This window comes from Gemmatimonadales bacterium (genome assembly GCA_030697825.1).
In the GTDB taxonomy this organism is placed as follows: Bacteria; Gemmatimonadota; Gemmatimonadetes; order Gemmatimonadales; family JACORV01; genus JACORV01.
In genome coordinates this window covers 1-54,869 of sequence record JAUYOW010000102.1, presented here as the reverse complement: position 1 = coordinate 54,869, position 54,869 = coordinate 1, and the positions used below count along the sequence as shown (strand labels likewise).

Below are 54,869 nucleotides of genomic sequence, written 5' to 3'. Positions count from 1 at the left end.
GGGTGTGCGAGCCCCGGCAGGTCTGCACGTTGGCCAGGTAACGCGGGTGGGCGATATCGGTGATGTCGAAGATGCGGATGCCGCGCAGCCGGTCGTGGCTCACCGTGTCGGGGACGCCCTGCGTGCCGCAGTCGGTGCGGCCGTTCATGGCCTCGCCGGACACGAACATCAGCCTGCGATAGACCGAGACGTCACTCTGCGAACCGGGGCAGACGTAGGACGTGCGCAGGGTGGGGTGGCTCGGCTGCGAGATGTCCCAGACCTGATAGCCGCTGAAGTTGCCCTGGATGATGTAATGCCCGACGAACGAGAGGTCCGAGTTGATGAGCCGGAAGTCGCCCGGAGTGCTCCGATTGATGAACGGCGCCGAGGGCGGGGTCCTCGAGACCACGCGCATGTTCCAGGTCACTTCGGCGGCGTCGAACCACCCGGCGCGCAGTCCGACCCGCGGATCGGGGCTGGGCGCCGTCACCGACCAGTCGGGCGCGGGCGACAGGGCGGCGGGGGCCGACGAGGACGACGTTCTGGCGCACGCCGCGGCGGACAGCAGAACGGCCCCGAGGGACAGGGACGCGAGCGGGCGAACGGACGAAGACTTGGATCTCATGGGCTGCGCTCTCCAGTGGGCATCGTCGTGAGCATGGTGTTCATGCGGTCGATCTCGGTGGTCTGGTCGGCGTTCACGTCGGAGGCGAACTTGAAGACGGTGTCGTCCTGGGCGGCGCCCTGCGCGCCGAACAGCCGCTCCACCATCGTGATCGCGCCCCGGTGGTGCTGGATCATGAAGGTCAGGAACAGCCGGTCGAACTCGGGGCCCCTCGCGCGATCCAATTGCGCCAGCTGCTGGGCGGTCAACATCCCGGGCATGAGCATGGGGTGATCCATGCCGGCCATCATGTGGTACGACGCGTCCGCGTCCGGAACCGTTTCATGCCGTTCCCGGAGCCAGCGCTGCATGACCACGATCTCGTCAAGCTGGCCCACGACGATCCGTTCGCACAGGGCGCGCACCGCCTGACTCGCGCCGTGGGTGGGCGCCCAGCCGGCCATCAGCACCGCCTGCGCGTGGTGGCCGATCATGCCGGACATGAAGTGCGCGTCCGCCGCGGTGTAGGGAGGCCGACCGCTGTCGGCCCTCGCCATAGCCGCGGGCGTGAGGATGGCCTGATCCCCGGTGCGGGGCTCTGCGCCGCGGCGCGCCGGCGCCCGGGTCGCGCTGCCGCAGGCCGCGACGGCAACGACGGCGAGCAGAACTGCCGCCAACATTCGCGGATACGATCCGCACCGTCGCCGTCGCCTGACGCTCATCGCACCTCCTCCACGATCCGCAGCAGCTGGTCGCGGGAGATCGGCATCCGGATCGTGCGGACCGCGCCGAGTCCTTGCGCGACCGCGAGCGGGTCCAGGCCTCCCGCGTAGGAGGGCCGCCCCGAGATGGCCACGACGCGGGCATCCGGGAAGGCGCGCCGCAGCCGGCGCGCGATCGGCGAACGCTGGTCCAACAGCCGGCGGCGTTCTCCCTGGCGGCGTTGTCCCGATGGTCGTTCCATGCTCGTCCCCCTTCCGGCTGCGCTGCGTTGTCGGCCCACACGAATGTGGCGCGGCAGCGGGCAGGACGCCAGCCGCAGCGCGTCCGAGAATCAGGACAACCGGCAAGCATGGTGCCATTACAGCTCGAGTCGCCGCCAGGCGAAAGCCGTCTTCCAGGCCGGCTCACCGCGTCGATATGACCGGAACGCCAGCACCACATGCTCCGGCGTGAGGTCCTGGCTGGTGCACTCGAAGTGCCGATCCAGAGATCCATCCTGATACTCCAGCGAAAAGCCTTCTGAAGGGCTTCCTATGGCCTGAATGAAGGTGAGCTCGTCGGCGTCGGTGGCCAGTATGGCGAACGAGTCTCCGCCGGGAGCGAGGCCTTCGATCACGGCACTGATCTGCTCCGGGCTTGGATCGCGGATCACCTGGTCGTCTGCCGTGCTGAGAGTGAACATGTCGCTCTCCTGTCGCCGGCCAACCGCGGAACGGATCAAGTCATAGCATTGCCGACACTTAACAAATACGTCCGAGGGAACGATACTGAAACTGTCGATTTCGCCGCCCCTCGTTCGTCGTGACAATAGAGCCAGGGTTCACACCCGGTCGAGACCGCCCGGAAACCCGGCTCCTAACCAAGCGGAGACACAACCATGCGATTCATGATGCTGCTCAGGGCCGACAAGAACACGGAAGCGGGCATGCTCCCGTCAGCGCAGGACCTCGAGATCATGGGGAAGTACAACGAGGAGCTGGTGAAGGCCGGCGTCCTGCTCGCGGCCGAGGGGCTCCACCCGAGCTCGAAGGGCGCGCGAGGGTTGGACCGCTTTCCCCCGCGGCCCACCGAGTTTATACTGCGGTATGAAAACGGCGATCTCCCTACCCGATAGCCTCTTCCGGTCCGGCGATGCCCTGGCCAAGCGCCTGGGCGTGAGCCGCAGCGAGCTCTTCGCGCGGGCGCTGGCGGAGTACCTGGCCAAGCACAAGGCCGATCAGATCACGAAGCGGCTGAATGCTGTTTACGCCGCCGAGGATAGTCGGCTGGACCCTGCCTTCGCAACCGCCCAAGAACGAGCGCTGGCGCGCGAGAAGTGGTAGAGTGCAGTTGAATCGCGGCGACGTCTGGTGGGCCAACCTGCCGGATGCAGCTGGCTTGGGGCCCGGTTACCGCCGACCCGTGCTCGTGGTTCAAGGGGATGCATTCAATCGCAGTCGGCTGGCCACGGCGATAGTCGTAGTCCTGACATCCAACCTGCATCTCGTTGAAGCGCCCGGCAATGTGTTGCTCCCGGCCCGCGCCGCGAGCCTGCCGCGTGACTCAGTGGCAAACGTCTCGCAAGTCCTCACCATTGACCGCCGGCTGCTGACCGAGCGGGTTGGTCACCTACCCACCAGTCTCCTCCGACAGGTGGACGACGGCCTGCGTACCGTCCTCGAACTGTAGGCGAGGGCAAGCGGGTTAAGGGTCAGGCGGTGCCGGCGCGGACTGCCCGCATAAGTGGATAACGAAGCAAATACCTGCCGCCCCAGGCTACACCGTTGCCGCCGTGCGGTCCTCGACGCCCCTCTCCCTCAGCGCGGCCTGCGCCGCCGCCAGCCGCGCGATGGGCACGCGGAACGGCGAGCACGACACGTAGTCCATCCCCGCATCATGGCAGAACGCGATGCTCGAGGGCTCGCCGCCGTGCTCTCCGCAGATTCCCACCTTCAGGTCCTTGCGCTTGCTCCGGCCCAGCTCGATGCCGATGCGGATCAGCTTCCCCACGCCCCGTTGGTCGAGGACCTGGAACGGGTCGGCGGGGAGGAGGCCGTGCTGAACGTAGTACGGCAGGAACCGGCCCGCGTCGTCACGCGAGAGGCCGAAGGTGGTCTGGGTGAGGTCGTTGGTGCCGAACGAGAAGAACTCGGCGACTTCCGCGATCTCGTCGGCGGTGAGCGCGGCCCGAGGCAGCTCGATCATCGTCCCCAGGAGGTAGGGCACCTCGCGCTTGGCCGTGGCGAAGACCTCGGTCGCCACTCGGCGCACGATGTCCGCCTGATGCTTGAGCTCGGTCACATCCGCGACGAGCGGCACCATGACTTCGGGGACCGCCTTGACGCCGCGCGCCGTGACGTGCACCGCCGCCTCGAAGATCGCCCGCGCCTGCATCTCCGTGATCTCGGGATAGGTCACCCCCAGCCGGCAGCCGCGGTGGCCGAGCATGGGGTTGGCCTCGCGCAACGACTCCACCACGCCGGCGAGCTTCTTCGCGGAGACTCCCATGTCCTTGGCGAGCGCGGCGATCTCGTCGGGATCGTGCGGCAGGAACTCGTGCAGCGGCGGGTCGAGCAGGCGGATCGTGACGGGGAAGCCGTCCATCGCCTCGAAGATCCCCTCGAAGTCGGACCGCTGCATGGGGAGCAGCTTGGCGAGGGCGCGCTTCCGCCCGGCGGCATCGCGGGCGAGGATCATCTTCCGCACCCACTCGATCCGCTCGCCCTCGAAGAACATGTGCTCGGTGCGGCAGAGCCCAATCCCCTCGGCGCCGAGCTCGCGGGCGCGGCGCGCGTCGCCCGGCGTGTCGGCGTTGGCGCGCACCCCGAGGCGCCGATGCTTGTCCGCCCAGCCCATGAACTGCGCGAAGTGGTCCGAAAAGCTCGGCGCGACTAGCGGTACCCGGCCGTCGATGACCCGGCCGGTCGAGCCGTCGAGCGTTATCCACTCGCCGCGAGCGATGCGCCGCCCGTTCACGGCGAACTCCCCGGCTTCGTGGTCCACGTCCAGCGCTGACGCTCCGACCACGCAGCACTTGCCCATCCCGCGCGCGACCACCGCCGCGTGCGACGTCATCCCGCCACGCGCGGTGAGGATGCCTTTGGCCGCGGCCATCCCGCGAATGTCCTCCGGCGACGTCTCCGCCCGCACCAGAATCACGGACTTCCCCTCCGCGGCCCAGGCGAACGCCTCCTCGGCGTCGAAGACCACCTGGCCCGCCGCCGCGCCGGGCGACGCGGGCAGGCCCGTGGTGAGGACGGTACAGGGCGCCGCCGGATCCACCGTCGGGTGCATCAGCTGCTCCACCGCCTCCGGTGAGACGCTCAGCAACGCCTCCTCCTCGCTTACCAGGCCCTCGGCCGTCATGTCTACCGCGATCCGGACCGCCGCCGCGCCGGTGCGCTTGCCGTTCCGCGTCTGGAGCAGGAACAGCTTCCCGCGCTCGACCGTGAACTCGAGGTCCTGCATGTCGCGGTAGTGCTTCTCCAGCCGCCCGACCGTCTCTATCAGCTCTCGGTACGCCTCCGGGAACAGCGATGCCATCCGGTCGATCGGCTCCGGGGTGCGGATGCCCGCCACGACGTCCTCGCCCTGCGCGTTGGCCAGGAACTCGCCGAAGAAGCGCTTCTCCCCCGTAGACGGATCGCGCGTGAACCCGACACCCGAGCCCGAGTCCTCGCCGAGGTTTCCGTAGACCATCGCCACGATGTTGACCGCGGTGCCGAGGTCCTCGGGGATGTGGTGGATCAGCCGGTACGCCGCGGCGCGCTCACCGAGCCACGAGAGCCACACGGCTTCGATGGCGCCCCACAGCTGCGCCATCGGTTCCTCCGGGAACGTCACGCGGGTGCGGTCGTGGATGGCCTCCTTGAACGCGTCCACCAGCGCGCGAAGGTCTGAGGCGGGAAGGTCGATGTCGCGCTTCACGCCACGCGCCTTCTTCTTCTGGTCGATGAGGTGCTCGAACGGGCTCTTGTTGCTCTTCAGGCCGAGTACCACATCCCCGTACATCTGCACGAACCGCCGATACGCGTCGTACGCGAAGACCGGGTTGCCCGTCTGCCGGGCCAGCTCGTCGGCCACCCCGTCGTTCATGCCAAGGTTGAGGATGGTGTCCATCATCCCCGGCATCGAGACCGCGGCGCCCGAGCGAACCGACAGGAGCAGCGGCCGCTCCGCCCCGCCGAACTGCCGGCCCGTCAACTCCTCGACGCGCCTGAGGTTCGCGTCCACCTCGGCGCGGAGGTCGGGAGGGTACTTCCGCGTCTTGATGTACTCGATGCACAGCTCGGTGCTGATCGTGAAGCCGGGCGGCACCGGGACTCCGAGGTTGGTCATCTCGGCCAGTCCGGCGCCCTTGCCGCCCAGGACACCCTTCATCGCCGCCGAGCCGTCGGCCCGTCCGCCCCCGAAGTAATAGACGTAGCGCCTCATGCCGGTATTCCTATGAAGTGCGTACGAGGTCCGCGGCATAGCCCGATGTCGTGGCGTCCGCCGGGATCTCGGTGGGGTACTGGTTGGAGAAACAGGCGTGACAGAAGCGGTCGGCGTCTCCCTCGCTCGCGTGTACCATCCCGTCGAGCGACAAGTACCCGAGTGAGTCCACGGCGAGGTACTTCCGGATCTCCTCGACGGTGTGGTTGGACGCGATCAGCTCCTGGCGGGTGGGCGTGTCGATCCCGTAGTAGCACGGCCCGACGGTGGGCGGCGACGCGACGCGGAAATGCACCGCGCGCGCGCCGGCCTGCCGGATCATCGCCACGAGGCCGCGGCTGGTCGTGCCGCGGACGATGGAGTCGTCCACCACTACGACGCTCTTGCCCGCGATGATCTCGCGCACCGCGTTGTACTTGATCTTCACCTTGGCGTCGCGGCCCGCCTGCACGGGGTGGATGAAGGTCCGGCCTACGTAGTGGTTCCGGATCAGCGCGTGCTCCAGCGGCAGCCCGGCCGCTTCGGCGTAACCCAGCGCGGCGGCGTTGGACGAGTCGGGCACGGAGAAGACGCAGTCGGACCCCGGGGCGGGGTGCTCCCGCGCCAGCGCCCGGCCGAGGTTGCGGCGGAACAGGTTGACGCTCTCGCCGAAGACCATGCTGTCGGGGCGGGAGAAGTACACCAGCTCGAACACGCAGCGCTTGAGCGGCTTGGGCGGCAGCGGCTCCAGGTATTCCACCTGCCCGCCTTCGATGCGGACCACGCTCCCGGGCTCCAGCTCGCAGGTGATGCGCGCGCCCACGATGTCGAGCGCGCAGCTCTCGGAAGCCACCACCGTCGCGTCGCCCACCTTGCCGAGCATCAGCGGCCGGAACCCGCGCGGGTCCACCACGGCGTAGAGGACCCGGCCGACGGTGACGAGCAGCGAGTACGCACCTTCGGCCTTCATCACCGCCTCGCGGATCTGCTCGTCGGGAGTGGGCCTGGCGGAGCGGGCGATCAGATGGATGAGGGCTTCGGTGTCGGCGGTGGACTGGAGCAGGCTGCCGGCCTCGACCAGCTCGCGGCGCAGCTCGCCGGCGTTGGTGAGGTTGCCGTTGTGCGCTATGGAAAGCGTGCCCATGCGGTAGCGCACCAGGAAGGGCTGCGTGTTCACCGCCGCGCTCCCGCCGGCGGTGCTGTAGCGGGTGTGGCCGATCGCGGTAGCTCCCTCAAGGCTCTGGATGATCTCCTCGTTGAATACATCGGAGACGAGCCCGTTGCCCTTGTGGGCGCGTGCCACGCCCGCGTCGTCCACCGAGACGATGCCGGCCGCCTCCTGGCCGCGGTGCTGCAGCGCGTAGAGGCCCAGGTAGGCCAGGTGCGCGGCTTCGGGATGCCCGGAGATGCCGAAGATGCCGCACACTTGGCTACCCTCCTGCCGGGGCGAGGCGACGCGGGATCGCGCCTTCGTAGATCTCGCGCAACCGCTTCACTTGCCGCGAGACCGTCACGCCGTCCACCACGAGGCGCACCGGCCCGCCCGCCGGCCCCACCGTTCCGACGGCCGCCGCGGGGAGGCCGTGCCGCGCTGCCAGCGCCGCCAGCGCCTCCACGTCGCCCGCCGCGACGGTCACGACCGCGCGTCCCTGGTCCTCCCCGAAGAGCGCGGCGTCGGGAGCGACGCCACCCGCCCACCTCGTCATGTCCACCTCCACCCCCAGCGGCGGCTCAGCACCCATCGCACACTCCGCCAGTGCTACGGCCAGGCCGCCCTCCGAGCAGTCGTGCGCCGACCGGAGGAGCCGCCGTTCCGCGGCCGCTACCAGGCAATCTATGAGAGCCCGCTCGGCCGTGAGATCCACCCGCGGCGGTATCCCGAACGTTTCGCCGGTCTCGAGTGAAAGATACTGCGAGCCGCCCAGCTCGCCCCGGCACCGGCCCAGCACCACGACCAGGTCGCCGGTCTCCCGGAACGCCGCCGGCACTCGGGCCGTCACGTCCGTAAGCACGCCCACCATCCCGACCATCGGAGTGGGCAGCACCGCGCCCGTCGGACTCTCATTGTAGAAGGAGACGTTGCCGCCGGTGATGGGCGTATCGAGCGCGCGGCAGGCGTCGGCCATGCCCCGGCACGCCTCGCGGAACTGGAAGAAGACCTCGGGCTTCTCCGGGTTCCCGAAATTGAGGCAGTCCGTTACGCCGAGGGGCCTCGCCCCCGTCACCGCGATGTTGCGCGCTGCCTCGGCGACGGCCGCCTTGCCGCCCTCATACGGGTCGAGCCAGACGTAGCGGCCCGGGCAACCGCTCGTCACCGCGACGCCGAGGCTCGAGCCGCGGACCCTGATCACCGCCGCGTCGCCGCCGGGGCCCATCACCGTGTTGGACTGGACCGACGTGTCATACTGCTCGTACACCCAGCGTTTCGAGGCGATGGCGGGGACGTCGAGGAGCCGTTCGAGCACCAGGTCCAGGTCGGAGGTGCGGGGCGGGGGGAGCGGCCGCGTGCGCCGCGCCTTCGCCTCGTCGCCCTCCACAGCGTCGGGCTCGTGGATGGGCACACCCTCGACCAGCTGCGCACCCGGGATCTCGGCGACCACGTCTTCGCCCCAGCGCACCCGGTAGAGCCCGTCGTCGGTGACGCGCCCGATCACCGCGCTCTCGAGCTCCCACTTGCGCGCGATCGCCCGGACCTGGTCTTCGAGGCCGCGCTTGGCGACCACCAGCATCCGCTCCTGCGACTCCGACAGCAGGACCTCGTACGGCGTCATGCCTTCCTCGCGCACCGGGACCTGCTTGGCGTCGATCTCGACGCCGACACCGCCGCGCGCCGCCATCTCCGCCGAGCTCGAGGTGAGGCCCGCGGCGCCCATGTCCTGGATCGCAACGATGTGGCCCGACGCGATGAGCTCGAGCGAGGCCTCGATCAGCAGCTTCTCCGTGAACGGGTCGCCGACCTGCACCTGCGGCCGCCGGGCCTCGCTCTTCTCGGAGAGTTCCTCGGACGCGAACGATGCTCCGTGGATGCCGTCGCGGCCGGTGCGCGCGCCGACGTAGACGATTGGATTGCCGGGCCCCGCGGCGATGGCGCGGATCAGCTCATCCTCGCGCAACAGTCCCACGCACATCGCGTTGACGAGCGGGTTGCCGTCGTAGGCAGGCTCGAAGGCGACGTCCCCGGCTACCGTCGGGACGCCGACGCAGTTTCCGTAGTCGCTGATGCCGTGCACCACTCCCTTGAAGAGGTAGCGCTGGCGCGGCGAGTCGAGGGAGCCGAAGCGGAGCGAGTCGAGCAGCGCGATCGGTCGCGCGCCCATGGTGAAGATGTCGCGCAGGATGCCGCCCACGCCGGTCGCGGCACCCTGGTAGGGCTCGACCGCGGAGGGGTGGTTGTGCGATTCCATCTTGAAGGCTACCGCCCACCCCTCGCCGATGCGGACCGCCCCGGCGTTCTCACCGGGACCCTGGAGGACCTGGGACCCGGTGGTCGGCAAGGTCCGGAGGACGGGCTTCGAGTGTTTGTAGGAGCAGTGCTCGCTCCACAGGGCGGAGAAGACGCCGAGCTCTACGAAGGTGGGATCCCGCCCCAGGATGGCCCGGATGCGGTCGAACTCTGCTGCGGTGAGCCCGTGCCGGCGGACCAGCTCCGGCGTGATGGCTGGGTCGCCTGGGCGCGGGCGCGCCGTCACGGGCGCTTCTTTCCTCCGCCGAGGCCCGAGACGAGGTCGCCGAAGAAGCTCTGAAGCGCGCCCGGGTCCTTGTCGAGCAGACCCTCCGCCTCGCCGGCGTCGAACCAGATGCCTCGGCAGGCGGTGCACCGGTCCACGTTCACGCCGTGGTAGCGCTCCTCGACCAGATCGTGCCCGCACTTGGGGCAGTGCATGTGATGGAGCTTGCGGCGCTCGTGCTTCTCCTCCTCCGCGCGGCGCGCCGCCCCCTCCTTCTTGAGCTTCTCGAGCTTCTCCCTCTCCAGCTTGAGGAAGTACTCCTCTTCGTTGCCGCTGGGCTTGTCAGCCATCAGAACTCCGGCCGTGGTGGGGTGGTCGGGGTGGTGACGCGGACGCCGGTCACGGTGCCGGCCGCGGTGTCGGGCCGTGGCGTCGCCGGCGGCGTGAAGAAAGGCGCCCGGTCCGGGGGCGAGCTGCTCGGTCCGAGGTACACGTGCTCGGGGGCGCGCACGATCGCATCAACGACCTGGCCGTTCTGGAGGAAGACCGTGTCGTAGTAGCCCCACTGCCGCTCGAAATTGTTCCGGAAGAACAGGTACGTCCAGTCGTTGACGCGGCGCACCGCCACCGGCTCGCCCCAGCGATTGAGGACGTCGGCCTCGGTCATGCCGGGGCGGACCGCGCTGGTCGTGTCCTGCGCGCGGGCTTCGCTCGCGCACATGGCCGCCACGGCGGCGATGAGGAAAAGGGTTCGCTCTTTCATTGTTACCTCCGTCAGACGTGTGCGGGTACCGCGGCCAACGCGAACATGGCCGCCCCGTCGTTGGAGCCCACGAGCGCGTCGGCGGCGCTCTCGGGATGCGGCATCAGGCCGACGACGTTCCGGCCCTCGTTCGTGATCCCCGCGATGTCCCGCATGGCCCCGTTGGGGTTGCCGTTCACGTAGCGGAAGACGACGCGATCCTCGCGCTCCAGCCGGTCGAGCGCAACTTCGTCGGCGACGTAGCGGCCGTCGCCGTGCGCGATCGGGAAGCGCAGCTCCCGGCCGACGGCGTAGCCGGAGGTGAACGGCGTGGCGTCGTTCTCGACGCGCACCGTCACCATCTTCGCCACGAACGCGAGTCGTTCGTTGCGCACCAGCGCGCCGGGGAGGAGGTGCGCCTCGCACAGGATCTGGAAGCCGTTGCAGATGCCCAGCACCGGACGGCCCGCCTTCGCGTGCTCGGCGACCGCCCGCATCACCGGCGAGAACCGCGCGATGGCTCCGGGGCGAAGGTAGTCGCCGTAGGAGAACCCGCCGGGCAGGATCACCACGTCGGCGCCCTCGAGATCGGTCGAGCCGTGCCACACCAGCGTACACTGGTGGCCAGCGGCCAGGGCGGTATGGTGCGCGTCGAGATCGCGGTTGGAGCCGGGGAACCGCACCACGGCGACCTTCACGCCAGCGCCTCAACGGCGTCGATCGTGTAGTCCTCGGTTACTGGGTTGGCGACGAGCCGCTCGCACATCTCGCGCAGGCGCTCGCGCACCTGGTGCTCGGAATCGGCGTCGAGCGCGATCTCGAGCGTCCGGCCCACGCGCACTTGCGACACGGTCGCGAACCCGAGCGCGCCGAGCGCCTGCTCCACGGCGTGCCCCTGGGGATCCAGCAGGCCCGACCTCGGCATGACGCGCACCCGGCCGCGGAACCGCATCAGTGGCCCCCGCCGGGGCGGCGGCGCTTGCCCAGGCGGAAGGGGAGCAGCGACTTGGGCGTTACGTCGTCCTCCACCGGCCGGGCGCCGTTCTCCTCGTCGTCCGCGAGCGGGTCACGCTCCGGCAGCCGGTCGAGGAAGCCGACGCCGGCGGCCCGCACGAGTCCGTAGCCGATGAACGCGATCCCGAACGGGAAGAAGAAGTAGGCCGGGAAGTAAAGGGCCGCGACGATCACCAACAGCACCCACCCGATGCCGAGGAGGCCGCGCCAGGTGCGGAAGTTCATCTTCGGCACGGCCGGGTAGGGTACGTGGCTCATCATCAGCAGCGACACCATGACGACCAGCAGGGCGATGGCGGTGTTCCAGGGCCAGAGCCCGGCCAGGTATTGGTGGAAGAAGTCCGTCCGCGAGAAGGGATAGTACGTGGCGAGCGTCATGCCCGCGGCCGGCGAAGGGAGCCCGAAGAACTGCGACTTGGCGTGGCCCGCCTGCTCGACGTTGAAGCGCGCCAGGCGCAGGACCGCGGCGAGGATGTAGAGGAAGCAGAGCAGCCACGACCAGTCGCCGCCCTTGAAGGTGTGGAAATAGAGGAGCAACGCCGGCGCGACGCCGAAACTGATCGCGTCCACGAGGGAGTCCAGCTCGGCGCCGAAGGCGGTGCCGGTGCGGCTCATCCGCGCGATACGCCCGTCGAGCATGTCCATGCAGCCGGCCACCACGATGAACCAGGCGGCGTGCGTGAAGTTCCCCCGCGACGCCTCGATCACCGACCAGATGCCGAAGAAGAGGTTCCCGGAGGTGAACGCGCCGGGGAGGATGACGATGGCCCGGCGCATCGCCTGGCGGCGCGGCGCCGTCATGCCCCGCGCTCCGCGATGATCGTCCGGCCGGCGTGGACCTTGTCGCCGAGAGACACCTTCACGGACGCCGACGTCTCCAGGAAGACGTCCACCCGCGAGCCGAAGCGGATCATACCCATCCGTTCCCCCTGGACCGCCTGGTCGCCGGGGCCGCCATCGGTGACTATGCGGCGCGCGATGAGTCCCGCGATCTGCCTCACCAGAACCTGACCCTTCGACGAGGCGATGCCGACCGACGCTTGTTCGTTCACCAGCGAGGCCTTGTCGTCGCTCGCCACCAGGAACTCGCCGGGGTTGTAGTGCACGACTTCGATCTCGCCCGACACGGGGTACCGGTTCACGTGGACGTCAAAGACGTTCATGAAGATGGAGACCCGCGTGGCCTTGCGGTGAAGATACATCGGCTCCTCCACCTGGGCGATACCGCGGATGCGGCCGTCGGCGGGGGAGATGACGATGTGGTCGCCGCGCGGCCCGTCCCGGACCGGGTCGCGGAAGAAGATGAACAGCCAGACGGTGAGCAGCAGGCCGATCACCGGAAGAATGACCATCCAGCCGGGCCAGGCGTACCAGATCGCGAGCAGCGCGGCGTCCAGCGCGAAGCCCGTCTTGATGAAGGGCCAGCCTTCCGGCACGATGCGGATCACGACGCCTCCAGTGGCCGGCCCGTGAGGCGGCGGTAGATGTCCCGATAACGGTCGCTGGTGGAGCGCACCACCTCGTCGGGCAGCGCCGGCGGCGGTGCTTCTCCGTTCCAGCTGCCCGCCTTGCGCACGGCGTCCAGATGATCGCGGACCGGCTGCTTGTCGAAGCTCGGTTGCGCTCCGCCCCGGGCGTACCGGTCCGCGGGCCAGAAGCGCGAGGAGTCCGGCGTCAGCACCTCGTCGATCAGCAGCAGCCGTCCGCGGCCGTCGAGCCCGAACTCGAACTTGGTGTCCGCGATGATGATCCCGCGATGGGCGGCGTACGCCTGAGCTTCGAGGTAGAGGGAGAGCGAGCGGTCACGGAGCTGCGTTGCGAGGTCCGCGCCGAGCGCCTCGCTCATGCGCGCGAACGTCACGTTCTCGTCGTGGCCGACGTCGGCCTTGGTGGCCGGCGAGAAGACGGGCGGGTCGAACCGGTCCGATTCCCCGAGCCCCAGGGGCAGGCGCTCGCCCGCGAGCGTCCCCAGCTCGCGGTACTCCTTCCAGGCGGAACCGGAGAGATAGCCGCGCACCACGCACTCGAACGCGGCCGGCTCGGTGCGCGACACCAGCATCGCCCGGCCGGCGATCGCGTCGCGGTGGCCGGCGAGGTCCGGGCAGGCGGCGACGATCTCGTCGACGTCCGCGCTCAGGCAGTGGTGCGGCGTGGCCGCCGCCAGATGGGAGAACCAGAACGCGCTTATCTGGGTGAGAACCGCGCCCTTGTGGGGCACCGCCTCGTTCATCACCACGTCGAAGGCGCTGATCCGGTCGCTGGCGACCAGCAGCAGGCGGTCGTCGTCGATCCGGTAGACTTCACGAACCTTGCCGCGACGGACCAGGGGCAGGGGGAGTTCGCTCCGCATGACGCCGGTCATACCCGCACCTCGGCAGGCGGCGCTCCGGGGAGTCGCGCCAGCAACGGGTCCACGACATCGCGGAGGAACTCGTCCACCTGCTCGGGCGCGCGCCCCACGAAGTGGGTGGGATCGAGATCGCGCGCCACTTCGGCGATCGGCGCGGCGCGGAAGGACGGGTCGGCCGCGAGCCGCGAGAGAAGGTCGTTGGGCGCACCGTCCTCCGCGACCGCGCGCGCGACCTCCATGCTGTGGCGCCGGATCACCTCGTGCAGCGCCTGCCGGTCGCCACCCGCCTTCACGCCGAGCATCAGGCACCGCTCCGTCGCCATGAAGGGCAGCTCCGTCATCACGTGCCGCCGCACGACGGCATCGCGCACTTCCAGCCCCGACGCCACGCTCGCCAGGAGCACGAGGATGGCGTCCGTCGCGAGGAACGCCTCGGGCAGCACCAGCCTCCGGTTGGCGCTGTCGTCGAGCGTCCGCTCGAACCACTGCTGCGCCGCGGTCTCCTCCGCGTTGGCCGGGAGGTGCATCACGAACCGGGCCAGCGACGTGATTCGCTCGGCCTGCATCGGGTTGCGCTTGTACGCCATCGCGGATGAGCCGATCTGCTCGGCGCCGAACGGCTCCAGGATCTCGCCGAGGTGCTGGAGCAGCCTCAGGTCCGCCGCCAGCTTGGCCGCCGACTGCGCCACGCCGGCGAGGGTGGACAGCAGCTGCGCGTCGGTCTTGCGCGGGTAGGTCTGGCCGCTCACCGGCACCACCCGTTCGAAGCCGAGCTTCTCCGCCACCAGCGCGTCGAGCCGGCGGACCTTGGCATGATCGCCGTTCAGGAGGTCGAGGAAGGAGGCCTGCGTCCCCGTGGTGCCCTTGCAGCCGAGGAAGCTCAGGGTGCGCAACCGGTGCGCTACCTCATCGAGGTCCCAGACGAAGGCCTGCATCCAGAGCGCGGCGCGCTTGCCGACGGTGGTGAGCTGGGCGGGCTGGAGGTGCGTGTACGCCAGCGTGGGCATGGCGCGGTAGCGCGCGGCGAAAGCGCGCAGGGCTTCGAGCGCCGCGCCGAGCCTGGCTTCGACGAGTCGGAGCGCTTCGCGCATGATGAGCAGGTCGGCGTTGTCGGTGACGTACGCGGACGTGGCGCCGAGGTGGATGAAGGGCCGCGCGGCGGGCGCGGCGTCACCGAAGGCGTGCACGTGCGCCATGACATCGTGGCGGAACCGCGCCTCGTACTCCTCGGCGCGGGCGAAGTCGATCTCCTCGGCGCGCTGCCGCATCTCCGCGATCGCCGCGTCGGGGATCGCGATGCCGACCTCGCGTTCGGCCTCCGCCAGCGCGATCCACAGCCGCCGCCACAACCCGATCCGGGTGCGCGGACTGAACAGCCGCTGCATCGCCGCCGAGGCATATCGGGTGCCGAGCGGCGAGGAGTAGCGCTCGAAGTCGGTCACCTGCCACCCCAGAAGTCGGCGTAGGCGATCTGGCCCTGCCGCTCGAAGAAGAGCCGGAGCGCGCCGCGGCCCCGGTAGTACGCGATCAGCTGGTTGAACTGCTCCGCCGAGGTGACCGCGACGTTGTTCACTTGCAGGATGACGTCGCCCGGCTGGAGCCCCAGCGTGCGCTGCGATTCGGGGCCCGCGGAGACCACGAGCGCGCCCTGCTGCCGCGTGAGGCGGCGCTCCGCCTGGATGGCGGGCGTGACCGTCACCAGCGAGAGGTCGGAGAAGGTGACACGGGTCGCGCTTTCCGACGGCACCTCGACGGCCGCGATCGAAATGTCCTGCGACTCCTCGCCGCGTCGCAGCGTGACGCGCAGCGTATCGCCGATGCCGAGATCGAGGAGCGCCTTCTCCCAGTTCAGGAAGTTGCGGATGAGCTGGCCGTTGACGCGATCCACGATGTCGCCCGGCTTGAGGCCCGCGCGCTCGCCGGGGCCGCCGGTGGCGACTCGCCGGACGGGAACGCCGGGCTGGCGCCGCCAGCTTCCGGAGCGCTGCGGCGGCTCGGCGATCTCGACGCCGATCCACCCGCGCCGCACGCGCCCCTGCGCGCGAAGGTCGCGCGCCACCCGCATCGCGCGCTCGATGGGGATCGCGAAGCCGAGACCCACATTGCCGCCGGACTGGGTGAGGATGAACGCGTTCACGCCCACGACTTCGCCCGCCGAGTTCACCAGCGGACCGCCCGAGTTGCCGGGGTTGATGGAGGCGTCGGTCTGGATCATATCCACGTAGAGCCCGCTGCGGTCGCCGGAGGGCAGGATGTCGCGGCCGGTGCCGCTCACCACGCCCGCCGTGACCGAGGGCTCGGTATTGCCAAGGAGGTAGCCGTACGGATTGCCGATGGCGACGACCCAGTCACCGGTCTGGAGGGTGGCGGTGCGGCCGATAGGCGCGACCGGCAGGCCCGTGGTGTCGATCTTCACCACCGCGATGTCGGTGCGGGCGTCCTCGCCGAGCAGCCGGGCGGGGAAGTCGCGTCCGTCCCGCAGCGTGACGACGATCTGCTCGGCTCCCGTCACCACGTGCTGGTTGGTGACGATCATCCCGTCGCTCGTCACCAGGAACCCGGTGCCGAGGCCCTCGACCAGCTGCTCGTATCCGCGGGGAAGCGCGAACGCCTCGAACGTCGTGCGGGGCAGGGTGCGCTCGCGGCGCACCACGTTCACGCTGACGACGGCGGGCGCGACCCGCGCGGCCGCCGCGCCGATGACGGAGCGGCGTTCGCCGCCGATGGGGTCGGGGCGCTGCGCGTGGGCGGGCGTGACCGCGGTGAAGGCGGCCAGTGCCGCAACGATGCCGTTCCTCATCACGCGTCCGCGTAAAGGTGAGCGGGGTAGCGCACGCCGACCAGGAAGAGTCCCTGGGGCGGGGCGGGCGGCGATGCCCTACGGTTGTCCGTGCCGTTCAGGAGCTCGCCCAGGTCGGACAGCGGGCGCCGCCCGCGTGCCACGTCCACCATCACACCGACCAGGAACCGGACCATCCGGTGGAGGAAGCGGTCGGCCGTGACCCAGAACTCGTAGCCGTGTGCGTCATCGCGGCGTTGCCACATGGCCTCCATCACCCGGCACTGGTAGTGCGGGCGCTCAGGTCCAACGGTGGAGAGCGCCTGGAAGCCGTGCACCCCGCGGATCTCCGCGGCGGCGCGCGCGAGCAGCTCATCGTCGAGGGGTGCGCCGAGTGCCCATTCGTAGCGCCGCCGGAACGGCGAGCGGGCGCCGGGATCGAGGCCGATGCGATAACAGTAGGTGCGCTCGGCCGCGTCGCGTCTCGGGTTGAAGCCCGCCTTCATGCGGCTGGCCGACGCGACCCACACGTCGGGAGGAAGCAGCGCGTTCAGGGCCCGTACGAGCTCTGCCGGCGTCCATCGCTCGGGGACGGTCGCAGCCGCAGCCTGTCCCACCGCATGCACCCCGGTGTCGGTGCGGCCGGCGCCGATCACCGCGGCTCGACGTCCCACCAAACGCTCCAGGGCAGACTCGAGGTCCGCCTGCACGGTGCGCGCGGCCTTCTGCCTCTGCCACCCTGCGAACGCGCCCCCGTCGTAATGCAGCACGAGTAGCGTCGGGCGAGCCGCCATGGGCGCGAAACCTAGTGGTCGCCGGGGGGGTGGTCAAGCGACGCAAGTGCTTGCGGCATTTGACAAAGCGTGATCGCCGCGACTACTGTTCGCCCGCCCCGTCCTACATCGCCGGATGCCCCTGACCGACCCGGTTTCACGCGCCATCCTGGCGCTCGCCGACCGCCACGACCTCCCGTCCGACCTGGCGGAGGACGCCTTCGCGCAGGTCATGGCCGGCGAGGCCACGCCGGTGCAGACGGCGGCGCTGCTCATGGGGCTGCGAGCGAAGGGCGAAACGGCGGACGAGGTGGTGGGAGCGGCCGTCGCGCTCCGTGCCGAGATGGTGCGCGTCACGCCCGCCTCCCTCGAAGGGCTGATAGACACGTGCGGCACCGGCGGCGGTTGCCTCGGAACGTTCAACATCTCGACCGCCGCTACGCTCGTCGCCGCTGGCGCGGGCGCCAGGGTCGCGAAGCACGGCAACCGCTCATTCACCTCGCGCTCGGGGAGTGCGGACGTACTCGAGGCCCTCGGCGTGCCGATCCCTCAGGACGCGCCTTCGGCGACGTCGATGCTCGAACGGTGCGGCATGACGTTCCTCTTCGCGCCGCTCTTCCACCCCGCCATGCGGCACGTCGGTCCGGTGCGCCGCGAGCTGGGCCTGACTACGATCATGAACCTGCTCGGCCCGCTCGCGAACCCGGCCGGCGTGCGCCGCCAGCTCGTGGGCGTGCCCGAAGTGTCGCGGGCGCCGCTCATGGCTGCCGCGCTAGCGCGCCTTGATTGCGAACGCGCGTTCGTGGTACACGCGCGCGCCGGGATGGACGAGATCTCGCCCGTAGGACCGACCGACGTCTGGGAGGTCGACCGCGGTGGCGTGCGGACGTGGGTCCTGGAGCCCGACGCCTTCGGACTTCCGTCGGGGGATCTCGCCGAGCTGGCAGGCGGCTCCCCCGAGGACAACGCGCGAATCGTGGAGCGGGTCGTGAGCGGGGAGGACGCCGGGAGCGTGCGGTTCGCGGCGGTCGTGATCAACGCGGCCGCAGCGCTGGTGGCGGCGGGTGTGTTGACTCGTTTCGAGGACGGCGTGGCGGCGGCGAGGGAGTCGGTGGCGTCGGGCCGCGCCGCGGGGGTGTTGGAGGAGTTGAAGAAGGAAAGGCGTTAGTACTTCCTCAACACCCCGACCACCACACCCTGAACCACCACATCGTCCTCACGGACGAAGATCGGGTCGAGCGCGGCGTTGGCGGGCTGGAGCCGGATGCGGCCGTCCTTCTCTCGGTAGAACTTCTTCACGGTGGCGTGGGTACCGGAGACCAGGGCGACGACGGTCTCGCCATTGCGGGCGGAGGTACGGTTGTGCACCACGACGTAGTCTCCGTGGCGGATCTGCTCGTCGATCATGGAGTCACCGCGGACCCGTAGCACGAAGCTCTGGCCCGTCGCCGGCAGCATGTCCTCGGGCAGCGTGATCGTCTCGTGTTCCTCGATGGCCTCGATCGGCTCTCCGGCGGCGACGGCGCCGAGCAGGGGCACCTCCGCCACTCCCGGCTGCCGGGCGCGGCTCAGGACCTCGATGGCCCGGCTCTCGTTGAACGAACGCCGGATCACGCCCTTGCGCTCGAGGTTGGAGAGGTGTTCGTGGACCGTGGCGAGGGAGCCGTACTTCATGGCCGCCGCGATCTCCTCGAAGCTGGGGGCGTACCCGTGCTCGTCGATGTATTGCGTGAGGTAGTCGAGGATCTCGCGCTGTCGTCTGGTGAGCGGCACGCTTTGCTCCGTGGTGGTCGGGGCTGGTCTAGCGAAGCCCGAAGATACTCCGAAACAACGGTAGCCGAATGAAAGCCGAACCGCAAGCATCCGGGGTACTCGAGGGCATCCTGGCCGAAACCGCCCGGCTGGTGGCGGCCAGGCGGTCGGAGCAGCCTGGCTGGGAGCGTCGCGCGGCGGGGGCGCGTCCCGCCCCGGACTTCGGAGCGGCGCTTCGCTCGGGAACGGCGGTCACGGTGATCGCGGAGGTGAAGCGGCGTTCTCCTTCCATGGGACCCATCCGTGAGGATGCGGACGCCGCGGCGCTGGCCGCGGCCTATGTGGAAGCGGGCGCCGCCGCCGTTTCGGTGCTGACCGAGCCATCGCACTTCGGTGGCGCTCTGGACGACCTGGCTCGGGTGGCGTCGGCGGTGGCGGTGCCCACGCTTCGGAAGGACTTCATCATCGATCCGCTCCAGATCTACGAGGCGCGAGCGGTCGGCGCGTCCGCGATCCTGTTGATCGTGCGCGTGCTGCCGGCGGAGCGGCTGGCGGAGCTCACCCGGCTGGCCCGGGACATCGGGCTCGCTACGCTGGTGGAGGTCCACGACGCCGGCGAGCTGGCGGCGGCGCTCGCCGTTAGCCCGACGGCGATCGGGGTGAACGCGCGCGACCTCGACACCTTGGCCATGCGGCCGGAGCAGGCGGCGGCGCTCCTTCCCAAGGTGCCCCGCGGCGTGATCGCCGTGGCGGAGAGCGGGCTTTCATCGCGCGGGGACGTGTCGCGCGTCGCCGGCCTCGGCGCAGACGCCGTGCTCGTGGGGACCGCGGTGGCGGGCGCCGCTGACCCGGCGGCGGCGCTGCGCGCGCTGACCGAAGTGCCCCGGGTGGAACGGCGGGGCACGGCGTGACGGGCCGCTTCGGGCCGTACGGCGGCCGCTACGTGCCGGAGACTCTGGTGCCGGCACTCGAGGACCTGGCGCAGGCGTACGACCTGGTGTCCGCGGACCGGGCCTTCTGGGACGAGTACGAGCGGCTGCTGGCCGAGTACGTCGGGAGGCCGACTCCGCTATCCGAGGCGCCGCGCCTCGGCGAGGAGGTGGGCGGCAGGGTCTACCTGAAGCGCGAGGACCTGAATCACACCGGCGCCCACAAGATCAACAACACGATCGGGCAGGTGCTGCTGGCACTGCGACTCGGGAAGCGGCGGATCATCGCGGAAACGGGGGCCGGACAGCACGGGGTGGCCACGGCCACGGTGGGCGCGCGTTTCGGGCTCACCTGCGTCGTGTACATGGGCGAGGAGGACATGGCCCGCCAGGCGCTCAACGTCTTCCGGATGCGGCTCCTGGGCGCCGAAGTGGTGGGGGTGGGGTCAGGGACGCGCACGCTGAAGGACGCGACGAACGAGGCGATGCGGGACTGGGTCACCAACGTCGACTCCACGCACTATATTATCGGCTCGGTGGTAGGGCCCGACCCGTATCCCAGGATGGTACGCGACTTCCAGGCGGTGATAGGCCGGGAGACCCGCGCCCAATGCCTGGCGTCGTGCGGCCGTCTGCCGGACGCCGTGGTAGCTTGCGTCGGGGGCGGGTCGAACGCGATCGGCATCTTCAGCGCCTTCATCGGAGACGCGGCGGTGGAGCTGGTGGGAGTGGAAGCGGCGGGTGAGGGACTCGACGGCGGACGGCACGCCGCCTCGCTGCTGCGCGGCCTCCCGGGCGTACTGCACGGGAGCTACAGCTATCTTCTGCAGGACGCCGACGGCCAGGTAGCGCCGGCGCACTCGATCTCGGCCGGCCTGGACTATCCGGGCGTCGGCCCTGAGCACGCCGCGCTCAAGGACTCGGGACGGGCGCGGTACGTGGCGGTGACCGACGGGCAGGCGCTCGACGCGTTCCACCGCCTGGCACGGCTGGAGGGCGTGATACCGGCGCTCGAGAGCGCGCACGCCGTGGCATGGGTCATTGCCCAGGCGGACGGCTGGGCCCGCGGCAAGCTGGTCGTGATCAATCTGAGCGGCCGGGGCGACAAGGACGTCGCTACTGTGGCGTCGCTCGAGGGGACGGCGGTGTGACGGACGGCGCAAGCATGGACCTGGCGCTTCCACCAGCCCAAGTCGAGGAGCTTCTCCAGGCCCTCGCGAAGGCGCTCCGCGCCCATCAGTTCTACCTGCCTAACAACCCCATCTACCAGCGGGCGACCGAGAACCTGCGCGCGGCCTTCCAGCCGATCTGGGAGGCGACGGACGATCTCGTGTTCGACGTCTCCGAGAGCGACTTCCGCTGGGAGGGGAACGTCGTCTACAGCAACAGCAACCGGAGCGAGAGCATCGCGTGGGTGTTCTTCAAGGACGGGGTGCGCTCGGTCACCCTGCTGGCGGGCGTAGAGCAGAACGAGATCGTGGGCCTCCTCGACGTGGTGCACAAGGCGCGCAACCTCCAGTCCGAGGACAGCGACGACCTGCTGACGCTGCTCTGGGAGAAGGACTTCCAGCGGATACGGTACGTCTTCCAGGACCTCACGTCCGACGTGGGAGGGATGTCGCTGCCGGGGTCGGGCGAGGTGCGGGTGCCCGCGACCATGCCGGGAGGCGTCGCCGGGGCGGTGGCCGACGAGGTGGGCGAGACCGCCAGCCGGGGCGGCGCCGCGACGGAGCAGGAGTCGGCGCCGGCCCGCTCGGGCATCGTCAAGACCGAGGACTTCGACACCACGCTCTATTTCCTGGATGAGAAGGAGATCGGGTACATCCGCGATGCGGTGCAGGGCGAGTACGCGCAGGACCTGCGCCGCAACGTGCTGGCGATGCTCTTCGACGTACTCGAGCTGCAGCCCTATCCGACGGTCCGCGCCGAGCTGATCTCGATCCTGGAGAGCTTCCTGCCGTACCTCCTGGGGGCCGCGGACTTCAGCTCGGTGGCTTACGTGCTTCGCGAGGCAAAGGCGGTCCTGACGCGGGCGCGCGAGGTGCTCCCCGAGCACCGCAAGGCGCTCGAGGACCTGCCGGGCCGGCTCTCGCAGGAGCAGAGCCTGGCGCAGCTCCTCCAATCGCTGGATGAGGCGTCGGTTCACCCGGCGGCGGAGGAGCTGGGAGATCTGTTCAGCGAGCTCCGCGGCGAAGCGCTGCCCACGCTGTTCGCCTGGCTGCCGAAGCTGAGCAACGCGCGGATCCGCGACATCGTCGAGGCGGCGGCGGGCCGGCTCGCCGCGGCGAACCCGCCGGTCGTGGTGGGCGCGATGCAGTCGGCGGACGCTAACGTCGTGGCCGAGGCGGTGAAGCTCTCGGGGAAGCTCAAGCTTCAGCAGGCGGTGGGGGCGCTGGGCCAGGCGCTGGGGCACGTGGAGCCGGCGATCCGCGTCGCTACGGTGCAGGCGCTGTCCGAGATCGCGTCGCCGGCGGCGATCCAGGCCCTCGAGCGCGGGCTCGAGGACACGGACCGCGAGGTCCGGCTGGCGTCGATCCGCATCATCGGCGCCCGCCAGTCACGCTCGGCGCTGCCCCGCATCGCGGAGGTCGTGCAGGGGAAGTCGATGCGCGAGCGGGACCTCACCGAGAAGATGGCCTTTTTCGAGGCCTACGGCTCGCTGGTGGGGGAGTCGGGGGTGGCGTCGCTGAACGGGATCCTGAACAGCGGCGGTTTCCTCAAGCGCAAGGAGGACCCGCAGACGCGGGCCTGCGCGGCGATGGCGTTGGGGAAGATCGGCACCCCGTCCGCGCGCGCCTCGCTAGAGAAGGCGTCGTCCGACAAGGAGGCGCTGGTGCGCAACGCGGTGAACCGCGCCCTGCGTGGTGAGCGCGCCACCCAGAGCCTGTTCGCGCCGCCGGGGGTGTGAGGTGAGCGAACAGGAACGCCGGCCCTCGGTCGTAGATTCCATCCAGACCAGCGACGCGTTCATCAGGGCCGCGGGCCGCGAGTTCCTGGTGATGCTCTACACGGCGATGCGCTCCCTCAAGCTCTACCCGTTCGAGAACATGCAGGTACAGAAGTCGCTAGACGACCTCTCGGCGACGGTGCAGGGCATCCTCGACCTGGAGGAGGAGATCGAGCTGCGGGTCACGGGCGAGTTCATCTTCGTCAACCAGACCCGGCTGCGGCTCGACCTCGACAACTACGCTTCCTTCTCCCACGTGCTGAGCATCCTGCGCAACGTCGGCGTCGGGATGGTGCGCGCCGAGCAGGGCGCCGACCGCCGGGAGTGGACGACCTTCCTCTCGTTGATGCTGAGCACGGCCTCCCGCGAAGCCAGCACCAACAAGTACTTCGAGCTGTCCACCAAAATGCGGGACGGCGGCGTGGCGCACATCGGCGTCGAGCCGCCGATGGAGTCGGACCAGAGCGAGGACGACGAGGAGCGCCAGAATGAGCAGTCGAAGCGCACCTACCAGCGCTCGGTGGCCGTCACCAAGGAAGTCATCAACTCGGTCCGCATGGGCCGCACGGCGAGCGTCAAGAAGGTCAAGCGCGCCGTGCAGGCGATCGTGGACCAGGTGCTCTCCAACGAGAGCTCGCTGATCGGTCTCACGACGCTGCGCGACTACGACGACTACACGTTCACGCACTCCGTGAACGTGTGCATCTTCTCGGTCTCCCTGGGCCGGAAGATCGGCCTCAGCAAGCTCCAGCTCTACGACCTCGGCATGGCCGCGCTCTTCCACGACGTCGGCAAGTCGCGGGTCCCGCTCGAGGTGCTGAACAAGGACGGGAGCCTGACCGAGGAGGAGTGGCGGATCATGCAGGCGCACCCGTGGCTGGGCGTGCTCACCCTGTTCGGGCTGCGCGGCTACGGGGAGATCCCGTACCGGAGCATGATCGGCGCGTACGAGCACCACATGAAGGTGGACCTCACCGGCTACCCGAAGTCCATCCGGAAGCGGGATCTGTCGATCTTCTCGCGCATGATCGCGGTGGCCGACGCTTTCGACGCCGCGACTTCGCGCCGCTCCTACCAGACGACGCCAATCCAGCCCGACGCGGTGCTGAAGGAGATGTGGGAGAACCCCAAGCGCGGCTTCGATCCGGTGCTGGTGAAGGCGTTCATCAACCTCATCGGCATCTATCCGGTGGGGACGATGGTCATCCTCGACACCTACGAGCTGGCCATAGTGGCCGCGGCCAACGACAACCTGGAGATGGTGCACCGCCCGATGGTCCGGATCGTCTCCGACCCGGGGGGGACGATCAGCTTCCCCGGCTACGTCGCGGACCTCGTGGAGCAGGACGCCTCGGGCACGTTCCTCCGCTCCATCATCAAGGTCACCAGCCCCGACAAGTACGGGGTGCGGGTCGCCGACTATTTTGCCTGAAGGTCAACTCGCCGACTGCTGGGCGGGGCTCCGTGCCGCCGGCCGCGCGGCGCTCATCCCCTACATCACCGCGGGCCACCCCGGCTGGGACGCGACGCGCGAGTTCCTGGCCGGTGCGCCCGGCTTCGGCGCCGACATCGTCGAGCTGGGCGTGCCGTGGAGCGACCCGGTCGCGGACGGGCCGGTGATCCAGGCGAGCACCCACGCCGCGCTCGCCGCAGGAGTCACTCTGCGCGGGGTGCTCGACCTGCTGCGTGAGGCACGGCCTTCCGTGCCCGTGGTCCTCTTCACCTATCTGAACCCGGTGCTCGCCATGGGTCCCGTCCGGTTCGCGGCCGCCGCGCGCGAGGCGGGAGCGGCAGGCGTCCTGGTGGTGGACCTGCCGGTCGGAGCGGACCCCGCGACCGAGAACGCGCTCGCCGCCGGCAGCCTGCCGCTGGTCCGCTTGGTGGCGCCGACGACTCCCCCGGCGCGCCTCGCCAGGATCGCGGCGGCGAGCCGGGGATTCGTGTACCTAGTCGCGCGGCTTGGCGTGACCGGGGCGAGCCGGGCGGTCGCATCCGACATCGGCGTGAGGGTGGCCGCGGTGCGCGCGGCGACCGCGCTTCCGGTGGCGGTGGGGTTCGGGATCTCCGCTCCCTCGCAGGCCGCCGAGGTCGCGGCGCTGGCCGATGGTGTCGTGGTGGGGAGTGCCGTCGTGGATCGGATGAGCGCGGGTGGGGTGATGGCGGCCGGCGCATGGCTCCAGGAGCTGCGGCACGCGATGGACGTGGCGCGGCCGGCCCAGGCGGCTCGAGCGTGACCTGGCTGCGTGTCGGCACCATCGTCACCGTCTACCCCGTGGCCCTCGCGGTGGCGGGCGGGCTGGTTCTAGGCGGCGGCCTCGCGATGGATCCGCGCGCGCTGGCTGCCGGGCCCACGGTGCTGTCGCTCGTCGCGGTGGCGACGGTGCTGAGGCGCTATGCCGTACCGCTCTCCAAGTACTCGTACCTTTCCCTTACCGGCTTCGTCGGCCTCACCGGGAGCCTGCTTTTCGGCGCCGTGCCGACGCTCCTCGCGATGGCCGTGGCCTGTCTGGCCGGCGACTGGGGCTGGCTCCGCAAGCCGTGGCGCGCGGCGGCGATCAACGCCGGGCGCGAGGTGCTGACGCTCGCCGCCGCCTTCGGCGTCTACGCCGGAATGCTGAATAGCGGCGGGCTCGAGGGCCACGGCCTCGGGCTCGACCTGGTTCCCGCGCTGCTGTTCTTCGTGATCTCGTACTTCGTCATCGGGCGCGCGCTGTTCTACTTCACGCTGCTGTTGCGCGGCAAGCTTCTGGAGGACGATCAGTCGCTCATCCTGAGGTACGAGGTCATCGCGTACTTCGTCTCCGCGCTGTCGACCGCGACCGCGCTCATCGCGGTGGCGACGCTCGAGCCGCGCAGTTGGCCGTTCATCGGCGCTATGCTGTTGTTCGCGGGGTGGATGGTGAAGCGTCTCCTCGAGGAGTCGATCGGCGCCGAGGAGCGGATCAAGGTGCTCGCGGTGGACATGGCCGTCACCGCGGACCTCTCGCTCGAGGACTCGCTCGACCGCATCGCTCGGTTGGCCAACCGGCTGGTGGACTGGACCGACTTCCGGATCTACCGGGAGGAGCAAGGCCGGACCCGCCGCATCTATCGCAGCGCGCATGGGGCTCCTGGCCGCGGCGAACCGGGCGAAGACCTGGAGGCCATCCGCGCCGGCGTGGTCGCCTCGGGGGAGGTCGCGGTGGTGAGCGACGCCAGGCTGGACCCCCGCATCGCGGAGCAGAGGCCCACGGCGCAGAGCATCCTGCTGATGCCGCTGCGGTTCGGTGACCTCACGGTGGGCACGCTGGAGATCGAGCACACCAAGCGGAACATGTACGGCCCGAAGGCCATCACGTTGGTCGCGACGCTCGCCACCCAGGTTTCCTCCGCCATCCACATCGCCGACCTGCGCGAGCCGCTGGTGCAGACCGTCGAGCGGATCGGCACGGAGGTGAAGGCGGTAGCGGCTGCCGTCGAGAGGCTGCGGCGGGCGTCGGCGCGCAGCCAGGAGCACGCGGCGACGATCAAGCGTGCGGCGGCCCAGCAGGAGCTGGAGGTGCAGGCCAACCTCGGCGCTACCGAGTCGCTGACCACGGCGGCCCGCCGCGTCGCGTCCGACGGGAGGGACGCCGCGGAGCGCAGCGTGGAAGCGAGCAACACGGCGACCGAGAGCCGGGACACGATCGGCGGAGCGGTTCAGCGACTGGTTGACCTCAAGGCGTTCGTGGCTGACTCGTCGCAGAAGGTGCTCTCGCTCCAGAAGGTGACGCGCAGCATCAACGACTTCATCGGCGTGATCCGCGACATCGCCGACCAGACCAACCTGCTCGCGCTCAACGCCGCCATCGAGGCGGCGCGCGCCGGCGCGCACGGGCGGGGGTTCGCCGTGGTGGCGGACGAAGTGCGGCGGCTCGCCGACCAGAGCAGTCGTGCGGCAGGCGAAGTCAGCCAGCTGGTGGCGGCGATCCAGAAGCAGATGACGCGGGTGGTGGACCAGATGCGGCGCGGCGAGCAGGCGGTGGGCGGTGTGGAGGAGGTCTCCAGCAGGTCGCTTGCCGCGCTGGAGGCGATCGTGAGCTCCACGGCGGACGCGACCGGCCACGCCCGCAGCATCGCCGGTACCGCCGCGGAGCAGGACGCGGCGCTGGCGCTGCTGGCCGAGCGCATCCGCTCCTCGGCGGAGATATCGCGAAAGAACCGCCACGAGGCGGAGGACATGGCCTCGCAGGCGGAGGGCCAGGCGCGCGAGTTTGCCGAGCTGGAGCGGAGCACCCGCGAGCTGGAGGCGGTGGCTACGCATCTGGGCGACGTGGCGCGACGGTTCGCCAACGCATGAGCGACGCCGCGCGCCTGCTCGGCGCGCTCCACTTCTCGGCCGAAAGGCACCGCGACCAGCGGCGCAAGGGCGCGAGCCAGGCGCCGTACATCAACCACCCCATCGAGGTGGCGCACGTCCTGGCGAGCATCGGCGGCGTCACGGACCTCGACACGCTGCTCGCCGCCATCCTGCACGACACCATCGAAGACACGGGTACGACCGGGGCGGAGCTGGAAGCGCGGTTCGGGCGCGAGGTCCGGGCGCTGGTGGAGGAAGTGACGGACGACAAGCGGCTGCCCAGGGAAGAGCGGAAGCGACTCCAGGTGCAGCAGGCGGCGCACCAGTCCGCCAAGGCCAGGCTGATCAAGCTCGCCGACAGGATCTGCAACGTGCAGGACGTGACGCACGCGCCGCCGTCGGACTGGTCGCGCGAGCGCCGGGTGGCCTACCTCGACTGGACGGCGGAGGTCGTCGCGGGGTGCCGGGGAGCGAACGTGGCGCTCGAGCGGCACCACGACGAGGTTCTCGCGGCCGGTCGGAAGGTGCTGGGCGCGTAGTCCCGCCGAATTGCGCCCCCGCGTTCACCCGCATACCCTTCCATCATTATGAATTCCGACTCCATCACGCTACGCGGCATGCGCTTCCACACCCTGGTGGGCCTCCTTCCGCACGAGGAGAAGTTCCCCCAGCCGCTGGAGCTCGACGTCACCGTCTACCTGTCGCTGCGCCAAGTCGGTGAGGCGGACTCGCCGCGGATGCTCCTCGACTACCGGACCCTGCACAAGCTCGTCGCGGATACCGTGGGCACCAGCCACCACCAGCTGCTCGAGGCCCTCTGCGAGCAGGTCGCCCACAAGGCGCTGGCGCTCGACGGCGTGTCCCGCGTGCGCGTGGCGGCGCGGAAGCCCCACGCCCCGGTCCCGGGGCCGGTGGATTACGTCGAGGTTGTGGTCGAGCGTTCGCGTGACGAAGTCTGAGCCGGTCGCCATCGCGCTCGGTTCGAACCTCGGCGATCGCGAGGCCGCGCTGGCCGGCGCGCGGGCGGCCATCGCGCGGCTGCCCGGCACGCGAATCATGCGCGCCTCCGCCGTCCTCGAGACCGAGCCGCTCGGTCCCGTGCCGCAGGCCGAGTTCCTGAACCAGATGCTGCTGGTCGAGACCACGCTGGAACCGCGAGCCCTCCTCGAAGCGCTCCTCTTGATCGAGCGGGCCGCCGGCCGGGTTCGCGGCGAGCGATGGGGCCCGCGCACCCTCGACTGCGACATCGTTCTATTCGGCGATCGCGTCGTGAACGAGTCCGGCCTCGTCATCCCCCATCCCGAGATCCCCAACCGCGCCTTCTGGCAGCGAGAACTGGCCGAACTGCATGTCGCCCACACGCTCGCCTAACAACTCCGCGGTCACCACCCGCGACTTCCTCGCCATGAAGCAGGCGAAGCAGAAGATCGTCGCCGTCACCGCGTACGACGCGCTGTTCGGCCGGCTGGTGGACGAGGCGGGAGTGGACTGCGCCCTGGTCGGCGATTCGCTCAACCAGGTGCTCTGCGGCGAGCCGTCCACCCTTTCCGCCACGGTGGACCAGATGATCTACCACGCGCGCGCGGTGCGCCGCGGCGTCAAGCGGGCGCTCCTGGTCGTTGACATGCCCTTCCTCAGCTACCAGGTGAACCGCGACGACGCGCTGCGGAACTGCGGGCGGGTCATGAAGGAGACCGGCGCGCAGGCGGTGAAGCTCGAGGGCGGCTCCGCCATCGCCGAGACGGTGCGCGGCCTGGTGGACATCGGCATCCCGGTCATGGGGCACGTCGGGCTCACGCCGCAGTCGGTGCACGCGCTGGGCGGGTACCGGGTGCAGGGGAAGGGCGAGGAGGCTGCCGGGCGCATGGCATCGGACGTGGCGGCGCTGGAGCAGGCCGGGTGCTTCAGCGTCGTGCTGGAGCTGGTCCCCGCGACCGTCGCCGCCGCGATCTCCGCGGAGCGCGCGCTCCCCACCATCGGCATAGGCGCGGGCGCGGGATGCGACGGCCAGGTCCTGGTGCTGCACGACCTCCTCGGCCTCAACGACACCTTCTCGCCCAAGTTCCTGAAGCGCTATGCCGCCCTGGCCGACGACGTGCGCGGGGCCGTCGGCCGCTTCGCCGACGAGGTGCGCCGCGGCGTCTACCCGGACGCCGACCACTCCTTCTAGCCGCCGGCACCAATGCGCGTCGTCATCACCCCGGAGGAAATGCGGGACGCCTCGGCCGCCGCCCTGCGGGCGGGCCGGCGGGTGGGCTTCGTCCCGACGATGGGCTACCTCCACGAGGGGCATCTCTCGCTGGTGCGCACGGCGCGCGCCAAGAGCGACCTCGTCGTGATGAGCATCTTCGTCAACCCGCTCCAGTTCGGGCCCAACGAAGACTTCACCAGATACCCACGCGACCTCGCGCGCGACCAGGCTCTGGCGGAACGGGCGGGAGTGGACCTTCTCTGGACGCCGCCGCCCGAAGCGGTGTACCCCGCGCCGCCGGTCGTCACCGTCCAGCCGGGGCCGGTCGGGACCATCCTCGAAGGCGCGGTGCGGCCCGGACACTTCGCCGGGGTGCTCACCGTCGTGTTAAAACTGGTTTCGATCGTGCAGCCTCAGGTGGCGGTGTTCGGACGGAAGGACGCGCAGCAGGCGGCGCTGGTCCGCTTCATGGCGCGGGACTTCGATCTCCCGGTGGAGATCGCGGTCGCGCCGCTGGTGCGGGACGCGGACGGCTTGGCGCTCAGCTCCCGCAACGTCTATCTCGACGCCGAGGCCCGCGCGAAAGCGCTGGCGCTCCCGCGCGCGCTCGCCGCGGGCGTCGCGGCCTTTCGCGCCGGCGATCGCAGGGCCGGCTCGGTGATCGCCGCGGCGTGGAAGGTGCTCGGCGCGGACGAGGACGTGACGACGGAGTACATCAACGTCATCGATGCGGACACCTTCCTGCCGAACCACGCGGCGACCGCGCGCTCGTACTTGGCCGCCGCCGTTCGGGTCAGGCGGACGCGGCTGATAGACAACGTCATCCTGGGCGAGGGGCTCGAGGGTGATGTCCGGCTGGAGGAGAAGCAGGACGGACGGACCGTCGGGCCGTGAGGGTACCGACTGAAGGGCTGCCGGAGTGGGCGGTGGTGAGCCCGGAGCGGGTGGCGCACATCGCGCGGGTGGAGGCGCTGGTCGCGCGGTGGGCGGAGGAGCGCGGCGTGGGCACGAGCGAGGCGGAGCGGTGGGGCCGGGCGGCGCGACTGCACGACGCGCTGCGCGATGCGCCGACGGAGGTCCTGGCGCGGTACGCGCCGCAGGGATCGTGGCCGGCCTCGCTCTGGCACGGGCCCGCGGCGGCCGCGGCGGCGGAGCGGGGAGGCGAGACCGACCGCGGAGTGCTCGACGCCGCGCGCTATCACTCGGTCGGTTACACCGCTTGGGACGAGGCGGGCCGGATGCTGTTCCTCGCCGATCACCTCGAGCCCGGCCGCCAACCCGAGCGCCCCGCGCTGGACGCGCTGGCGGCGCTGGTGCCGCGCGATCCGGGCGCGGCTCTGCGCGCGGTCGTGGCTCGGCGCATGACGTGGCTGCTGCACGAAGGCACGCCCATCAGGAAGGAAACGTGGGAACTATGGAACAGCCTGGTCGCGGGCGACTCCTCGTCGGCGCGATAGTCGCGCTCGGGCTCCTCGCGGGCACCACGGCCGCCCTCTTCCGCCTGTCGAAGCACGGGGCGTCGGTCGAGCGCGCCCGGGCCATCCCCGGTGAGGGCGAGGGGGAACGCGTGGTGGTCGAGGTGCTGAACACCACGCCCGCGGTGGGACTGGCTCGCGCGGCGACCCGGCGCCTGCGCGACGCGGGGCTCGACGTCGTCTACTTCGGGTCCGACACGGGCGCGGCGATCGACAGCACCCTGGTCCTGGTCCGCCGCGGCCCGATGTCGGCCGGAGAGCGGGCCGTCGGCGCGTTAGGCGCGGGTGCGGTGCGCGCCGCGCCTGACCCCGGCCGCCTGGTGGACATCACCGTCCGGCTGGGACGGGACTTCGCGGGCCTGGTCTCCGCCGCTCGCGATCCGTAGCTGGCCGCACGCCGCGTCGATGTCAAGCCCGCGGCTCCGGCGCAGCACCGCTTCCACGCCGCGCCGCCTGAGGGCGGACGCGAACCAGTACATCCGCCGCGTGGGCGAAGGCTTGAGCCCGGGCGCGCCGCCGGGATGGAGCGGCAGCAGGTTCACCAGCGCGCCGCTCTCCTTCGCGATGATCGCCAGCGCCGCCAGGTCCTCGTCGCGATCGTTCACGTCGCCGATCAGCACGTACTCGAAGGTGACTCGCCGCGTGAACCTCTTCGCCGCGGCCAGCACCTGGGCCAGCGGGTAGCGCTTCTCGATCGGCATGATGGAAAGGCGCGTCTCGCTGGTCGGCGCATGCAGCGAGATCGCGAGCCGGAACTGCTCCGGTCGCCTCGCCAGCTCCGCGAGCCCGGGCAGGATACCCACCGTTGACACCGTGATGTGCCGCGCCCCGATCCCGAAGCCCTCCGGGTCGTTGAGGATCGTGAGGGCGGGGCCCACCGCCTCCCAGTTGACCAGCGGCTCACCCATTCCCATGAACACGACATTGGTCGGCTTCACCGGCTCGGCCAGCAGCAGCATCTCCCGCACCTGCGCGGCGATCTCCCACGCCGCGAGGTTGCGGTTGAGGCCCATCGTCCCGGTGGCGCAGAAGGCGCACTTGAGCGGGCAGCCCGCCTGCGACGAGATGCAGAGGGTGCGGCGCGCCCCCTCGGGGATCAGCACCGCCTCGATAGCTTCGCCGTCGGGCAGCCGCCAGAGGAACTTCGCCGTGCCGTCGGTCGAGTCCTGCCGCACCGCCAGGGTGAGCCGGCCCAGCGGCCACTCGTTGTCCAGGTCTTGGCGGAGCGATGCGGGGAGATTGGATGCGTCCGCCCACCGGGCTACGGGCTGCTGCCACAAGCGAGGCAGGATCTGCTGTAGCCGGTACGCCGGCTCACCGCGCGCGGCGAGCCAGTCGCCGAGCGCTTTCGCGGCGTCGCGCGGCACGAGGTCGAGGATCGTGCTCATCGGAACGAGGCCGCGAGGCCGAAGCGATAGGTGGCCCCGAACCCGTTCACGCCGCCGTCACGCGCCACCACGATGCGGTAGCGCCCCGCGCCCACCGCGAGACCGAAGCGGGCGCGCCAGACGGATTCGCCGGCGGCCTCCTCGTATGCGGTGCCGGCATCGAGCTCGAGCGCGTCTCCGAGCGCGAGCCCGCCCGAGATGAGGTGCTGGGGTGATTCGCCGTGCAGGAGCGTCGCGCCGTAGCGCGCCACGAAGGCGGCCTCCGTCCCCCACATCGGGAAGCCGGGCGTCCGGTACTCGCCGCCGAGCGCGTAGCTCGAGGCTTTCTCCGCTCGGCGAAGCGTGGGGTCCCAGAACCTGGTAGTCACTCCGAGGCGGAAGCCGGGCATGATGGTGTATACGACGCCCACGTCCAGCCCGACCTGGGTGCGCGCGCGATCGGCGAGCCGGCCGCTTTGGAGGCGAAAGGCCGCGCCAGCGACCAGAGCGGGACTTACCTGGCGGGCGGCGCCGAGGGAGAGGACCTGCGCGTAGACTGGAAGGGAGCCGGTAAGCCCTTCGGGACTGGTCTCGGTCCGCACCAGGTCGCCGAGACCGATACGTCCGTAGACGGCATTGAGTGTGCCGAGCTCGCCGAGTCGCACGCCGACCGCGGCGATGCCGCCGTTGACGCCGATCTCCGACGGCGCGTGGATGGTCTCGATGCCGACCCGGACCCTCGCGGAGGATCCCGCCAGCACGACGGCCGGCGTCCAGAGCGGCGCGGCGCCTCCCGATGCGACGGCGTCGGGTTCGACGAGGGTGCCCGCTGCCACCCGCCAGAGGTCGGAAGCGATCGCGGCGACCTGGGCCGACGCCACCGCCGGCGCGGCGAGCGCGAGCACCACCGCCACCCGGGCACTGCTTACCATCGTCATCCGTCCGTCGGTCCGTCCGCCCTGCTTCTCATCGGCGAAGGTTCACCCCCGGCCGGAAAGGTGTCAAGCAACCGCTTTTCTTGCTCAAGTTCTGAAACGCCATTAACTTCCGCCCATCATGAGGCTTGTCCAGCCGCAGTGTTGCTGAGCCAGCTGCTGGCCCCCGACCGCGTCACGGTCCCCCTCACTTCCCGGGACAAGTCGAGCGTCCTCCGCGAACTGGTCGACCTGCTCGTGAGCACTTCGGGCGGGGACGCCGACGACATCCTGCACTCGGTACGCGACCGTGAAGAGTGCCAGTCCACGGGCTTCGGCTACGGGGTCGCGATCCCGCATGCCCGCACCCCGACCCTGGCCGGACTGACGATGGTCGCCGGGGTGGCGACGGAGCCCATCGAATACGGTGCGCTGGATGGACAGCCGGTGCGGCTGATCTTCCTCCTGGTGGGGCCGGAGTCGGCGGCGGGGGTGCAGGTGCGGGCCCTGGCCCGCATCGCGCGGCTGGTGCGGCGCGACGCGGTGCGGGAGCGGCTGCTCCGGGCGGCCACCCCCGAGGAGTTCGTCCGGGTCGTCAAGGAATCGGAGGGGCAGTAGAGTGGAAGACGGGCGGCGTCGGGCCTGGTGGCAGGTGGCGGGATGGCTCGCGATTCAGCTCACCGCGACATCGTTGCCGGGGAGCGTCCTGCCCGGCGGGCTCGGCCACCCGATCGATTTCCTCGGGCACTTCGGGATGTACCTGGTCCTCGGCGCGCTGGTGGCTCGGGCGGCGGCGCGCGGCCGGTCCGGGACCGGCGCGATCGTCCTGTGGGTGGTGCTGGCGGGTGTCGGCGCGCTCGACGAGACGCACCAGCTCCTCATTCCCGGCCGCGAGGCGTCCGCGGTGGACTGGACGTTCGATGCGCTGGGCGCCGGCGCGGGGCTCACGCTGTGGGCGGCGCTCGCGCGGAGGAGGGTGGCGGCATGGGTTCGATGAGTCGGACGTCGATGCGCACCCACCGGTGCGGCGAACTCAGGGCCGCGCACATCGGGCAGAGCGTTCAATTGGGTGGCTGGGTCCACCGGCGGCGCGACCTCGGCGGGCTGGTGTTCATCGACCTGCGCGACCGCGAGGGGATCGCCCAGGTGGCGTTCGGTCCCGACGCGCCGGACGCGCTCGCGGTGGCCGCGGGCCTGACGCCCGAGACCGTCGTGTCGGTGCGCGGCGTCGTGGCCGCCCGGCCGGCGGGGCAGGCCAATCCCGACCTGCCGACCGGCGAGGTGGAAGTGCGGGCGGCGGCCGTGGAGGTGATCGGCCCGGCGGCGACGCCGGCGATCCCGGTGGCGCGGGGGAAGGGCGAAGTGCTGGCCGCGGAGGAACTGCGGCTGCGGCACCGGCACCTCGACCTCCGCCGTCCGGAGCTGTACGCCAACCTGGAGCTGCGCCATCGCCTGCTCCAGCGGGCGCGGGCGGAGCTGACCGCGCTCGGGTTCCTGGAGATAGAGACCCCCATCCTCACCAAGCCCACGCCCGAAGGCGCGCGCGACTACCTCGTCCCGTCGCGGGTCCATCCCGGCGAGTTCTACGCGCTCCCGCAGTCGCCGCAGCTCTACAAGCAACTGCTGATGGTGGCCGGTTTCGACCGATACTTCCAGCTGGCGCGCTGTTTCCGCGACGAGGACCTGCGCGCCGACCGGCAGCCGGAATTCACCCAGATAGACCTCGAGGCCTCGTTCATCGGCGTGGAGGACATCTACGCCGTGACGGAGACGGTGCTCGTGGCGCTCTGGCGGGAGGGGGGGCACGAGGTCGCGGCTCCGTTCCCGCGGATGGCCTACCGCGATGCGATGGAACGATACGGATCGGACCAGCCGGACCTGCGCTTCGCGCTCGAGATCCGCGACATCACCGGGCTCATCGGCTCCGAGAGCGGAGAGTTCCTGCGCGCGGCGGTGGGGCGCGGTGAGCGGGTACGCGCCATCGTCGCCCCGGGCGGGGCGGCGCTCTCCCGCAAGGACTTCGACCAGCTCACCGACGAGGCGAAGACGATGCGCGCCTCCGGCCTGCTCTGGGCGAAGCGCGGCGCCGACGGCGTCAGCGGGCCCGGCGCCAAGGCCCTCGGCCCTGCCGCGGTCGAAGCGCTCCGCCTGGCCGAGGGTGAAGCGGTGCTCGGGTGCGCGGGCGTGGACTCGATCGTGTCACCGGCCTTGGGACGAGTGCGCCAGGAACTCGTCAGGCGCCTGAAGCTCCAGCCCAGGGCGAAGCATGCCTTCGTGTGGATCGAGCAATTCCCGATGTTCGAGCGCGATCCCGGAAGCGGCGCGCTGGCGCCGATGCACCACCCGTTCACGGCGCCGCACCCCGACGACCGCGCCCTGCTGGCGAGCGAGCCGGAGCGGGTGCGCTCGATGCACTACGACCCGGTCTACAACGGAGTCGAGCTGGGGAGCGGATCCATCCGCATCGTGGACCCGGCGCTCCAGCAGCAGGTGTTCGACCGGCTCGGCATGGCGCCGGACGACGTCGAAGCGCGCTTCGGCTTCCTGCTGGAGGGACTGAGGGCGGGGGCGCCGCCGCACGGCGGGATCGCGCTCGGCTTCGACCGGATCGTGATGCTCCTCGCCGGGGCGGAGTCGCTGCGTGAAGTGATCGCGTTCCCCAAGACGACCGCCGCGCGCGCGCTGTTCGAGGGCGCGCCCGCGCCGGCGAGTAAGGAGGACCTCTACGTGTTGCGCCTCAAGGTCGTGACGTGACGAACCCCGACGACGTCGTACACCGGATCAACGTCGAGGGCGCGGACCCGCTCGCGCTCTCCGGCGTCAACGACGCCAACCTCCAGGAGCTGGCGCGGCTGGCCGGCGTGCGGGTCTCGCTGCGCGGCGACCAGCTCTCCATCGCGGGGTCGCTGGAGGCGGTGGAGCGCGCGACGCCGATCGCGGCGGGGATGATCCAGCTGGCGCGCCTGGGCGACGCGATGAGCGCGGAGGACGTGCGCCTCCTGGCGGACGACGTGGGGAAGGGCCGCGGCGACCTGGGAAGGAACGGCGACCTCAAGGTCGTGCTGCCGGGGCTCCGGCGGGTAGTCGCTCCCAAGACCGCGGGCCAGCGCGCCTACCTCCAGGCGATGTACGACAGCGAGATCGTCGTGTCCATCGGCCCCGCGGGCACGGGCAAGACCTACCTCGCGGTAGCCGTTGCGGTGGACATGCTCCAGAAGAAGCGGGTGAAGCGGATCATCCTGGCGCGCCCCGCCGTCGAAGCCGGCGAGCGTTTGGGCTTCCTCCCCGGCGACCTCCAGGCCAAGGTGGACCCGTACCTCCGGCCGCTCTACGACGCGCTCGAGGACATGATGCCGCACGAGAAGGTGCAGCGCGCCCTCGAAACCCGGACCATCGAGATCGCGCCGCTCGCCTACATGCGCGGCCGCACCCTCGCCGACGCGTTCGTGATCCTGGACGAGGCCCAGAACACCACCGGGATGCAGATGAAGATGTTCCTCACCCGGCTCGGCGTGAACTCGCGCGCCGTGGTCACGGCGGACAAGACCCAGATAGACCTGCCGGTGCGCGAGGAGTCGGGGATCCTCCAGGTGGAGCGAGTGCTGCCCGGGATAGACGGCGTCGCCTTCTGCTATCTCGAGGACGGGGACGTGGTCCGCCACCGGCTGGTGCGCGAGATCATCAAGGCGTACCAAGAGGACGCCACCGGCTGAGATGAGCGCGTCGCGCCGCCGGTTCCTCTTCCATCTTCAACGCTTCGGGCTGGTGCCGCTCGTGGCGGTGCTCACTTGGGGCGCGTTTCCAAGCGCCGCCGCCGGCGGGCCGGAGCGCGTCGAGGTGGGGAGCATCGCGCCCTCCGACGTCATCGCTCCCTTCCGCTTCACCTTCCGAGCGACGGTGGATTCCTTCACGACCGTCGTGCTCTCCGGCGAGAAGATCGTCGGCGAGCACGAGGTGGTGACCGACGAGGCCGCGGCCAGGATCGATGCCCTGCGCGAGATCCTCGGGAGGCGTGGAAGGGACCCGGTGCGCGGCGGTATCACAACCCTGGGTGCGCTCGGGCTCGATGCGCTGATCGTGACGCTGTTCGGCGTCATCTGCCTCTTCTACCGTCCTGACATCTACCGCTCGATGCGCCAGGTGGCGTTCTTCGCCGGCGCCTTCGCGTTCGTGGCGGTCTCCGCCGGCTTGCTGACCCGGTACGCCCCCGGCCGGGTCGAGCTGATCCCCGTGGCGCTGCCGGCCATCCTGCTCGCCGTGCTCTTCGACGCGCGCGTGGCCGCCGTAGCCGCCATGACCATCGCCGCGCTGATAGGCGCCCAGCCCGTCCTGCGCGGATCGGACGCCCTGGTCTTCTGTTTCGTGGGCGGCGTGGGCGCGACGCTATCCATGCGGCGCATCCGCCATCGCACTCAGGTGTACGCGGCGATCGGCGTGGTGGCGGCGCTGTACGCCGGCGCGGCCGCGCTCTCGGGCGCGGCGGGCGAGGAATCCCTCCGCGCGATCGGCGCGTCCGCGATGTACGGCGGCGTCAACGCGCTGGGGAGCGCCGCCCTCGCCATGCTGGTCCTGCCGCTCGCCGAAGCGGTCACGCACAGCACCACGGACCTCCGGCTCCTGGAGCTGAGCGACCCCGACCGGCCGCTGTTGCGACGGCTGGCCACCGAGGCCCCGGGCACCTACGCCCATTCGGTGGCGATGGCCAACCTGTGCGAGGCGGCGTGCAACGCCATCGGCGCGAACGGCCTGCTCGCCCGCGTCGGGTGTTACTACCACGACGTCGGGAAGCTCAAGCACCCTCAGTACTTCGTGGAGAACCAGGGACACGCCCGCAACCCGCACGAGCATCTGACGCCGGCCCAGTCGGGCGCGGTGATCCGCCGTCACGTTGAGGACGGCCTGGCGCTCGCGGAGGAGCATCACCTCCCCGAGGTCATCGCGCGCTTCATCCCCGAGCACCACGGCACTTCGCCGATCTCGTTCTTCCTCGAGCGCGCCAGGGACCTCAACCCGACGTCGTCGCTAAGGGAAGAGGATTTCCACTATCCGGGCCCGCTCCCGCAATCGGCGGAGACGGCGGTGGCAATGCTGGCGGACTCGGTGGAGGCGGCGCTGCGGGTCCTCGACGAACCCACGCCGGAGAAGATCGAGGACGCCATCGATCACCTGGTGAGGAACCGGATCGAGGCCGGCCAGCTGCGGGAGGCCCCGCTCACCCTGCGGCAGGTGGACATCGTGCAGCGGGAGTTCGTCCGGGTGCTGTCGGGGATGTACCACAACCGGGTCGAGTACCCCGAGGATGCCGGGGGGCTCACCGCCGACTGGGAGAGCGGCCGCGCCAATTGACGTGCGGGTCCGGGCTCTGGCGCGGTGCCCCTTGTCGGCGGCGGGCGTGGCGCGCCTTGCGACGGCGGTGCTGCGCGCCGAACGCGTGCGCCGGGCCGCGCTCTCCGTCACCTTCGTCGGCCGGCGCCGCATCCGCACCATGAACCGCACCTACCTTGGCCGGGACCGCGAGACCGACGTGATCGCCTTCCGCTTGTCAGAGGGCACGGGCGCAGGGGCGCACGGGCGCACGGTGTTCGGCGACGTGTACGTGTGCCCGCCGGTCGCCGCGGTGCAGGCGCGCCGCTTCGCCACCACGGTCAGGAACGAGGCGCGCCGCTTGGTCGTCCACGGCGTCCTGCACGTGCTCGGCTACGACCATCCCGAGGGCGAGGGCCGGACCAAGGGCTCGATGTGGCAGCGGCAGGAACGCTACCTGCGGCGGTTCGCGCGGCTGGCGCGATGACCGAGACCCTCCCGGCCGTGCTCGGCGCCGCGCTCGCCGTGGTCTGGGCCGCGCTGTTAGCCCTCGCTGAGGGCGCGCTCGCCGCCGAGCCCAAGCTCGCCGAGGCCGCGCTCCCCCGCGCGTACGCCGAGAAGCCGGAGCGCCTGCGCCGCGCCCTTTCGCTGGGCCGGATCGTCTTCCTCACCCTCGCCGCGATAGCGCTCTCCGGCGCGCTGCGCTGGTGGAACGCGAGCCTGCCCGCCGCGGTGCTCTCGCTGGCGGTGATCGTCGCCGTCCTCGCGATCCTCGGCGACCTCGCGCCGCGCACCGTCGGATTCTGGCGCGCCGCGCACCTCGGCGTTTGGGCGGTGCGCGTCACCACCGCCTCGCTCGGCCTCCTGGTGCCGCTGTTCATCGCCGCCGGCATCCTCGATCGCGCTTTCTCCCGCCTCTTCGGCGTCTCGACCGCGAAGCACCCGACGGTCGGCAAGGCCCAGCGCGACATGCTCCTCGGCGTATTCGTGCTCGCGGACACCATGGTGAGCGAAGTGATGACGCCGCGCGTGGACGTACTGGGCGTGGACCTGCGCGCGCCCTTCGACGAAGCGGTCCGCCGGGTGGCGGCGGCCGAGCACGCCCGGCTCCCGGTCATGGACGGAGACCTCGACCACATCGTGGGCGTGCTGTACGCCAAGGACCTCCTGCCGGCGCGATTCGCCCGGCCGGACGCGGAGGCCGACTGGCGCAAGCTGGTCCGGCCCGTTGAGATGGTGCCCGAGGTGAAGACGCTCGACACCCAGCTGCGCGACTTCCAGCGCGGGCCGAGCCACCTGGCGGTGGTGGTGGACGAGTTCGGCGGCACGGCGGGCATCGTCACCCTCGAAGACGTGCTGGAGGAGATCGTCGGCGAGATCCGCGACGAGTATGACGCGCCCGAAGGCCAGCCCATCGTCGAGACCGCGCCGGGGACGTTCGTGGTGGATGGGCGCGCGCCGGTGGACGATCTCTCCGCCGCACTCGGGGTGCCGCTCGAGCACGAAGAGGTGACGACCGCGGGCGGCTTCGTGTACGCGGCCCTCGGCCACGTCCCGGAGAACGGCGAAACGACCGAGATCCCCGGCTATCGCGTCACGGTGGAGCGGGTCGAGAAGCGCAGCATCTCGCGGCTGCGGTTCGAGCGGCTCGCCCCTCCCGCGGTTGGCGGTGAGCCAGGGTGAGCGCCATCGTCGTGCTCCTCGGCCTCGCATTGGCCGCCCTGGGCGCCACCACGGCTGTCGCCACCGTCGCGACCAGCCGCCTCGAGCTGACCCGCTGGGTCGCTCGAAGATTGGCGGGCGCCGACGCGGCGGCCACGCTCCTCTCCCGTCCCGGCGACATCGCCTCCGTGGCGAACGCTCTGGTCGCGATCGGGGTGACCATAGCGGGCGTGGCGGCGCCATGGGCGCTGCGCGACGCCGGCGACGCGCGAACGCTCGCCCTGGAGCTCGGGTTCGGGCTACCGCTGGTCAGCCTCGTCGTCTACTTCCTTCCGCGGGCCGTCGGGCGCCGCTGGCCGGAAACGCTGGTGCGAGCCCTGGTGCCGCGACTCCGCCTCGCCACCGGGCTGGTCGGGCGCATCATCCGCGGCCGCGCCGCCACCGAGCGCGGCGAAGTGGAGGCGCTCTTCCGCGACAGCACCAGCGCCGGCCTCGCGCGCGAGGACGAGCTGGAGATCGTGACCGGCGTGATGGCATTTGTGGACCGCGTGGTCCACGAGGTGATGACGCCGCGCATCCGGATCGTCGCCGCGCCCGAGGCCTCGAGCGTCGCCGAGCTGGCCGAGCTGGTCGCGACCTCCGGCTACACGCGGATGCCGCTGTACCGCGCCACGCTGGATGAGATCGTCGGGATGGTCCACGCCTTCGACCTCATCAAGGCGGGGCCGGACGGCCCGGTGCGGGTGCGTCCGGTCGCCGCCATCCCCGCCTCGCGCCGTTGCGCCGACGCGCTGCTCGACCTCAAGCGGGAGGGCCGGCACCTCGCCATCGTCCTGGACGAGTTCGGGGGCACGGCGGGGCTCATCACCATGGAGGACCTGCTGGAGGAGCTGGTCGGCGAGATCTTCGACGAGCTCGACGACGCCCCGGCCCAGCCGGCCGCGCCCGCCTCGCCGGGGGTGCTGGTCGTGGACTCGAGCTACCCGCTCGCCCTCATGAATGAGCACTTCGGGACCAAGATCGTCCCCCCGCCCAAGGTTGAGACCGCCGGCGGTTACCTGGCCTGGGGCGCGGGCCGCATCCCGCAGCTCGGCGAGCGCCTGTTACTCGGCGGGCTCGAGTTCGATGTCCTGGAGGGAACGCCGAGCCGGCTCGGCCGCCTGGTGATCCGGCGAGCCGGCGCCGCGCCCGCGGCCCAGCCCCGGCCGGGCGGGGGGGGGGGAGCGACGAGTTGAGCGACCGGCAGGGCGCCGGGAGCGCCCGCTCCCACGATTCCGAGGACCGCACCATTGATTGTAGCCGGCGCGAGCCCTGGCTGGTGGCGTTCGATCTGGCCCTTCCGGTGACGTTGCTGGATCTCACCGGCTCGTGGCCCACCAAGGCCCGTGCATCCATGGCGATTAACTCCGGCCCGCGCGCCAGGGCGCGGCGCTGGTCGCGGGCGATTTACGACGCGTACCCGGCGCTCGAGGGGCTGCTCTCCGCCTCGAGCATGGACGGCAACCAGCCGGCCGTGGCGCTGTACGAACGCGCCGATGCGCTGCCGGCCCGGCCGGTGTTCCACCGCGCCCTGGCCGACGCCGCGATGACGTCGGTGGTTGCCGAGGCTGCCGCCGAGTTCAACTTCGCGGTAGTGTGAACGACGCCCTCATGCCGTCACTCCCCCCACTCCCGGCGCCCGCGAGAGGGGCGAAGCCGATGGGCACCCGCTACGCTGGGTGGGTTCGCAGGTAGTTCAGACTCTCAGGCACGTCGCGAACGAGCCTGAGCAACACGTCCATCGCCGCCGACTGCACGTTGCGGCCGGCTTCCCAGCGCGAAACGGTATTGCTGCCGAGCCTGAGCAGGTGCGCCAGCTGGCCTTGGGTGAGGCCGTGGCGCTGCCGGATGGCCCGGATCTCGGTGCTGGAGAGCAGGCCGTATTTGGTCCGGTACCGGTCGAACGCCCCGCGATCGAGGGCCCGCGCCTCGTCCAGGCGCAGGACGATCTCACCGCACCTGGGGCAGCGGAGGTGGGAGCAGTCCGGCACCCGCATCACCTCGCTGTTCACCGGGAGCGTGAGCGCGGCGCGGCGCTCGACCATCATCGTGCCGCAGGTGGGGCACGCGTCGTCGGGGAGGACGGTTGTGCGGCGAGGGTGCGCTCCGGCGCGGGTGCGATCAGCCCTCATGGCTCTCCTCGGTGCTTTCGTCTTCATGGAAGGAGACGACGACGCAGTGATGGCGCAGCACGACCTTGATGTACAGGCGGACACCGGCGGCGACCGGATGGAAGACATGCAGCCACTCGCCGGTGAGCGAGGAACGGTAGCGCGACGCCGCGTTGCCCGTATCGAGCCCAGCGAGCAGCGCCGGCACGTCGCTGGCGCCCAGGCCGATGGCGAGCTCCGCGAGCTCGAGACGCGCCTTGTGGGTCAACCGTACCCGACCGAGGACCGCGAGGTGGCGGATCCGTTTCACGGCCCTGGAGGCCCATCGCGGCATACTGAAGCACCATAACCATATGGTGAAACTAGGCGATTGGAGAGTCGCCGTCAACAGTGGTCGTGGTCGGCTCGGGCAATGTGGCGGGCTGATATCACCAAAGGGTCATCGGGGCGGGAACTTCGGTCGTGTCGCCCAGTTCGCTGCGGTGAAGTCGCAATTCGCGACCTCACGTTGAGGTTGGGAGAATCAATCCCGCCGGAGCACGTAGGCCAGCGCCTCCTCCCAGATCTCCGCCGGCGCCCGGGCGTGGCCGGCGCCGGAGATCTCGCGGAAGCGGTTGGCGATCTGGAGCGAGTCGAGGAGGCGGGCGGCGGCGAGGGCGCCGGCGCGGCGGGTGGGATCCTCAGCGCCGCCGATGGTGAGGAAGAACCGGGCGCCGTTCGCGGCCAGGGTGCGCATGTCGGTGGCGCGGGCGCGGTAGCGGGCGCGGCTGCTCATGACGACGGCGCCGCGGACGCGCTGGGGGTTCCGGAGCGCGAGGGCCCAGGCGAGGTCGCCGCCCATGGAGAAGCCGGCGAGCACGACGCGGGTGGTGTCCGCGCGGCGCTCCCGCGCGAGCGCGGCGAGGTCGGCGCGCAGCTGCTGGTCGTAGCGCGCGATGGTGCGGGTCCAAACGTAGCCGGTGCGGAGGTCGGGCGAACCCTGGCCTGCGCTGAGGACCACGATCGCGCCTTCCGGCGGCTGGTAGCTCTCGAAGAGCGACAGGGCGGTGCCGCTCGAGGCGGGGAACATGACGATGACCGGATAGGTGCGCGCCGAGTCGAAGGACGCGGGGAGCACGACGCGCCCGGGCGCGGGTGGCGTGGTGGCCGCTCTGGCGGCAGCCGGGGGCGGGGGCGGCGCGGTGGACTGGGCAGCGGCCAGGGCGGAGCCTGTGCGAAAACACCGTTCTGAGCACCCCTAAGTTGTTGATTTACAACGCTGCCACTGCTGCCAAAGTGGCGTTTTCACACGGGCTCGGCGGGCGTTAGGAGCAAGGCCGCGAAGGCGGCGGTCAAGGGATGGCGCATGGGGGAGAGGATGAGGGTGGCAAAGGGGTGAGGTCAACCTTGTGTCGGAGACGCGCCGGCCTGCCTAGCGCTCTGGGCTGAACGGGCGCATCGTGAGTGGCGTGGACGCGGACTGGGAGCTCCGACTCGCGGCGTTCGATCACCTCAGCCGGCTGCGCGACCGGTCGGGCGGCCTGGTCTCGCTCGCCGATCTCGAGGCGGGGTTCGAGTTCCGCGGCGAGCGCATCCCCCTATTCAATCGGTATCGCGGCATCTGGCGGCCGAAGCAGTTAGGCGCCGAGGGGCCGGCGCTGTCAATCACCACCACGCCGCCGCGGGCGGGTAAGACGCCGCCTTACGACGATCAGGTGGCGTCCGAGGACGGGTGGTTTGTGTATCGCTATCAGGGCGAGGATCCGGACCTGTGGACCAACCGGGCGGTGCGGCGGGCGATGGAGGTGCAACGCCCGCTCATCTACTTCTACGGGATCGAGCCAGGCCTGTACGAAGCGGTCTATCCGGTGTACGTGGTGGGTGACGACCCGGCGGATCTGACGTTCCACGTTGCGGCCGACGTCCTCGGCTATGCGCCGATCGCGCCCGGGATCGATCCGACGCAGTTCGCGGCGCAGCGCGGGTACCAGACCGTGTCAGTGAAGAAACGCCTCCACCAACACCGGTTCCGCGAGCTGGTGGTACGGGCGTATCACACTTCGTGCGCGGTGTGCCATCTCCGGCATGGTGAGCTGCTCGACGCGGCTCACATCCTGCCGGACCGGGACGAGCGGGGCCGGCCCGAGGTGCCAAACGGGCTGGCGTTATGCAAGATCCACCACGCCGCCTTCGACGTGGACATCCTCGGCATTTCGCCGGACTGTCTGATCACGATCCGGCACGACGTACTGGATGAACGCGACGGCCCGATGCTCCAGCACGGGCTCAAGGAGATGCACGGGGCGTTGATCCAACTGCCGCGGCGGACGGAGCTCAGGCCGAACCGGGACTACCTTGCGGAGCGGTACGAGCGGTTCCTGGCGGCCTAGCAGAAGTTCAAGCCTGTTCCGCGTGGCCTGCCTGGCGGTTATTATGGCGCTGTGAAGGCCTTCGTCGCCGTGACCGACAACGACTGGTTCGAATTCCTCGCGGCGCAGGAGGGCATCGACGAGGTCAACTTCTGGCAGCCCAGCGGGGGGCGCGACTTCAGGCAGCTCTCCGACGGCGGGCCGTTGCTGTTCAAGCTCCATTGGCCGTTGAACTTCATTGCCGGCGGCGGGTTCTTCGCGTCCTTCACGCGGCTGCCCGTGAGCATCGTCTGGGACACTTTCGGCATCAAGAACGGGGCGCCATCCTACACACGGATGCGCCAGCTGATCGAGAGGCGGCGCGCGATCCCGCCCAGTGCGCGCGAGGACTACGAGATCGGCTGCATCGTGCTCCAGGAACCGTTTTTCCTCCCGCGAGACCGATGGATCCCGGCTCCGACCGACTTCGCCAAGAGCGTGGTGCAAGGGAAAGGGTACGATCTCGGCGCTGGCGAGGGTCGTGCGCTGTGGGACCAAGTACTTGAGGCACGGGCGCTGACACTGCACGCCGGTGCGGAGCGGCCCGTCGAGATCGGCGGTTCGATGTACGGCGAGGGTCAGCGTGGGCGTATGCGACTCCGCCAGGGCGCATTCCGGGTCATGGTGACGGATGCGTATAACCGGCGGTGCGCCATCTCGGGTGAGAAGGCCCTGCCGGTACTCCAGGCGGCGCACATCAAGCCCGTGGCTGAGGGCGGCCAGCACCGGCTCGACAACGGGTTGTTGCTGCGCTCGGACGTGCACACGCTCTTCGACCGGGGCTACATCTCGGTCACTCCCGAGCGAAAGGTGTTGGTGAGCCGCAAACTGAAGGACGACTTCGACAACGGTGAGCCGTACTTGCCTCTGGCGGGCGCGGAGATACATCTCCCCCATCGCGAGCTTGAACGTCCCGCGCGCGAATTCCTCGAGTGGCACGTGGATACGGTGTACCGGGGCTAGGAGCGAGCATGGCCGATCGACTTGAAGACGTGGTAGTCCGGCTGCGCGCATTCGTGGCCGAGAGGGAGTGGGAGCAGTTCCACGACCCGAAGAACCTCGCGATCGCGGTGGCGTCAGAGGCGGGGGAGCTGTTGGCAGAATACCGCTGGATCGCGAATGCCGAGGCGGACGCGTGGTCGAAGGAGCCAGACAACTGCCAGCGTGTGGCGATGGAAGCGGCGGACGTGGGCATCGCGCTTCTGTTGCTGTGCGAGCGCGTGGGCATTGACTTTGTCGGGGCAATGAACGAAAAGATCCAGATCAACCACGCCAACTACCCTGCGGAGGAGGCGAGGGGTCAGCACTCGCGACCCCTTGGCCGTTGACCTTGCGGATGTCGGATGTCCAGTGCCGCGAGACGAGACATGTACCAGCTTGAAGTGAAGCGCGCGCTGGTCCAGCTTTGCTTTCACCCAGCGAATGGATGGGCTGTAACCGTCGACGTTGACCCGATGGAACGGGCGAAGGGCGGCAAGCATCATCCCGACAAGGCTGGACGTGCTGCGGAGGCACTTGCAGGCCTTCAGAGGCTCGGTGCCGTCCTCGGAAAGCACGCGCTGTTCGGGTCCGTGGACGTGGTCGCGGAGCACGTAAGGCTCGGTACGCGCCTAATCGAGGTTGAGGCTGATTCTTCAAGGCAGCGCGAGCAAGCCATGTACTCAGCAGTTGGGCAGCTGCTGCTGTCAATGAAGCTCGAGAGCCCCCGCGTTCGATACGGGCTCGCGGTTCCGGACGCTCCTGAGTGGATTCGTCAGCTTCGCAAGATCCCGGCCGCGCTGAGCCGGAAGTTGGTGCTAGATTTGTACGCGGTCGGCGACAAACACGTACAGATGTTCGAGGCCGGTTCCGCCATCCCGGATTGGAGCAGATAGGCCCGGCGTTCGTGCCCCGCGTCGGGATTCTCGCGACGGTCCGCAATCGTCTTCTCCTGTCAACTCCCGCTATTCCGCACGTTGGCTTCCGGCACGGACGCTGCTTGACCCAGCAAGGAACGCAATGAACCGCTGCCATTCCCCATCGTCGTTCAGGTAGAAAACGTTCTTCTTTCCGAGCGCCCTATCAAGCGCGCGCTTGTAGGGCAGGAAGCTCTCCTCCCATGTCAGATACACGTACCGAAGGCCCCTCGCCTCGGCTGCCTTCCTGTACCGCTTGTACTTGGTGGCATCCTTCAAGCTGAAGAGTCCGCTCGTCTTGATCTCAATCGCCACGGTCCCGACAACGAGATCCGCCTTGGCTCTTCCTCCAAGGCTCACCTGTTCTGTCACCTCCGCCCTTACCCTTTTGGCCTTGAGTTCCTTTCGAATGCAGTGCTGGACTGTCTGCTCGAACACCCAACCGCTCAGGCCGGAGAAATGCGGCTCTTTCCCAGAAAACACGCTGAGCTCGGCGAGCTTTTCTTTCGCCCGCTTCAGACTTGACGCGTAGAGGCTCCAAACATCGTCTTGGTCCAGTCGGGTCATCCTCTCCTCGGGTCCGAGCAAGTGAGTTTCCAGGCCCGATACTCAATCGGCAGGCACCTGCCACACGGCCGATACCACACCGCCACAGCCGCCGCCTCATCCGCAAAGAACACCCGCCACTTCGCGTAACCCTTCTGCAACACCCGGATCGCCGACGGACAATCCAGCCGCCCATAGATCCGGCTCCGCCGGTTGCCCGCGAGCTGGCCGGGCACCACGCTATCCCGGAATGACCCATCGGCCGCGAGTAGACGATACCGCTGCATCGCCCCCAAGCTACACCGCGCAGGCCGCGAGCGCCGTCGCATCACTTGCCGCCGGCGAGGCGACGCCTAGACTGGTGAGGCCACGAACCTCAACTTGGAGGCGCCGCTGATGCCTCGCCAGCCGCGGTACTCTTCTCATGACGCACTGCTCGACGCGCGGCCCGCCGTGACGCTCGACCTCCACGGCCGCACCGAAGCCGAGGCGCGAGCCGCCGTGGAGAAGCTGGTGAGAGGCTCCGGCGCGAGCGGCAAGGTGGTGCACATCATCACGGGGAAGGGGAAAAGCTCCCGCGGCTCGCCGGTGCTGAAGAACCTGGTTCGCGGCATGCTCAAGGGGTCGCTGGCGCCCTTGGTCCGCGAATGGGACCTCGACGACGGCGAGGGCGGCTACCGTGTCCTCGTTCGCTGAAGTTCCTCACCGGAAGCGAGTCACGCGCCGCCCGCGCGCCGCGCCATGCACGAGGACAAGCTGAGCTACCCGGAGCGCACGCGGCGGGTCAGGGACGAGTCTTAACGCCGGGCTGCCTTGATGCAATGAATTGATCCGCGACGCGCGTTTCCGGTTGGGCGTGCGTCGCCGAGGGCTCCATCTTGGGCCATGGCCATTGTTCCAGCCGAGCGTATCGAGTCCGCCATCCACGTTGTGCGGGGTCAGCGGGTCATGCTGGACGCTGACCTCGCGGTCCTCTACGGGGTTACGACCAAGCGCCTGAACGAGCAAGTCAAGCGCAATCTGGCGCGGTTTCCAGAGGATTTCATGTTCCGGCTCACGGCTGATGAAGCCGCGACCTTGAAGTCGCAATTTGCGACTTCAAGTGCCGACTGGGGCGGACGCCGGAAACTGCCGAACGTATTCACGGAACACGGTGCGGTCATGCTTGCCAGCATCTTGAACAGCCCAACGGCGGTCGAAACAAGCGTACAGATCGTGCGTGCCTTCGTGAGAATTCGGCTCATGCTGGCTTCGAACGCCGAACTGGCGCGAAAACTGGAGGATCTCGAGCGCCGCTACGATAGCCAGCTTCGGGTCGTATTCCGGGCGATCCGCGACCTCATGGTGCCCGTCGTGCCCCGTCGGAAGCGGATCGGTTCGGCGACTCGCGGCCCGACCCATCGCCACCGTAGAATCATCCATGCCCGACATCCACCTCGGCGGCCGATCCGGTTTGCTCCGGGCCGGCACCGTATCGGGAGTATGTAGCGCGCGCCGTCGGCGCGGCCTGATGCCTCGCCAGCCGCGGTACTCTTCGCATGGCGCACTTCTCGACGCGCGCCCCGCCGTGACGCTAGACCTCCACGGCCGGACCGAAGCCGAGGCGCGAGCCGCCGTGGAGAAGCTGGTGAGAGGCTCCGGCGCGAGCGGCAAGGTGGTGCACATCCAGCGCCGGCGAGCAGGCGGTGCGTTGCCATGATCCTGAAACGGGAGGAAACGATGACATGGGTCTTCCGCGGCAGACTACCCTAGGTCCTCGCTTGGTAATTCGGTGGTGATCTGATTCAGCTACGATGATCCAATGTCGGAAGCGAGCCTTGTGCCCTTTGAGCGCATCACAAGCGCCATCATGCTCTTGCGCGGTCACAAGGTCCTGCTCGATGCCGTGCTGGCCGAGATGTACGGAGTGGAGACGAAAGCTCTCATGCGCGCGGTAAGACGCAACATCCAGCGCTTTCCTCCAGATTTCATGTTTCGCCTTTCTGCGGAAGAGTTCCGGAACTTGAGGAGCCAGTCTGGCACCTCAAGGTCATGGGGCGGGAGTCGGTATCCTCCGTACGCTTTGCCGCATCTTGAAGTCACAATCTGTGACTTCAAGTTGGGGCGGTGCGCGCCGGGCCCGACGGTACGCCTTCACGGAGCACGGCGTCGCCATGCTCTCGAGCGTTCTCCGCAGCCAGCGAGCGGCCTCGCCATCTGTGGCCGGCAGGCCGTCCTGCGCGCTCGCTGACCCAGGCACGCGGGCCCGTAACCGGAAAACATGAAGGCCGGGACAATCGCCCCGGCCCTCTCCGCGCGGCGCACCTGCGCCGCAGTGGCTTCGCACGCACTCCGATGATATCCTCGGCCTCCCGCGGCGCGCAAGGGCGGCCGGACGGGCGCGGGCCTTGCGATATGAGTCACTCATACGTAGTATGATTCCGTGGCTCTCGCCCGCGTTACGGTGACCGTGCCGGCCCGCCTCCTCAAGGAGGCCGATCGCCGCGCCAGCGCCCTCCAGCGCTCCCGCAGCTGGGTGGTGGCCGAGGCGCTGCGAGGCTTCCTCGCCGGCGCCGTTCGCGACGATGCCGGGAGGGGCGCGCGCGCGCCGGCCCTGGTGCGCGAAGACGCGCCGGCGCCGTACGCGGCACCCGCCGCCGACGTCGAGCGCGCGCGGCTCCGCCACCTCGAGGCCGAGTTGGCGCTGACCCCGGCCGCACGACTCGAGCGCGCCGAGGAGCTGGGTCGTCTGGCCCGCTCGCGGCAGCGCCGCGGCCGGCGCCACCAAGTGATCGGCTTCGAATCCTGGGACGACTACGACCTGTGGAAGACGGCGCAACGAATCGGCGGGTGAGGAGTCGCATCATCCAGGTCTGCGCCGCGCTCAACGGCTGCGATGCGAAGTACCTGGTGATCGGCGGAGCAGCGTGCGTGCTCCACGGCTACGTCCGCGCCACCACGGACGTGGACATCCTCATCGAGCCCACCCGCGAGAACGCGGAACGGGTGCTCGAGGCGCTCGCGACCGTCGGCTACGGCTTCGCCCGCGAGCTCACGGCCGCCGAGATCCTGGCGCGCCCCATCACGGTCATCGGCGACGACCCGGGGGTGGACATCTTCCTGGGCGCGTGGAGCATCAACTACCGCACCGCCCTGCCGGGCGCCTCACGCGTGGATGTTGACGGGGTGGAGGTTCCGCTCGTCGGGATCGACGACCTCATCGCCAGCAAGCGAAGCGGCCGGCCGCTCGATATCGCGGACGTCGAAGCCCTCGAGCAGATCAAGCGCCTGCGCGCCGCCCGCGGCCGCTAATTGTCCTTGGCACTAAGGACAAGACAATAGCAATTTGTCCTCCATGGAAGGACGATATGTCGCCGTCATGCAGCAGAAGATCGTGGATGCCCAGGCGGCCGCGATCCCGTTCCGAGCGGCGACGCATGGTCAACCGGCGCTAAGTGCATCCGGCGGGTGCGCACGAACTCACGTTTGTTCATCCGGCGTGGTCCTCCAGTTCCTTGGCGCCAAGCTACGCCAGGGTTGGGCCTCGTCAATGGTATCGGCCTCGCGCCCCGCCTTCCGCGCGCCAGATTGAAGCTACCCCCAGGATGCCCCCCCCAATCTTGACCTATTCCCAAGTCTGGCTTTGATTTAGGTCGTGTCCATTCAACCACTCCTAGATGGCCTCGCCGGGCGGACGACCGCCGCCCTCGCCCGTGCCATTTCACTGGTGGAGAATGGCGCCCCCGGCTTCGAGGAGCTGCTCGCCGGCCTCCACGGCAAGCTCGGCCGCTCCCGCCGGATCGGCATCACCGGCCCACCAGGCGCCGGCAAGAGCACCCTGATCGAGCGGCTCGTAGCTTCCTATAGGTCGCGCGGGCTCACAGTAGCCGTCATCGCGGTGGATCCCTCCAGCCCCTTCACCGGCGGTGCGCTCCTCGGCGACCGCATCCGGATGGAACGCGCCTCCCTCGATCCCGGCGTGTTCATCCGGTCCATGGCCACGCGCGGGTCTCAGGGCGGCATGGCGACCACGACCGGCGAAGTGGCCGACGTCATGGACGCCTACGGCTTCGACCGTATCCTTATCGAGACGGTCGGGGTCGGGCAGTCGGAGCTGGACGTGGCAGCCGCGGCGGACACCACCGTGGTCATGCTGGTCCCCGAGTCCGGCGATGGCATCCAGGTCATGAAAGCCGGATTGATGGAGATCGCCGATGTCTTCGTGGTGAACAAGGCGGACCGGCCCGGCGCGGACGGGCTGCGGCAGGAACTCGAAGTCGCGATGGGGATGCGGAGCGGGCAGGCGTATCGGCATGTGCGAGCGCATCACGGGGCGGGCCTCAAGAAAGGGGCACAGGGGCACGGGGGCACCGGCGCCCAGGGGTCCGAGGCTGCGGCCGTGAGCCCAGCCGCGTGGGAGCCGCCGGTGCTCGCGACGGTCGCCGCCGATAACACCGGCGTCGCCGAACTGGTGGACGCGCTCGACCGGCACTACGCGCACCTCGAGGCCGCGGGAACGCTGGCGGCTCGCCGGAAGCGCCGCCGCGAGTTACGCACCCGCGAGGTCGTGGACCGCGCGCTCAAACGGTGGGTCTGGTCGGATGCCGGTCCGAAGCGGGACGTGGAGTCGGCGCTGGATGACGTATCCGCAGGCCGGGTGAGCCCGTACCAAGCTGCGCAAGGGATCCTCGCGCGAGTGCAAGGGAGCCTGACATGAGCGTTCTGGAGACCGATCTCGCGGCCAAACACCTCGCGGACCGCTTGGAGGAGCGCGAGCGCGAGCTCGAGGCGCTGCGCCGCGAGCTGGCTGCCTGGCGCGAGAAGTACGCCCGCGCCGAGCTGCGCGACGCCGATTTCACCGGCGTGTCCGGACGGGACGTCGAACCGGTGTACACGCCCCTGGATGTCGCGGACCTCGACCACGCGAACAGCCTCGGCCTGCCGGGCGAGTACCCGTTCACCCGCGGGATCCACGCCACCGGGTACCGCGGCCGCCTCTGGACGATGCGGCAGTTCGCCGGCTTCGGCGGCGCGCGAGAGACCAACGAGCGCTACAAGTTCCTGCTGGGCCGCGGCCAGACCGGCCTCTCCGTCGCCTTCGACTTCCCCACGCTGATGGGCTACGACTCGGATCACCCGCGGTCGCTCGGCGAGGTGGGGAAGTGCGGCGTGGCCATCTCGAGCCTCGCCGACATGGAGACGCTGTTCGACGGGATCCCGCTCGACCAGGTCTCGACCTCGATGACGATCAACGGGCCCGCGGCGATGCTCTTCTGCTTCTACGTCGCGGCGGCGGAGCGGCAGGGAGTGAAGAGCGAGCAGCTGCGCGGCACGGTGCAGAACGACATGCTGAAGGAGTACATGGCCCAGCACGCCTGGATCTACCCGGCGGAGCCGGCGCTCAAGATCATCGTGGACATGTTCGAGTGGGGCGCGGTACACACGCCGCGGTGGAACACCATCTCCATCTCCGGCTACCACATCCGCGAGGCAGGGGCGACGGCGGCGCAGGAGCTGGCCTTCACCCTCGCCAACGGGTTCTGCTACGTCGAGCACGGCATCGCGCGAGGGCTCGACGTGGACGCCTTCGCGCCGCGGCTCAGCTTCTTCTGGGACATCCACAACGACCTCTTCGAGGAGGTCGCCAAGCTTCGCGCCGCGCGCCGCATCTGGGCGCGTCACATGCGCGAGCGCTACGGAGCGAAGAGCCCCCGCTCCTGGACCATGCGCTTCCATTCCCAGACCGCCGGCGTGTCGCTCACCGCGCAGCAGCCGATGAACAACGTGGTGCGCGTCGCGTACCAGGCCCTCGCCGCGGTGCTGGGCGGTACCCAGTCGCTGCACACCAATTCCATGGACGAAACCCTCGCCCTCCCCACCGAGGAGGCGGTACTGCTGGCGCTGCGCACCCAGCAGATCCTGGCGTACGAGACCGGCGTGCCTAACGTCGCCGACCCGATGGGCGGCTCCTACTACGTCGAGGCGCTCACCGACAAGCTCGAGTCGGAAGCAGAAGCCATCTTCGCCGAGATAGACAAGATCGGCGGAGTGGTGCGGGGGATCGAGATGGGCTGGTTCCAGCGCAATATCGCCCTCTCGGCGGCCAAGCAGCAGCGCGACGCGGAAGAGAACCGCCGGGTCATCGTCGGGGTGAACGAGTTCGTTTTGGAGGAGCCCGAGGTAGGGATCCCGCTCCTCAAGATCGGCGAGGAGGTAGAGCGGGAGCAGACCGAGCGGATGCGCAAGCTGCGCTCCGCCCGCGACAACGACCGGTGCCGCCGGCAACTCGACACGCTGGCCGACGCCGCTCGCCACAACCAGAACGTGATCCCCGCGATGCTCGACTGCGCGCGCTCGTACTGCACGCTGTTCGAGATCCGCGAGGCATTGGAAGGAGTTTATGGTGCGTACCGAGAGCCGGTCTTTTTCTAGGGGCGGAACAGGGGCACGGGGGCACGGGCGCACAGAGGCACAGGCGCACGGGGGCACAGACGCGCAGGCGCACGGGGGCACAGGGGCACGGGCGCACGGGGGCACAGGGGCACGGGCGCACGGGGGCACGGGCGCACCGGCGCACGGGCGCACGGCGAAAGCGACGGAGCTTCATGGCGCGCTCGCCGAGCTGCTGGCGCTCGACAACCAGGCAGGTTGGGTCGTCTCGTGTTACCAGAAGCTCGAGACGGGCGACCGCGCCGGCGACAAGTACCGCATCAAGCTCAAGAACCGGCTCCGCCGGGCCGCCCTACGACTCGACATCCCGGGCTTCTCGCACGCCGACCGCGAGAGCGTCGGGGCAGCCCTGGCGCGGATCGAGGAGTTCTTCCGGTCCTCGTCCAACCTCGAGGGCGGGCGGGGCGTGGCCGTGTTCGCGGCGAAGGGCTTCTTCCGAGTGGTCCGGCTCCCCTACGTTCTGCGGAGCCGCGTGCTGGTGGACCGCACGCCCGTGGTCGGCGAGCTGGTCGCGCTGGCCGAGTCCGGCACCAGAGTGCTGGTGGTCGTGGCCGACCGGCGGTCGGCGCGTCTCTTCGACTGCGGGCTGGAAGGTGCGCAGGAGCTTGACGGCCTGGTTGCGCCGGACGCGACGCGGGGGGGAAGGTTCCACCCGGACCGCGGTGCGGCGCCCGGCGTCGGCGAGTTCCGGTTCCACAACCGGATCCGCGAGGAGAAGCACCGTCATCTGGCGCACGTAGCGGAGGTAGTCTCGCAGCGGCTCCGGAGCGAGCTGTTCGCCGGACTACTGGTAGGCGGGATCGGCGCCGAGCCCGGCGCCCTCATCCGCCATCTCCATCCATCCATCACCGATCGTCGCGCCGTGGCGACCATCACCCTCACGCCCAAGCACGTGACGGCCGCAGAAGTCCGTGAGCGCGTCACCGACTACCTCGACGACCGGGCCCGGAGCCGCGCGGAACGGGACGTCGAGGCCTACCTCACGGCCGCGGGCACCGGCTGGGCGGCCAACGGGGTGGAGCCCACGCTGAAGGCGCTGGCGCGGGGACAAGTGGGCACGCTGCTGGTGGATCACGACGCCGAGTTGCCGGGCTTCCGGTGCTCAGGCAGCGGCCGGCTAACCCAGGATGCCGCCTCCGCGCGCGGGGAAGGCGAGCCGCTCCCCATCGCGGACCTGCTCGACGACGCGATCGAGGACGCGCTCCGCCAGCGGGCGCGGGTCGCGGTGGTGCGTGGCTCGCCGGCGCGGCGCTTGGACCGGCTGGCCGCCATACTGCGGTTCAGGGCGGGGAAGTGAAAAAAGGTGGCACGGGGGCACGGCGGCACGGCGGGACGGCGTCACCGAGGGCCATCCTGTTCGACGCCGGCGGTACGCTCGTCCACATTGACCATGCCCGCGTCGCTGCCATCGTAGAACGCGCTACCGACCACGCGTTGCCGGTCGAGGGGTTCGTGGAGGCGGAGTACGCCGGCCGCGCGGCCGTGGAAGCGGCCATGGCGAACAACGGAGGCGCCAGCGACGGCCTCCGCTGGACCATCCATTTCGCCGCCATGCTCGGCGCGCTCGGCCTCTCGG

At 70.0% G+C, this 54,869-nt stretch carries 64 protein-coding genes (1 of these 64 running past the window's edge); 39 read left to right on the top strand and 25 right to left on the bottom strand.

The genetic code is table 11. The features are described from left to right. The 4 genes from Q8Q85_05530 to Q8Q85_05515 all read right to left on the bottom strand — a co-directional run. Positions 1-607, bottom strand: the 5' portion of a protein-coding gene (locus Q8Q85_05530; protein ID MDP3773712.1) for a hypothetical protein. The gene continues 1,265 nt to the left of window position 1, outside the view; only the first 607 of its 1,872 coding nucleotides appear in the window; the start codon lies at positions 605-607; its stop codon lies beyond the left edge, outside the window. After that, on the bottom strand, positions 604-1,266 hold the full coding sequence (locus Q8Q85_05525) for a DUF305 domain-containing protein (GenBank protein ID MDP3773711.1): 663 nt from the start codon (positions 1,264-1,266) through the stop codon (positions 604-606). The genes Q8Q85_05530 and Q8Q85_05525 overlap by 4 nt, the downstream gene beginning before the upstream one ends. Positions 1,267-1,304: 38 nt before the next feature. Next, complete coding sequence (locus Q8Q85_05520; protein ID MDP3773710.1) at positions 1,305-1,550, bottom strand: hypothetical protein; 246 nt, start codon at positions 1,548-1,550, stop codon at positions 1,305-1,307. A 117-nt stretch (positions 1,551-1,667) separates the two neighbouring features. Continuing rightward, on the bottom strand, positions 1,668-1,991 hold the full coding sequence (locus Q8Q85_05515; protein MDP3773709.1) for a hypothetical protein: 324 nt from the start codon (positions 1,989-1,991) through the stop codon (positions 1,668-1,670). Positions 1,992-2,186: 195 nt separating this feature from the next. Here Q8Q85_05515 and Q8Q85_05510 point away from each other — a divergent pair, with 195 nt between their 5' ends. The 3 genes from Q8Q85_05510 to Q8Q85_05500 are packed head-to-tail and all read left to right on the top strand — an operon-like array spanning position 2,187 to position 2,977. Next, on the top strand, positions 2,187-2,423 hold the full coding sequence (locus Q8Q85_05510; GenBank protein ID MDP3773708.1) for a hypothetical protein: 237 nt from the start codon (positions 2,187-2,189) through the stop codon (positions 2,421-2,423). Beyond that, positions 2,395-2,631 carry a ribbon-helix-helix protein, CopG family gene (locus tag Q8Q85_05505; GenBank protein MDP3773707.1) on the top strand — a complete coding sequence of 79 codons (237 nt, stop codon included), beginning with the start codon at positions 2,395-2,397 and terminating at the stop codon, positions 2,629-2,631. The genes Q8Q85_05510 and Q8Q85_05505 overlap by 29 nt, the downstream gene beginning before the upstream one ends. 1 nt (position 2,632) lies before the next feature. After that, positions 2,633-2,977 (top strand): type II toxin-antitoxin system PemK/MazF family toxin, encoded by a 345-nt coding sequence (locus Q8Q85_05500; GenBank protein ID MDP3773706.1) that lies wholly within the window; start codon positions 2,633-2,635, stop codon positions 2,975-2,977. A gap of 87 nt (positions 2,978-3,064) precedes the next feature. Here the strand turns inward: Q8Q85_05500 and ppdK are convergent, their stop codons facing one another. From ppdK to Q8Q85_05435, 13 genes are read right to left on the bottom strand one after another with little or no spacing between them, the layout of a single operon-like run. Further along, positions 3,065-5,722 (bottom strand): pyruvate, phosphate dikinase, encoded by a 2,658-nt coding sequence (ppdK, locus tag Q8Q85_05495; GenBank protein ID MDP3773705.1) that lies wholly within the window; start codon positions 5,720-5,722, stop codon positions 3,065-3,067. Between the two features lie 10 nt (positions 5,723-5,732). After that, entirely contained in the window at positions 5,733-7,127 is a 1,395-nt protein-coding gene (gene purF / locus Q8Q85_05490; protein MDP3773704.1) for an amidophosphoribosyltransferase, read from the bottom strand. A gap of 4 nt (positions 7,128-7,131) precedes the next feature. Beyond that, positions 7,132-9,390 carry a phosphoribosylformylglycinamidine synthase subunit PurL gene (purL, locus tag Q8Q85_05485; protein ID MDP3773703.1) on the bottom strand — a complete coding sequence of 753 codons (2,259 nt, stop codon included), beginning with the start codon at positions 9,388-9,390 and terminating at the stop codon, positions 7,132-7,134. Then, complete coding sequence (locus Q8Q85_05480; GenBank protein ID MDP3773702.1) at positions 9,387-9,719, bottom strand: zf-TFIIB domain-containing protein; 333 nt, start codon at positions 9,717-9,719, stop codon at positions 9,387-9,389. Before Q8Q85_05480 ends, purL begins: the two co-directional genes overlap by 4 nt. After that, on the bottom strand, positions 9,719-10,132 hold the full coding sequence (locus Q8Q85_05475; GenBank protein MDP3773701.1) for a hypothetical protein: 414 nt from the start codon (positions 10,130-10,132) through the stop codon (positions 9,719-9,721). Before Q8Q85_05475 ends, Q8Q85_05480 begins: the two co-directional genes overlap by 1 nt. Before the next feature lie 11 nt (positions 10,133-10,143). Beyond that, on the bottom strand, positions 10,144-10,809 hold the full coding sequence (gene purQ, locus Q8Q85_05470) for a phosphoribosylformylglycinamidine synthase subunit PurQ (GenBank protein MDP3773700.1): 666 nt from the start codon (positions 10,807-10,809) through the stop codon (positions 10,144-10,146). After that, complete coding sequence (gene purS / locus Q8Q85_05465; protein MDP3773699.1) at positions 10,806-11,063, bottom strand: phosphoribosylformylglycinamidine synthase subunit PurS; 258 nt, start codon at positions 11,061-11,063, stop codon at positions 10,806-10,808. Before purS ends, purQ begins: the two co-directional genes overlap by 4 nt. Continuing rightward, positions 11,063-11,926: a CDP-diacylglycerol--serine O-phosphatidyltransferase gene (gene pssA, locus Q8Q85_05460; protein MDP3773698.1), complete on the bottom strand. Its 864-nt coding sequence runs from the start codon at positions 11,924-11,926 to the stop codon at positions 11,063-11,065. The genes purS and pssA overlap by 1 nt, the downstream gene beginning before the upstream one ends. Then, positions 11,923-12,573, bottom strand: a complete 651-nt coding sequence (locus tag Q8Q85_05455) for a phosphatidylserine decarboxylase family protein (protein ID MDP3773697.1) — start codon at positions 12,571-12,573, stop codon at positions 11,923-11,925. Before Q8Q85_05455 ends, pssA begins: the two co-directional genes overlap by 4 nt. After that, positions 12,570-13,487 carry a phosphoribosylaminoimidazolesuccinocarboxamide synthase gene (locus Q8Q85_05450; protein MDP3773696.1) on the bottom strand — a complete coding sequence of 306 codons (918 nt, stop codon included), beginning with the start codon at positions 13,485-13,487 and terminating at the stop codon, positions 12,570-12,572. Before Q8Q85_05450 ends, Q8Q85_05455 begins: the two co-directional genes overlap by 4 nt. Continuing rightward, entirely contained in the window at positions 13,484-14,917 is a 1,434-nt protein-coding gene (gene purB, locus Q8Q85_05445) for an adenylosuccinate lyase (protein ID MDP3773695.1), read from the bottom strand. Before purB ends, Q8Q85_05450 begins: the two co-directional genes overlap by 4 nt. Continuing rightward, complete coding sequence (locus Q8Q85_05440; GenBank protein ID MDP3773694.1) at positions 14,914-16,275, bottom strand: trypsin-like peptidase domain-containing protein; 1,362 nt, start codon at positions 16,273-16,275, stop codon at positions 14,914-14,916. Before Q8Q85_05440 ends, purB begins: the two co-directional genes overlap by 4 nt. Next, on the bottom strand, positions 16,275-17,048 hold the full coding sequence (locus Q8Q85_05435; protein MDP3773693.1) for a tRNA pseudouridine synthase A: 774 nt from the start codon (positions 17,046-17,048) through the stop codon (positions 16,275-16,277). The genes Q8Q85_05440 and Q8Q85_05435 overlap by 1 nt, the downstream gene beginning before the upstream one ends. 115 nt (positions 17,049-17,163) lie before the next feature. Here Q8Q85_05435 and trpD point away from each other — a divergent pair, with 115 nt between their 5' ends. Beyond that, a complete protein-coding gene (gene trpD, locus Q8Q85_05430; GenBank protein ID MDP3773692.1) occupies positions 17,164-18,195 on the top strand; it encodes an anthranilate phosphoribosyltransferase in 1,032 nt (343 codons plus the stop codon). On the opposite strand, the gene lexA is transcribed toward trpD, so the two are convergent. After that, positions 18,192-18,800 (bottom strand): transcriptional repressor LexA, encoded by a 609-nt coding sequence (gene lexA, locus Q8Q85_05425; protein ID MDP3773691.1) that lies wholly within the window; start codon positions 18,798-18,800, stop codon positions 18,192-18,194. The two genes, trpD and lexA, sit on opposite strands and share 4 nt — an antisense overlap. A 68-nt stretch (positions 18,801-18,868) precedes the next feature. Here lexA and Q8Q85_05420 point away from each other — a divergent pair, with 68 nt between their 5' ends. The 13 genes from Q8Q85_05420 to Q8Q85_05360 are packed head-to-tail and all read left to right on the top strand — an operon-like array spanning position 18,869 to position 31,025. Then, on the top strand, positions 18,869-19,690 hold the full coding sequence (locus tag Q8Q85_05420; protein MDP3773690.1) for an indole-3-glycerol phosphate synthase TrpC: 822 nt from the start codon (positions 18,869-18,871) through the stop codon (positions 19,688-19,690). Next, on the top strand, positions 19,687-20,859 hold the full coding sequence (trpB, locus tag Q8Q85_05415; GenBank protein ID MDP3773689.1) for a tryptophan synthase subunit beta: 1,173 nt from the start codon (positions 19,687-19,689) through the stop codon (positions 20,857-20,859). Before Q8Q85_05420 ends, trpB begins: the two co-directional genes overlap by 4 nt. Continuing rightward, complete coding sequence (locus Q8Q85_05410; protein ID MDP3773688.1) at positions 20,856-22,616, top strand: HEAT repeat domain-containing protein; 1,761 nt, start codon at positions 20,856-20,858, stop codon at positions 22,614-22,616. Before trpB ends, Q8Q85_05410 begins: the two co-directional genes overlap by 4 nt. A gap of 1 nt (position 22,617) precedes the next feature. Further along, positions 22,618-24,087, top strand: a complete 1,470-nt coding sequence (locus Q8Q85_05405; protein ID MDP3773687.1) for an HD-GYP domain-containing protein — start codon at positions 22,618-22,620, stop codon at positions 24,085-24,087. Next, complete coding sequence (trpA, locus tag Q8Q85_05400; protein ID MDP3773686.1) at positions 24,080-24,889, top strand: tryptophan synthase subunit alpha; 810 nt, start codon at positions 24,080-24,082, stop codon at positions 24,887-24,889. The genes Q8Q85_05405 and trpA overlap by 8 nt, the downstream gene beginning before the upstream one ends. Further along, complete coding sequence (locus Q8Q85_05395) at positions 24,886-26,973, top strand: methyl-accepting chemotaxis protein (protein MDP3773685.1); 2,088 nt, start codon at positions 24,886-24,888, stop codon at positions 26,971-26,973. Before trpA ends, Q8Q85_05395 begins: the two co-directional genes overlap by 4 nt. Continuing rightward, positions 26,970-27,512, top strand: coding sequence for an HD domain-containing protein (locus Q8Q85_05390; GenBank protein MDP3773684.1), 543 nt, complete (start codon positions 26,970-26,972; stop codon positions 27,510-27,512). The genes Q8Q85_05395 and Q8Q85_05390 overlap by 4 nt, the downstream gene beginning before the upstream one ends. Positions 27,513-27,560: 48 nt before the next feature. Beyond that, on the top strand, positions 27,561-27,932 hold the full coding sequence (locus tag Q8Q85_05385) for a dihydroneopterin aldolase (GenBank protein ID MDP3773683.1): 372 nt from the start codon (positions 27,561-27,563) through the stop codon (positions 27,930-27,932). Further along, on the top strand, positions 27,919-28,344 hold the full coding sequence (folK, locus tag Q8Q85_05380; GenBank protein MDP3773682.1) for a 2-amino-4-hydroxy-6-hydroxymethyldihydropteridine diphosphokinase: 426 nt from the start codon (positions 27,919-27,921) through the stop codon (positions 28,342-28,344). The genes Q8Q85_05385 and folK overlap by 14 nt, the downstream gene beginning before the upstream one ends. Beyond that, complete coding sequence (gene panB / locus Q8Q85_05375; GenBank protein ID MDP3773681.1) at positions 28,322-29,143, top strand: 3-methyl-2-oxobutanoate hydroxymethyltransferase; 822 nt, start codon at positions 28,322-28,324, stop codon at positions 29,141-29,143. Before folK ends, panB begins: the two co-directional genes overlap by 23 nt. Positions 29,144-29,155: 12 nt before the next feature. Continuing rightward, positions 29,156-30,058: a pantoate--beta-alanine ligase gene (gene panC / locus Q8Q85_05370; protein MDP3773680.1), complete on the top strand. Its 903-nt coding sequence runs from the start codon at positions 29,156-29,158 to the stop codon at positions 30,056-30,058. Beyond that, complete coding sequence (locus Q8Q85_05365; GenBank protein MDP3773679.1) at positions 30,055-30,621, top strand: hypothetical protein; 567 nt, start codon at positions 30,055-30,057, stop codon at positions 30,619-30,621. Before panC ends, Q8Q85_05365 begins: the two co-directional genes overlap by 4 nt. Then, the gene (locus tag Q8Q85_05360) at positions 30,579-31,025 is read left to right on the top strand and encodes a LytR C-terminal domain-containing protein (protein MDP3773678.1); all 447 of its coding nucleotides are present in this window, start codon (positions 30,579-30,581) and stop codon (positions 31,023-31,025) included. The genes Q8Q85_05365 and Q8Q85_05360 overlap by 43 nt, the downstream gene beginning before the upstream one ends. Here the strand turns inward: Q8Q85_05360 and rlmN are convergent. Next, a complete protein-coding gene (gene rlmN / locus Q8Q85_05355) occupies positions 30,915-32,027 on the bottom strand; it encodes a 23S rRNA (adenine(2503)-C(2))-methyltransferase RlmN (GenBank protein MDP3773677.1) in 1,113 nt (370 codons plus the stop codon). The genes Q8Q85_05360 and rlmN overlap by 111 nt on opposite strands. Next, entirely contained in the window at positions 32,024-32,938 is a 915-nt protein-coding gene (locus Q8Q85_05350; GenBank protein MDP3773676.1) for a hypothetical protein, read from the bottom strand. The genes rlmN and Q8Q85_05350 overlap by 4 nt, the downstream gene beginning before the upstream one ends. 147 nt (positions 32,939-33,085) lie before the next feature. Here Q8Q85_05350 and Q8Q85_05345 point away from each other — a divergent pair, with 147 nt between their 5' ends. Genes Q8Q85_05345 through Q8Q85_05305 form a run of 9 tightly spaced genes read left to right on the top strand, consistent with a single transcriptional unit; the run spans position 33,086 to position 41,525 of the window. Continuing rightward, complete coding sequence (locus tag Q8Q85_05345; protein ID MDP3773675.1) at positions 33,086-33,538, top strand: PTS sugar transporter subunit IIA; 453 nt, start codon at positions 33,086-33,088, stop codon at positions 33,536-33,538. Position 33,539: 1 nt separating this feature from the next. Further along, positions 33,540-33,917 (top strand): VanZ family protein, encoded by a 378-nt coding sequence (locus Q8Q85_05340; GenBank protein ID MDP3773674.1) that lies wholly within the window; start codon positions 33,540-33,542, stop codon positions 33,915-33,917. Further along, on the top strand, positions 33,905-35,674 hold the full coding sequence (aspS, locus tag Q8Q85_05335; protein ID MDP3773673.1) for an aspartate--tRNA ligase: 1,770 nt from the start codon (positions 33,905-33,907) through the stop codon (positions 35,672-35,674). Before Q8Q85_05340 ends, aspS begins: the two co-directional genes overlap by 13 nt. Further along, a complete protein-coding gene (locus Q8Q85_05330; protein ID MDP3773672.1) occupies positions 35,671-36,633 on the top strand; it encodes a PhoH family protein in 963 nt (320 codons plus the stop codon). The genes aspS and Q8Q85_05330 overlap by 4 nt, the downstream gene beginning before the upstream one ends. Before the next feature lies 1 nt (position 36,634). Beyond that, complete coding sequence (locus Q8Q85_05325) at positions 36,635-38,266, top strand: HDIG domain-containing protein (GenBank protein MDP3773671.1); 1,632 nt, start codon at positions 36,635-36,637, stop codon at positions 38,264-38,266. Between the two features lie 46 nt (positions 38,267-38,312). Beyond that, positions 38,313-38,711, top strand: a complete 399-nt coding sequence (gene ybeY, locus Q8Q85_05320; protein ID MDP3773670.1) for an rRNA maturation RNase YbeY — start codon at positions 38,313-38,315, stop codon at positions 38,709-38,711. Continuing rightward, the gene (locus tag Q8Q85_05315; protein MDP3773669.1) at positions 38,708-39,907 is read left to right on the top strand and encodes a hemolysin family protein; all 1,200 of its coding nucleotides are present in this window, start codon (positions 38,708-38,710) and stop codon (positions 39,905-39,907) included. The genes ybeY and Q8Q85_05315 overlap by 4 nt, the downstream gene beginning before the upstream one ends. Next, complete coding sequence (locus tag Q8Q85_05310) at positions 39,904-41,121, top strand: hemolysin family protein (GenBank protein MDP3773668.1); 1,218 nt, start codon at positions 39,904-39,906, stop codon at positions 41,119-41,121. The genes Q8Q85_05315 and Q8Q85_05310 overlap by 4 nt, the downstream gene beginning before the upstream one ends. Beyond that, complete coding sequence (locus tag Q8Q85_05305) at positions 41,118-41,525, top strand: hypothetical protein (protein MDP3773667.1); 408 nt, start codon at positions 41,118-41,120, stop codon at positions 41,523-41,525. The genes Q8Q85_05310 and Q8Q85_05305 overlap by 4 nt, the downstream gene beginning before the upstream one ends. A 70-nt stretch (positions 41,526-41,595) precedes the next feature. Here the strand turns inward: Q8Q85_05305 and Q8Q85_05300 are convergent, their stop codons facing one another. From Q8Q85_05300 to Q8Q85_05290, 3 genes are all read right to left on the bottom strand, one after another. Continuing rightward, on the bottom strand, positions 41,596-42,057 hold the full coding sequence (locus Q8Q85_05300) for a type II toxin-antitoxin system MqsA family antitoxin (GenBank protein MDP3773666.1): 462 nt from the start codon (positions 42,055-42,057) through the stop codon (positions 41,596-41,598). Next, positions 42,047-42,346, bottom strand: coding sequence for a type II toxin-antitoxin system MqsR family toxin (locus tag Q8Q85_05295; GenBank protein ID MDP3773665.1), 300 nt, complete (start codon positions 42,344-42,346; stop codon positions 42,047-42,049). Before Q8Q85_05295 ends, Q8Q85_05300 begins: the two co-directional genes overlap by 11 nt. A gap of 213 nt (positions 42,347-42,559) precedes the next feature. Next, a complete protein-coding gene (locus Q8Q85_05290) occupies positions 42,560-43,153 on the bottom strand; it encodes an alpha/beta hydrolase (GenBank protein ID MDP3773664.1) in 594 nt (197 codons plus the stop codon). Positions 43,154-43,475: 322 nt separating this feature from the next. Here Q8Q85_05290 and Q8Q85_05285 point away from each other — a divergent pair, with 322 nt between their 5' ends. The 4 genes from Q8Q85_05285 to Q8Q85_05270 are packed head-to-tail and all read left to right on the top strand — an operon-like array spanning position 43,476 to position 46,297. After that, positions 43,476-44,405 carry an HNH endonuclease gene (locus Q8Q85_05285; protein ID MDP3773663.1) on the top strand — a complete coding sequence of 310 codons (930 nt, stop codon included), beginning with the start codon at positions 43,476-43,478 and terminating at the stop codon, positions 44,403-44,405. Positions 44,406-44,456: 51 nt separating this feature from the next. Then, positions 44,457-45,386, top strand: a complete 930-nt coding sequence (locus Q8Q85_05280) for an HNH endonuclease (GenBank protein ID MDP3773662.1) — start codon at positions 44,457-44,459, stop codon at positions 45,384-45,386. Positions 45,387-45,394: 8 nt separating this feature from the next. Next, entirely contained in the window at positions 45,395-45,751 is a 357-nt protein-coding gene (locus Q8Q85_05275; protein ID MDP3773661.1) for a nucleotide pyrophosphohydrolase, read from the top strand. A 39-nt stretch (positions 45,752-45,790) separates the two neighbouring features. Beyond that, positions 45,791-46,297, top strand: a complete 507-nt coding sequence (locus Q8Q85_05270; protein ID MDP3773660.1) for a hypothetical protein — start codon at positions 45,791-45,793, stop codon at positions 46,295-46,297. A 69-nt stretch (positions 46,298-46,366) separates the two neighbouring features. Here Q8Q85_05270 and Q8Q85_05265 read toward each other — a convergent pair whose 3' ends face one another. Further along, a complete protein-coding gene (locus Q8Q85_05265; protein ID MDP3773659.1) occupies positions 46,367-46,885 on the bottom strand; it encodes a hypothetical protein in 519 nt (172 codons plus the stop codon). Continuing rightward, on the bottom strand, positions 46,882-47,151 hold the full coding sequence (locus Q8Q85_05260; protein MDP3773658.1) for an Ada metal-binding domain-containing protein: 270 nt from the start codon (positions 47,149-47,151) through the stop codon (positions 46,882-46,884). Before Q8Q85_05260 ends, Q8Q85_05265 begins: the two co-directional genes overlap by 4 nt. Before the next feature lie 109 nt (positions 47,152-47,260). On the opposite strand from Q8Q85_05260, the gene Q8Q85_05255 reads away from it, so the two are divergent. The 9 genes from Q8Q85_05255 to Q8Q85_05215 form a co-directional block, all read left to right on the top strand. Beyond that, a complete protein-coding gene (locus tag Q8Q85_05255; GenBank protein ID MDP3773657.1) occupies positions 47,261-47,560 on the top strand; it encodes a Smr/MutS family protein in 300 nt (99 codons plus the stop codon). A gap of 189 nt (positions 47,561-47,749) precedes the next feature. Further along, a complete protein-coding gene (locus Q8Q85_05250; GenBank protein MDP3773656.1) occupies positions 47,750-48,352 on the top strand; it encodes an ORF6N domain-containing protein in 603 nt (200 codons plus the stop codon). Positions 48,353-48,431: 79 nt separating this feature from the next. Continuing rightward, positions 48,432-48,563 (top strand): hypothetical protein, encoded by a 132-nt coding sequence (locus Q8Q85_05245; GenBank protein MDP3773655.1) that lies wholly within the window; start codon positions 48,432-48,434, stop codon positions 48,561-48,563. Positions 48,564-49,286: 723 nt separating this feature from the next. Beyond that, positions 49,287-49,697, top strand: a complete 411-nt coding sequence (locus tag Q8Q85_05240) for a hypothetical protein (GenBank protein MDP3773654.1) — start codon at positions 49,287-49,289, stop codon at positions 49,695-49,697. Continuing rightward, on the top strand, positions 49,694-50,155 hold the full coding sequence (locus Q8Q85_05235) for a hypothetical protein (GenBank protein ID MDP3773653.1): 462 nt from the start codon (positions 49,694-49,696) through the stop codon (positions 50,153-50,155). The genes Q8Q85_05240 and Q8Q85_05235 overlap by 4 nt, the downstream gene beginning before the upstream one ends. Positions 50,156-50,498: 343 nt before the next feature. Beyond that, complete coding sequence (meaB, locus tag Q8Q85_05230) at positions 50,499-51,560, top strand: methylmalonyl Co-A mutase-associated GTPase MeaB (protein ID MDP3773652.1); 1,062 nt, start codon at positions 50,499-50,501, stop codon at positions 51,558-51,560. Further along, on the top strand, positions 51,557-53,275 hold the full coding sequence (locus Q8Q85_05225) for a methylmalonyl-CoA mutase family protein (protein MDP3773651.1): 1,719 nt from the start codon (positions 51,557-51,559) through the stop codon (positions 53,273-53,275). The genes meaB and Q8Q85_05225 overlap by 4 nt, the downstream gene beginning before the upstream one ends. Continuing rightward, positions 53,247-54,590, top strand: coding sequence for a hypothetical protein (locus tag Q8Q85_05220; protein ID MDP3773650.1), 1,344 nt, complete (start codon positions 53,247-53,249; stop codon positions 54,588-54,590). The genes Q8Q85_05225 and Q8Q85_05220 overlap by 29 nt, the downstream gene beginning before the upstream one ends. After that, positions 54,587-54,869: hypothetical protein (locus tag Q8Q85_05215; GenBank protein ID MDP3773649.1), on the top strand; the 283-nt coding region annotated here is incomplete at its 3' end. The genes Q8Q85_05220 and Q8Q85_05215, both read left to right, overlap by 4 nt.

What these genes read in the sequence shown, in the direction of transcription:
- Q8Q85_05475 (MDP3773701.1), bottom strand. Translation starts at nt 10,132, where the DNA reads ATGAAAGAGCGAACCCTTTTCCTCATCGCCGCCGTGGCGGCCATGTGC.
- Q8Q85_05265 (MDP3773659.1), bottom strand. Translation starts at nt 46,885, where the DNA reads ATGACCCGACTGGACCAAGACGATGTTTGGAGCCTCTACGCGTCAAGT.
- Q8Q85_05385 (MDP3773683.1), top strand. Translation starts at nt 27,561, where the DNA reads ATGAATTCCGACTCCATCACGCTACGCGGCATGCGCTTCCACACCCTG.
- panC (MDP3773680.1), top strand. Translation starts at nt 29,156, where the DNA reads ATGCGCGTCGTCATCACCCCGGAGGAAATGCGGGACGCCTCGGCCGCC.
- Q8Q85_05520 (MDP3773710.1), bottom strand. Translation starts at nt 1,550, where the DNA reads ATGGAACGACCATCGGGACAACGCCGCCAGGGAGAACGCCGCCGGCTG.
- rlmN (MDP3773677.1), bottom strand. Translation starts at nt 32,027, where the DNA reads ATGAGCACGATCCTCGACCTCGTGCCGCGCGACGCCGCGAAAGCGCTC.
- Q8Q85_05255 (MDP3773657.1), top strand. Translation starts at nt 47,261, where the DNA reads ATGCCTCGCCAGCCGCGGTACTCTTCTCATGACGCACTGCTCGACGCG.
- Q8Q85_05260 (MDP3773658.1), bottom strand. Translation starts at nt 47,151, where the DNA reads ATGCAGCGGTATCGTCTACTCGCGGCCGATGGGTCATTCCGGGATAGC.
- purS (MDP3773699.1), bottom strand. Translation starts at nt 11,063, where the DNA reads ATGCGGTTCCGCGGCCGGGTGCGCGTCATGCCGAGGTCGGGCCTGCTG.
- Q8Q85_05225 (MDP3773651.1), top strand. Translation starts at nt 51,557, where the DNA reads ATGAGCGTTCTGGAGACCGATCTCGCGGCCAAACACCTCGCGGACCGC.
- Q8Q85_05505 (MDP3773707.1), top strand. Translation starts at nt 2,395, where the DNA reads ATGAAAACGGCGATCTCCCTACCCGATAGCCTCTTCCGGTCCGGCGAT.
- Q8Q85_05275 (MDP3773661.1), top strand. Translation starts at nt 45,395, where the DNA reads ATGGCCGATCGACTTGAAGACGTGGTAGTCCGGCTGCGCGCATTCGTG.
- aspS (MDP3773673.1), top strand. Translation starts at nt 33,905, where the DNA reads ATGGGTTCGATGAGTCGGACGTCGATGCGCACCCACCGGTGCGGCGAA.
- ppdK (MDP3773705.1), bottom strand. Translation starts at nt 5,722, where the DNA reads ATGAGGCGCTACGTCTATTACTTCGGGGGCGGACGGGCCGACGGCTCG.
- Q8Q85_05325 (MDP3773671.1), top strand. Translation starts at nt 36,635, where the DNA reads ATGAGCGCGTCGCGCCGCCGGTTCCTCTTCCATCTTCAACGCTTCGGG.
- Q8Q85_05440 (MDP3773694.1), bottom strand. Translation starts at nt 16,275, where the DNA reads ATGAGGAACGGCATCGTTGCGGCACTGGCCGCCTTCACCGCGGTCACG.
- Q8Q85_05300 (MDP3773666.1), bottom strand. Translation starts at nt 42,057, where the DNA reads ATGAGGGCTGATCGCACCCGCGCCGGAGCGCACCCTCGCCGCACAACC.
- panB (MDP3773681.1), top strand. Translation starts at nt 28,322, where the DNA reads ATGTCGCCCACACGCTCGCCTAACAACTCCGCGGTCACCACCCGCGAC.
- Q8Q85_05360 (MDP3773678.1), top strand. Translation starts at nt 30,579, where the DNA reads ATGGAACAGCCTGGTCGCGGGCGACTCCTCGTCGGCGCGATAGTCGCG.
- Q8Q85_05250 (MDP3773656.1), top strand. Translation starts at nt 47,750, where the DNA reads ATGGCCATTGTTCCAGCCGAGCGTATCGAGTCCGCCATCCACGTTGTG.
- trpD (MDP3773692.1), top strand. Translation starts at nt 17,164, where the DNA reads ATGCCCCTGACCGACCCGGTTTCACGCGCCATCCTGGCGCTCGCCGAC.
- Q8Q85_05270 (MDP3773660.1), top strand. Translation starts at nt 45,791, where the DNA reads ATGTACCAGCTTGAAGTGAAGCGCGCGCTGGTCCAGCTTTGCTTTCAC.
- Q8Q85_05510 (MDP3773708.1), top strand. Translation starts at nt 2,187, where the DNA reads ATGCGATTCATGATGCTGCTCAGGGCCGACAAGAACACGGAAGCGGGC.
- Q8Q85_05390 (MDP3773684.1), top strand. Translation starts at nt 26,970, where the DNA reads ATGAGCGACGCCGCGCGCCTGCTCGGCGCGCTCCACTTCTCGGCCGAA.
- Q8Q85_05515 (MDP3773709.1), bottom strand. Translation starts at nt 1,991, where the DNA reads ATGTTCACTCTCAGCACGGCAGACGACCAGGTGATCCGCGATCCAAGC.
- Q8Q85_05480 (MDP3773702.1), bottom strand. Translation starts at nt 9,719, where the DNA reads ATGGCTGACAAGCCCAGCGGCAACGAAGAGGAGTACTTCCTCAAGCTG.
- Q8Q85_05315 (MDP3773669.1), top strand. Translation starts at nt 38,708, where the DNA reads ATGACCGAGACCCTCCCGGCCGTGCTCGGCGCCGCGCTCGCCGTGGTC.
- Q8Q85_05435 (MDP3773693.1), bottom strand. Translation starts at nt 17,048, where the DNA reads ATGGCGGCTCGCCCGACGCTACTCGTGCTGCATTACGACGGGGGCGCG.
- Q8Q85_05450 (MDP3773696.1), bottom strand. Translation starts at nt 13,487, where the DNA reads ATGACCGGCGTCATGCGGAGCGAACTCCCCCTGCCCCTGGTCCGTCGC.
- Q8Q85_05350 (MDP3773676.1), bottom strand. Translation starts at nt 32,938, where the DNA reads ATGGTAAGCAGTGCCCGGGTGGCGGTGGTGCTCGCGCTCGCCGCGCCG.
- Q8Q85_05525 (MDP3773711.1), bottom strand. Translation starts at nt 1,266, where the DNA reads ATGTTGGCGGCAGTTCTGCTCGCCGTCGTTGCCGTCGCGGCCTGCGGC.
- Q8Q85_05420 (MDP3773690.1), top strand. Translation starts at nt 18,869, where the DNA reads ATGAAAGCCGAACCGCAAGCATCCGGGGTACTCGAGGGCATCCTGGCC.
- pssA (MDP3773698.1), bottom strand. Translation starts at nt 11,926, where the DNA reads ATGACGGCGCCGCGCCGCCAGGCGATGCGCCGGGCCATCGTCATCCTC.